Source organism: Streptomyces sp. NBC_01481, assembly GCF_026339995.1.
In the GTDB taxonomy this organism is placed as follows: Bacteria; Actinomycetota; Actinomycetes; order Streptomycetales; family Streptomycetaceae; genus Streptomyces.
In genome coordinates this window covers 167510-225180 of the sequence record NZ_JAPEPT010000001.1, presented here as the reverse complement: position 1 = coordinate 225180, position 57671 = coordinate 167510, and the positions used below count along the sequence as shown (strand labels likewise).

At 70.1% G+C, this 57671-nt stretch carries 42 protein-coding genes, 2 tRNA genes and 1 riboswitch (1 of these 45 cut by a window edge); of the genes, 15 read left to right on the top strand and 29 right to left on the bottom strand.

The annotated features are described in order from the left end of the window. From OOK40_RS01105 to OOK40_RS01095, 3 genes are all read left to right on the top strand, one after another. On the top strand, positions 1-257 hold the 3' end of the coding sequence (locus OOK40_RS01105) for an SGNH/GDSL hydrolase family protein (RefSeq protein WP_266478708.1). It extends 739 nt beyond the left edge of the window; the window shows 257 of its 996 coding nt (coding positions 740-996); its start codon lies off the left edge, out of view; its stop codon occupies positions 255-257. Between the two features lie 994 nt (positions 258-1251). Then, on the top strand, positions 1252-2472 hold the full coding sequence (locus OOK40_RS01100) for an acetyl-CoA C-acetyltransferase (protein ID WP_266475792.1): 1221 nt from the start codon (positions 1252-1254) through the stop codon (positions 2470-2472). 345 nt (positions 2473-2817) lie between these two features. Then, positions 2818-3633, top strand: a complete 816-nt coding sequence (locus OOK40_RS01095; RefSeq protein ID WP_266478704.1) for a hypothetical protein — start codon at positions 2818-2820, stop codon at positions 3631-3633. A 79-nt stretch (positions 3634-3712) separates the two neighbouring features. On the opposite strand, the gene OOK40_RS01090 is transcribed toward OOK40_RS01095, so the two are convergent. Continuing rightward, positions 3713-4039 carry a hypothetical protein gene (locus OOK40_RS01090; protein ID WP_266475791.1) on the bottom strand — a complete coding sequence of 109 codons (327 nt, stop codon included), beginning with the start codon at positions 4037-4039 and terminating at the stop codon, positions 3713-3715. Between the two features lie 99 nt (positions 4040-4138). Between OOK40_RS01090 and OOK40_RS01085 the strand changes: the two genes are divergently transcribed. Continuing rightward, positions 4139-4369, top strand: coding sequence for a DUF4287 domain-containing protein (locus OOK40_RS01085; protein ID WP_142217527.1), 231 nt, complete (start codon positions 4139-4141; stop codon positions 4367-4369). A 74-nt stretch (positions 4370-4443) separates the two neighbouring features. Here OOK40_RS01085 and OOK40_RS01080 read toward each other — a convergent pair whose 3' ends face one another. Next, the gene (locus OOK40_RS01080) at positions 4444-5316 is read right to left on the bottom strand and encodes a Bax inhibitor-1/YccA family protein (RefSeq protein ID WP_266475789.1); all 873 of its coding nucleotides are present in this window, start codon (positions 5314-5316) and stop codon (positions 4444-4446) included. Positions 5317-5858: 542 nt separating this feature from the next. Further along, positions 5859-5941 (bottom strand) — tRNA-Leu (locus tag OOK40_RS01075). A 362-nt stretch (positions 5942-6303) separates the two neighbouring features. Here OOK40_RS01075 and OOK40_RS01070 point away from each other — a divergent pair. Together OOK40_RS01070 and OOK40_RS01065 are read left to right on the top strand one after the other, a co-directional pair. Further along, on the top strand, positions 6304-7074 hold the full coding sequence (locus OOK40_RS01070; protein ID WP_266475786.1) for an ABC transporter ATP-binding protein: 771 nt from the start codon (positions 6304-6306) through the stop codon (positions 7072-7074). A 66-nt stretch (positions 7075-7140) separates the two neighbouring features. Then, a complete protein-coding gene (locus OOK40_RS01065) occupies positions 7141-9684 on the top strand; it encodes an ABC transporter permease (RefSeq protein WP_266475785.1) in 2544 nt (847 codons plus the stop codon). Between the two features lie 70 nt (positions 9685-9754). Here OOK40_RS01065 and OOK40_RS01060 read toward each other — a convergent pair whose 3' ends face one another. The 13 genes from OOK40_RS01060 to OOK40_RS01000 all read right to left on the bottom strand — a co-directional run bounded on the left by OOK40_RS01060 (position 9755) and on the right by OOK40_RS01000 (position 23627). After that, positions 9755-11044 (bottom strand): cyclopropane-fatty-acyl-phospholipid synthase family protein, encoded by a 1290-nt coding sequence (locus OOK40_RS01060; RefSeq protein WP_266475783.1) that lies wholly within the window; start codon positions 11042-11044, stop codon positions 9755-9757. A 584-nt stretch (positions 11045-11628) separates the two neighbouring features. After that, positions 11629-13008 carry an NAD(P)/FAD-dependent oxidoreductase gene (locus tag OOK40_RS01055; RefSeq protein ID WP_266475781.1) on the bottom strand — a complete coding sequence of 460 codons (1380 nt, stop codon included), beginning with the start codon at positions 13006-13008 and terminating at the stop codon, positions 11629-11631. A gap of 320 nt (positions 13009-13328) precedes the next feature. Then, on the bottom strand, positions 13329-14258 hold the full coding sequence (locus OOK40_RS01050; RefSeq protein WP_266475780.1) for a Ppx/GppA phosphatase family protein: 930 nt from the start codon (positions 14256-14258) through the stop codon (positions 13329-13331). After that, complete coding sequence (locus OOK40_RS01045) at positions 14255-14788, bottom strand: DUF501 domain-containing protein (RefSeq protein ID WP_266475778.1); 534 nt, start codon at positions 14786-14788, stop codon at positions 14255-14257. The genes OOK40_RS01050 and OOK40_RS01045 overlap by 4 nt, the downstream gene beginning before the upstream one ends. A gap of 30 nt (positions 14789-14818) precedes the next feature. After that, positions 14819-15292, bottom strand: a complete 474-nt coding sequence (locus OOK40_RS01040) for a septum formation initiator family protein (protein WP_266475776.1) — start codon at positions 15290-15292, stop codon at positions 14819-14821. Positions 15293-15371: 79 nt separating this feature from the next. After that, positions 15372-16658: a phosphopyruvate hydratase gene (gene eno / locus OOK40_RS01035; protein WP_266475775.1), complete on the bottom strand. Its 1287-nt coding sequence runs from the start codon at positions 16656-16658 to the stop codon at positions 15372-15374. Between the two features lie 283 nt (positions 16659-16941). After that, complete coding sequence (locus OOK40_RS01030; protein ID WP_266475773.1) at positions 16942-17598, bottom strand: transglycosylase family protein; 657 nt, start codon at positions 17596-17598, stop codon at positions 16942-16944. 3 nt (positions 17599-17601) lie between these two features. Next, positions 17602-17777: riboswitch (cyclic di-AMP (ydaO/yuaA leader) on the bottom strand. Positions 17778-18036: 259 nt separating this feature from the next. After that, the gene (locus OOK40_RS01025; RefSeq protein ID WP_266475772.1) at positions 18037-18915 is read right to left on the bottom strand and encodes a transglycosylase family protein; all 879 of its coding nucleotides are present in this window, start codon (positions 18913-18915) and stop codon (positions 18037-18039) included. A gap of 112 nt (positions 18916-19027) precedes the next feature. Then, on the bottom strand, positions 19028-20275 hold the full coding sequence (locus OOK40_RS01020) for a cytochrome P450 (RefSeq protein ID WP_266475770.1): 1248 nt from the start codon (positions 20273-20275) through the stop codon (positions 19028-19030). Further along, on the bottom strand, positions 20272-21243 hold the full coding sequence (locus OOK40_RS01015; protein WP_266475768.1) for a nucleoside triphosphate pyrophosphohydrolase: 972 nt from the start codon (positions 21241-21243) through the stop codon (positions 20272-20274). The genes OOK40_RS01020 and OOK40_RS01015 overlap by 4 nt, the downstream gene beginning before the upstream one ends. 215 nt (positions 21244-21458) lie before the next feature. Beyond that, a complete protein-coding gene (locus OOK40_RS01010; protein WP_266475766.1) occupies positions 21459-22100 on the bottom strand; it encodes a SurA N-terminal domain-containing protein in 642 nt (213 codons plus the stop codon). Between the two features lie 130 nt (positions 22101-22230). Next, positions 22231-22653, bottom strand: a complete 423-nt coding sequence (locus tag OOK40_RS01005; protein ID WP_266475764.1) for a GtrA family protein — start codon at positions 22651-22653, stop codon at positions 22231-22233. Further along, a complete protein-coding gene (locus OOK40_RS01000; protein ID WP_266475762.1) occupies positions 22650-23627 on the bottom strand; it encodes a glycosyltransferase family 2 protein in 978 nt (325 codons plus the stop codon). The genes OOK40_RS01005 and OOK40_RS01000 overlap by 4 nt, the downstream gene beginning before the upstream one ends. 124 nt (positions 23628-23751) lie before the next feature. Between OOK40_RS01000 and OOK40_RS00995 the strand changes: the two genes are divergently transcribed. After that, positions 23752-26211, top strand: a complete 2460-nt coding sequence (locus tag OOK40_RS00995) for a YfhO family protein (protein ID WP_266475760.1) — start codon at positions 23752-23754, stop codon at positions 26209-26211. 183 nt (positions 26212-26394) lie between these two features. After that, positions 26395-27324, top strand: coding sequence for a class I SAM-dependent methyltransferase (locus tag OOK40_RS00990; RefSeq protein WP_266475758.1), 930 nt, complete (start codon positions 26395-26397; stop codon positions 27322-27324). A gap of 17 nt (positions 27325-27341) precedes the next feature. Here OOK40_RS00990 and OOK40_RS00985 read toward each other — a convergent pair whose 3' ends face one another. The 3 genes from OOK40_RS00985 to OOK40_RS00975 form a co-directional block, all read right to left on the bottom strand. After that, positions 27342-28862, bottom strand: coding sequence for a serine/threonine-protein kinase (locus tag OOK40_RS00985; protein ID WP_266475757.1), 1521 nt, complete (start codon positions 28860-28862; stop codon positions 27342-27344). Then, a complete protein-coding gene (locus tag OOK40_RS00980; protein WP_266475756.1) occupies positions 28859-29467 on the bottom strand; it encodes a hypothetical protein in 609 nt (202 codons plus the stop codon). Before OOK40_RS00980 ends, OOK40_RS00985 begins: the two co-directional genes overlap by 4 nt. A gap of 102 nt (positions 29468-29569) precedes the next feature. Then, positions 29570-31651: an N-6 DNA methylase gene (locus OOK40_RS00975; RefSeq protein WP_266475753.1), complete on the bottom strand. Its 2082-nt coding sequence runs from the start codon at positions 31649-31651 to the stop codon at positions 29570-29572. Between the two features lie 195 nt (positions 31652-31846). Here OOK40_RS00975 and OOK40_RS00970 point away from each other — a divergent pair, with 195 nt between their 5' ends. Continuing rightward, positions 31847-32704 carry a DUF4352 domain-containing protein gene (locus tag OOK40_RS00970; protein WP_266475752.1) on the top strand — a complete coding sequence of 286 codons (858 nt, stop codon included), beginning with the start codon at positions 31847-31849 and terminating at the stop codon, positions 32702-32704. Positions 32705-32800: 96 nt separating this feature from the next. Beyond that, positions 32801-33601, top strand: a complete 801-nt coding sequence (locus tag OOK40_RS00965; protein WP_266475751.1) for a hypothetical protein — start codon at positions 32801-32803, stop codon at positions 33599-33601. A gap of 226 nt (positions 33602-33827) precedes the next feature. Here the strand turns inward: OOK40_RS00965 and OOK40_RS00960 are convergent, their stop codons facing one another. From OOK40_RS00960 to OOK40_RS00935, 6 genes are all read right to left on the bottom strand, one after another. Next, positions 33828-34505 carry an HNH endonuclease family protein gene (locus OOK40_RS00960; RefSeq protein ID WP_266478700.1) on the bottom strand — a complete coding sequence of 226 codons (678 nt, stop codon included), beginning with the start codon at positions 34503-34505 and terminating at the stop codon, positions 33828-33830. Between the two features lie 391 nt (positions 34506-34896). After that, positions 34897-36450 (bottom strand): GGDEF domain-containing protein, encoded by a 1554-nt coding sequence (locus OOK40_RS00955; protein ID WP_266475750.1) that lies wholly within the window; start codon positions 36448-36450, stop codon positions 34897-34899. Between the two features lie 59 nt (positions 36451-36509). Then, entirely contained in the window at positions 36510-39311 is a 2802-nt protein-coding gene (locus OOK40_RS00950) for a response regulator (protein ID WP_266475749.1), read from the bottom strand. A 600-nt stretch (positions 39312-39911) separates the two neighbouring features. Then, positions 39912-43442, bottom strand: a complete 3531-nt coding sequence (gene mfd, locus OOK40_RS00945; RefSeq protein ID WP_266475748.1) for a transcription-repair coupling factor — start codon at positions 43440-43442, stop codon at positions 39912-39914. A gap of 400 nt (positions 43443-43842) precedes the next feature. Further along, a complete protein-coding gene (locus OOK40_RS00940; protein WP_266475746.1) occupies positions 43843-46416 on the bottom strand; it encodes an ABC transporter permease in 2574 nt (857 codons plus the stop codon). Next, positions 46413-47201: an ABC transporter ATP-binding protein gene (locus OOK40_RS00935; RefSeq protein WP_266475745.1), complete on the bottom strand. Its 789-nt coding sequence runs from the start codon at positions 47199-47201 to the stop codon at positions 46413-46415. Before OOK40_RS00935 ends, OOK40_RS00940 begins: the two co-directional genes overlap by 4 nt. A gap of 348 nt (positions 47202-47549) precedes the next feature. On the opposite strand from OOK40_RS00935, the gene OOK40_RS00930 reads away from it, so the two are divergent. Then, positions 47550-49136: an MFS transporter gene (locus OOK40_RS00930; RefSeq protein ID WP_266475743.1), complete on the top strand. Its 1587-nt coding sequence runs from the start codon at positions 47550-47552 to the stop codon at positions 49134-49136. A gap of 201 nt (positions 49137-49337) precedes the next feature. Here OOK40_RS00930 and OOK40_RS00925 read toward each other — a convergent pair whose 3' ends face one another. Continuing rightward, positions 49338-50228, bottom strand: a complete 891-nt coding sequence (locus OOK40_RS00925) for a cellulose-binding protein (protein WP_266475741.1) — start codon at positions 50226-50228, stop codon at positions 49338-49340. A 217-nt stretch (positions 50229-50445) separates the two neighbouring features. On the opposite strand from OOK40_RS00925, the gene OOK40_RS00920 reads away from it, so the two are divergent. Further along, positions 50446-50994 (top strand): hypothetical protein, encoded by a 549-nt coding sequence (locus OOK40_RS00920; RefSeq protein WP_266475739.1) that lies wholly within the window; start codon positions 50446-50448, stop codon positions 50992-50994. A 104-nt stretch (positions 50995-51098) separates the two neighbouring features. On the opposite strand, the gene OOK40_RS00915 is transcribed toward OOK40_RS00920, so the two are convergent. Next, positions 51099-53687, bottom strand: a complete 2589-nt coding sequence (locus OOK40_RS00915) for an SUKH-4 family immunity protein (RefSeq protein ID WP_266475737.1) — start codon at positions 53685-53687, stop codon at positions 51099-51101. 7 nt (positions 53688-53694) lie between these two features. Further along, positions 53695-54678 (bottom strand): SMI1/KNR4 family protein, encoded by a 984-nt coding sequence (locus tag OOK40_RS00910; protein WP_266475735.1) that lies wholly within the window; start codon positions 54676-54678, stop codon positions 53695-53697. A 217-nt stretch (positions 54679-54895) separates the two neighbouring features. Here OOK40_RS00910 and OOK40_RS00905 point away from each other — a divergent pair, with 217 nt between their 5' ends. Next, positions 54896-55402, top strand: a complete 507-nt coding sequence (locus OOK40_RS00905) for a YwqJ-related putative deaminase (protein WP_266475733.1) — start codon at positions 54896-54898, stop codon at positions 55400-55402. A 10-nt stretch (positions 55403-55412) separates the two neighbouring features. Continuing rightward, positions 55413-55904, top strand: a complete 492-nt coding sequence (locus OOK40_RS00900) for an SUKH-3 domain-containing protein (protein ID WP_266475731.1) — start codon at positions 55413-55415, stop codon at positions 55902-55904. Between the two features lie 8 nt (positions 55905-55912). Here the strand turns inward: OOK40_RS00900 and OOK40_RS00895 are convergent, their stop codons facing one another. Further along, a complete protein-coding gene (locus OOK40_RS00895; protein WP_266475728.1) occupies positions 55913-57238 on the bottom strand; it encodes a sensor histidine kinase in 1326 nt (441 codons plus the stop codon). Positions 57239-57561: 323 nt separating this feature from the next. Between OOK40_RS00895 and OOK40_RS00890 the strand changes: the two genes are divergently transcribed. Continuing rightward, a tRNA-Gln gene (locus OOK40_RS00890) sits at positions 57562-57633 on the top strand. Positions 57634-57671: the final 38 nt, after the last annotated feature.

Genomic DNA, 57671 nt, shown 5'->3' with positions numbered 1-57671 from the left:
CGGCGGCGATGGCGATGCTGCCGACGCTGTGCGCGGTGCTCGGCGTCTGGCCGGAGTCGGACCGCCTGGAGGCGGACCGCCACGAGGACATGCTCCCGGTGGCGAAGGCGGCGGCGACGGCGGCGAAGGAGGCGGGCACGGAGGTCACGGCGGCGAGGGCGCCCTGGGCCCTGCTGAAACACCGCCGACGCCGCCGCCTCCCGACCCCGGCACCGACCCCGGAACCGTCTCCGGCACCGGAGGCGAGGCGGGGCTAGGGGGTGTCCGGCGGATCAGGCTGGATCAGGGAGCGGCGTCATGCGGCTTCGGATCCAAGGCGGAGGAGGGAGGCATGGCGGAGCCATGCCGACCGACGACAACGCAGGAGACGGAGTCGCAGGGCGTCGCGAGCCCAGCCTGATCCGCCGGACACCCCCTAGGGGCAGCGACCTGCCCGATGCCGTGCGGCGCGGTGCGGACGTTCGTGGCGCGGGTCCGGTGTGCCCGGCGCCGTGCGGTGCGGGCGTTCATGGTCCTGCTCCGGGGTGCGCCGGTGCCGTGTGGTGCGGGTTCCGGGGCCCCTACGGGCTCGACTCCTCGGCGTCGGCGGCGATGAGGGGTCCGTAAGGGCACCCGGTGTTGGCCGCCAATCGCCTGCGGGGACGACCCTTCACGGCCCCTCCCCACCGGTCGGGCTGCGGTGCGCGTGGTCCGCCCGCGCAACCTGAAATGAGGGGATGCCCGTACGCGGCCCCTCCCCACCGGAACGGCGCGAGCCCTGGCCCGTCAGGCACGATGGCCACGCCTCCTGGTCCGCGGCGAAGCCGCCGGGGGGAGGGGGTGCCGACCCCACCGTCCCGGTGCGGCGGGAAGCCGCAAGGGTCGAGGTGCAGGGCGTAGCCCTCGCGTTTCTCACTCCGCGGCGAAGCCGCCCGGGGTCTGAGGCGCAGCTCAGGCATCTCGCTCCTCGGCGGAGCCGCAGGCGCGAAGCCGACGGGCAGCGGGTCTGGGGCGCAGCCCCGCGTTTTTCGCTTCGCGGCGGAGCCGCAGGAGTATGGGGTGTGGGGCGCCGTCCCACCACCCCGGGGGTCTGGGGGCGCAGCCCCCAGTTTCGGGATGGGGCGGGGTGGGGGACAAACCCCGCCCACCAACTGAGCGCTCGCTTAGAAAAGAGGCCCGCATCACACGCCCCGCCCCGTGACCACAGCCATACGTACCGGTAACTTCCCAGACAGCGCCCCCTACCCGCCCCGCTCACCTCCTGGAGCCGTGATGCCCGAAGCCGTGATCGTCAGTGCCGCCCGCTCCCCCATCGGCCGGGCCTTCAAGGGCTCCCTGAAGGACCTGCGTGCCGACGATCTGACCGCCACCATCATTCAGACCGCCCTCGCCAAGGTCCCCGAGCTCGACCCCAAGGACATCGACGACCTGATGCTCGGCTGCGGCCTGCCCGGTGGCGAGCAGGGGCACAATCTCGGTCGCATCGTCGCCGTGCAGATGGGGATGGACCACCTTCCCGGCTGTACGGTCACCCGCTACTGCTCCTCCTCCCTGCAGACCAGCCGCATGGCGCTGCACGCCATCAAGGCCGGCGAGGGCGACGTCTTCATCTCCGCCGGTGTCGAGATGGTGTCCCGGTTCGTGAAGGGCAACTCCGACAGCCTTCCGGAGACGCACAACCCGCTCTTCGCCGAGGCCGAGGCCCGTACCGCCTCCGTCGCCGAGAACGGCGCCGCCGACTGGCACGACCCCCGCGAGGACGGCCTGGTCCCCGACGCGTACATCACCATGGGTCAGACCGCCGAGAACCTGGCCCGCCTCAAGGGCGTGACCCGCCAGGACATGGACGAGTTCGGCGTACGGTCGCAGAACCTCGCCGAGGAAGCCCTCAAGAACGGCTTCTGGGAGCGCGAGATCACCCCTGTGACGACCCCGGACGGCACGGTCGTCTCCAAGGACGACGGCCCCCGCGCGGGCGTCACCCTGGAGGCCGTGCAGGGCCTGAAGCCGGTCTTCCGTCCCGACGGCTTCGTCACCGCCGGAAACTGCTGCCCGCTCAACGACGGCGCCGCCGCCCTGGTGATCATGTCCGACACCAAGGCGCGCGAGCTGGGTCTGACCCCGCTCGCCCGGATCGTCTCCACCGGCGTCTCCGGCCTGTCCCCCGAGATCATGGGCTACGGCCCGGTCGAGGCCTCCAAGCAGGCGCTGAAGCGGGCGGGCCTGACCGTCGGCGACATCGACCTCGCCGAGATCAACGAGGCCTTCGCCGCCCAGGTCATCCCCTCCTACCGGGACCTCGGCCTGGACCTGGAGAAGGTCAACGTCAACGGTGGCGCCATCGCCGTCGGCCACCCCTTCGGCATGACCGGCGCGCGGATCACCGGCACGCTGATCAACAGCCTCCAGTTCCACGACAAGCAGTTCGGTCTGGAGACCATGTGCGTCGGTGGCGGCCAGGGCATGGCGATGGTCATCGAGCGGCTGAGCTGAGCGGCAGCGGAGGGTAAGGGTCGCCTGAGGAACGAAGGCGGCACTTGCCCGAGGCGGAGGCGAAGCGGAACGCGACCAATGGAGCGAGCGGCTGAGCTGAGCGACAGCGCAGAGCCGTTTCGGCCCCGCGTGGAACTCAACTCGTGACTGAATCTCCCCCAGGATGTGACCTATCTCCTGGGGGAGAGCCATTCCCCCAGGTCAGGGCAGCTTTCTGCTTAAACACCAGGCACAAAGTCCTGTCCAATTCGTGACGTAATGCACTGACAGGGGGCGCGGGCTCCCCGCAAGCTGATGTAGGAAGTCGGGGGATCGATTGAAACCGGGAGTACGTCAGTGAGCGCCATGTCTATTGCCCTGCTGCTGACCACGGCCGCCGCCACCGCCGTGGGCGCCGCTGCCCTGCACGCCGCCCACGGGCTCCGTAAGCAGGTCACGGCCCTGCGCAGCGAGCTGGCCGTGCACGGTCCCGGCCGTATCGCGACCGTGCCGCAGGCCCGTGCCACCCCCGCCGCCGAGATACGCGCCGCGGTCGCCGAGGCGCTGGCCGAGGAGCGCGAGCGCGAGCTGGCCGAGGCCCGCGCCTTCTGGGCCGCGCAGGAGTCGCGCGACGCCGCGGACGCGCCGTCGCTGCTGGGCGGTCTGGCCGCGCCGGGCGACGAGCTGCCCCCGTTCTACGTACCCCGCCAGGCCGACTTCGTGGGCCTTGAGGCGATGGACTTCGAGGCGGTCGAGGCGCTGGACGACCTGGCGGATCTGCCCGAGGTGACGGAGTTCGCCGAGGACTCCCCCGAACTGGCCGCGGCCCGCCGCCGCCACCCCTCGCACCCGGACTTCGTCCCGGTCCAGACCCCGGTCGTCACCGACCACGAGCGCACCGTTGCCCGCCTGGAGGAGCTCGCCGAGACGCGCACGGAGCTCGCGGACGTACGTCCCGGGCCGCTGGGCACGCTCGACGTGTACGTCTTCGCGGACGGCACGACACTGTGTATGACCCCCGGCCACCGCGAGACCGCCGAGAGGCTCGCCGAGGCGCTGCGGGTGGGCGAGGCCCCGGTGCTGCTGGGCGGCTCCGGCGTCTCGGGCGCGTACGCCCTGACGTTCGCGTGCGGCGAGGAGAGCGTCTACATCCTCGCTGACCGCGTCATCGCCTCGATGTAACCCCGTCCCTGCCCGCGGCGGCCGATTCCGCGGGCTCCACGCCCCCACAGAGCCCCCTACGGGCCCTTCGGCCCCCGGGCTACAGCCCCGCCCGCCCCACCGCCTCACGCACCAGATTCACGGCCTCGTCAACCTCCGCCACGGAACCGGACGGGGCCATTCTCAATGCCTCGGCCAAATCTCGCCCGGCCACCATCAGCTGATCCGCGACCGCGAACAGGCCCGCCTCCGGCATGATCCTCGGCTCGCTTCCGGGAGTCTCGACGCGCTGGGCACGCAGTGCCAACTCCCTGGCCAGCGCGAGGCCTTCGGCCGCCGCACCACGCTGCAGCCGGCTCTGGGGAGCGGCCCTCAAACGGTCGGCGAAGCGGTCGACCGCGGCCGTCAGCTCACTCGTATCAAGCACCCCGCGACCCTATGCGCCGAGACCGCACTGTTGCCAATACGCGAACGCTCAGGCACGGTGGCGTGAAGGAGCACACGCGCAACGCGTCCGGAGGCGCCGATGTCCCAAGTCTTCTCCGAAGAGACCCATCGAAATCTGCTCTCCCGAATCCCTCACTGCACCGGTCGTGAAATCTCCGACTGGCTTCGCACCGTCGAGGAGGGCCCATCCCTCTTCCGCTTCGAGGAGAAGGTCAGCTGGCTCCGGAGCGAGCACAATCTCGCTTACGGACATGCCAAAGCGATCATCCATGAGTACGACCTGAGGCGCGCAGCGCGCAAACTGCTCTAGGTCTCGAGACGCCGAAGGGCCCGCTCGGCTCTCGCCGTACGGGCCCTTCGTCACGCCTGTGGCAACCGGTCCTGCTAGTCGTCGCCGCTGAAGATCGCGACCAGTCGCAGCATCTCCAGGTAGATCCAGACCAGCGACATCGTCAGACCGAAGGCCGCCAGCCAGGACTCCTCACGGGGAGCTCCGTAGGCGATGCCGTCCTCGATCTGCTTGAAGTCCAGCGTCAGGAAGAAGCAGCCGATCAGGATCGCAAGGATGCCCACGATCGCGCCGAGCGGGCCGAAGCTGCGCAGACCGCCGTCCTCGGCGACGCCGAAGACCACCAGCAGGAGGTTCACGGCCATCACGACGATGAAGGCGATCGCGATGGTCATGCCGATGCGGGCATACCGGGCGGTGACCCGGATCCAGCGCTGCTTGTACATGAAGAGCGTGGCGCCGCTGACCGCCATGGTGCCCAGCACGGCCTGGAAGGGCGCACCCGACCAGACGCTGTTGTACATCTCGCTGATCACGCCGAGGAAAATGCCCTCGAACGCGGCATAGCCGATGATCAGCGCGGGCGAGGCCGTCCGCTTGAAGGACTGGACGATCGCGAGAACGAACGCCACCAGTGCGGCGCCGAAGGCGAGCGCATAGCTGGTGGACGAGACCGGCAGCAGCGTCCAGGCCAGGATCGCGCCGACGGTGACGGTGCCCAGGGTCATGGCGGTACGCGAGACGACGTCGTCCATCGTCATGGCGTTGGTGCGCGCGGGCGCCGGGGCGCCGTACTGCGTGTCCGCCGGAGCGTAGGGGTTGGTGGCGTACGGGTTGCCCGCGCCCTGTGCGTAGGGGTTGGTTCCTACGGCGGGGCCCCCGGCCTGCGGCTGCTGCGCGTTGAATCCCGCGTAGCCGTTGTCGCGGCTGAACCCCCGTCGCGAGAAGACCGGGTTGCTGCTCCTCATCTCACTCCTCCATGGCCACCCTGCGCGGCCTTGGAGCCAGAGTAATGGGCAAGCAAAAGGAACGCCCTAGTGCTCGGGGAGGATCTTTCCGCGATCGCGACCGGGATCGCCTGAAATCAAGATCGGTACCGGCGCCGCCCGGGCGATTCGACCGGGCGGCGGGGCCGTGGGAACGCCGCAGGTCACACGCATGCGTCCGGCCGTGGCGGTATGCCGCCACCCGGGTCAACCTCGGCGACGGCAACGACTCGAGGCCGCCCGTCCGGCTCGAGGCGATCGAGCAGGCCGCGGGCATTGCACTTGCGGATCCGTACGTGTCGGCCGTGCGGGGAGTTCCTGTCCCGGCGTGCGGGCGATGCGGTCCTCGATCCCGGTCCGGTTGTCGATGACCCGGGCCGCGAAGTCACGGAAGCGGTACGCGGCATCGCCGGCGCCGCGATGAGTGTGAGGCCAGACCCGGGTGTTCCCGCCGTGTTCCCGTGCAGGGAAAGGATCCAGGCGGGAACCCGCCATCCATACAGGTGAGACGGGGGCAGAAGCAGTGCCCGGAGCCGGACTTGAACCGGCACGCCCCCGAGGGGCAGCGAGGTTTAAGCTCGCCGTGTCTGCATTCCACCATCCGGGCATGGCGTGCGGTCCGCGTTGGCACCCGAGCCTATCCGGGTAGATCGCCCGGCCTACGGGCCCGTGGCCCGAAGTTGTCTTATTTTACTGGCGCCTGAGGGTGCGTCAGTGCAGGTAACAGGGGATTCATGGCCGCCCTGCCGGGCCCGCTGACGCTGTCTCACGTACACCGGAATGACGGAAATTCGCCGCCCTTCCCCCTCCTCGCGTCTCAGGGACGCCGTCATACCAAAGGAGGATGGTCGAGCCCTGCGGTCCGACCCAAGTGGCCCCCGGGAACGGGCATCGGGACTGACGATCCGGCGCCCAACGGCGGACACGATGGGGTGGTCCCCACGACACACCTCGACAGGAGCCCTCCTCGTGACCACCACTCCCATCGCTCACCGCGCCACCGCAGTGGCCGCCCGCGCCACGGATCTGTCCAAGGTGTACGGACAGGGCGAGACCCAGGTGGTCGCGCTGGACCGGGTGACCGTCGACTTCCGGCAGGCGGAGTTCACCGCGATCATGGGGCCCTCGGGCTCCGGCAAGTCCACGCTGATGCACTGCGTGGCCGGCCTCGACAGCTTCAGCTCCGGATCCGTACGGATCGGCGAGACCGAGCTCGGCTCGCTCAAGGACAAGCAGCTGACCCAGCTGCGCCGGGACAAGATCGGCTTCATCTTCCAGGCGTTCAACCTGCTGCCGACGCTCACCGCACTGGAGAACATCACGCTCCCGATGGACATCGCGGGCCGCAAGCCGGACAAGCAGTGGCTGGAGCAGGTCATCGAGATGGTGGGCCTGCGGGACCGGCTCCGCCACCGTCCCACGGAGCTCTCCGGCGGCCAGCAGCAGCGCGTCGCCGTCGCCCGCGCCCTCGCCTCGCAGCCGGACATCATCTTCGGTGACGAGCCGACCGGAAACCTGGACTCGCGCTCGGGCGCCGAGGTGCTGGGCTTCCTGCGCAATTCGGTACGGGAGCTGGGCCAGACCGTCGTCATGGTCACCCACGACCCGGTGGCCGCCTCCTATGCCGACCGGGTGATCTTCCTGGCGGACGGCCGGATCGTCGACGAGATGCTCAGCCCCACCGCCGACGGCGTCCTCGACCGGATGAAGGAGTTCGACTCCAAGGGCCGGACCAGCTGAACGGCCGACGCTGCTCCTCCCCCCAGGACCTAGAACTCCGGCTCTCACCTCAGGACTGACACAGACATGTTCCGTACCGCCCTGCGCAATGTGCTCGCGCACAAAGCCAGGCTGCTGATGACCGTCCTCGCCGTGATGCTCGGCGTGGCCTTCGTCTCCGGCACCCTGGTCTTCACCGACACCCTCGGCAACGCCTACCGCAAGCAGTCGGCCAAGAGCTACGACAACGTCGCGGTCGCCGTCACGACGCACGCCGACCAGAGCGACGGCAGGCCCGGGATCGACACCAAGACGCTGGAGAAGATCCGGGGTCTGGACGGGGTCGCCGGTGCCACCGGACGGGTCTCCGGCTTCGCCGGGGTCGCCGACCAGGACGGCAAGCTGATCGGCAACGGCTGGTCCAACACCGGCGCGAACTTCGCCCCCGGCAAGGACGGCAAGGACGCCGCCTACACCTTCACCGACGGTTCGGGGCCGGTGCAGGACTCCCAGATCGCCCTCGACGAGGACTCCGCCGACAAGGGCAAGTACCGGGTCGGCGACACCGTGCGGGTCGCCACCAACGGCCCGGCGAAGGATTACACCCTCTCCGGTGTCTTCACCACCGAGGACGGCGCCGTCAACGCGGGCGGCAGCCTCGTCCTCTTCGACACCACCGTCGCGCAGAAGCTCTATCTGAAGCCCGGCCACTTCAAGGACGTCACGATCGCAGCCGCGGCCGGGGCCTCCGCCCAGAAGATCCTGGACGCGGTCAAGCCGCTGCTGCCCAAGGACGCCCAGGCGCAGACCGGCAAGGAGCTCGCCGACGAGCAGGCCCGGGAGATCGAGCAGGGCCTGTCCAACCTCAACACGATGCTCCTCGCCTTCGCGGCCATCGCCCTCTTCGTCGGCACCTTCCTGATCGCCAACACCTTCACCATGCTGGTCGCCCAGCGCACCAGGGAGCTGGCGCTGATGCGCGCCGTCGGTGCCTCGCGCCGGCAGGTCAAGCGCTCCGTGATGCTGGAGGCGCTGGTCGTCGGCACCCTCGCCTCGGTGATCGGCTTCGTCCTCGGTATCGGTCTCGCGACCGCGCTGCGCTCGGCGATGACCTCGTTCGGCGCGAAGGTGCCGGCCGGTCCGCTGGTGATCTCGCCCACCGCGGTCATCGCCGCGCTCGCGGTCGGCGTCCTCGTCACCGTGCTCGCCGCGTGGCTGCCCGCCCGCCGGGCCGCCAAGATCCCACCGGTGGCCGCGATGGGCAGCGCACATCTGCCCGCGACGACCAAGTCCCTGGTCGTACGCAACAGCATCGGCAGCGTCATCATGCTGGCCGGCACAGGGGCGATCCTCGCCGGTGCGGCGATCGGCAAGGACGACGGCCGGATGATGATCGGCGGCGGCGCGTTCCTGGCGCTGATCGGCATCATCGTGCTCATCCCGCTGCTGTCCCGTCCGGTCATTGCCCTGGCGCGGCCGCTGCTGCACCGGGTCTTCGGGGTCTCGGGCAAGCTGGCCGGGCAGAACGCGGTCCGCAACCCCCGCCGTACCGGAGCCACCGCATCGGCGCTGTCGATCGGCCTCACCCTGGTCACCGGTCTCACGGTCATCGGCGTCACGCTGGGCCAGGCCATCGACAAGACGACCACGGACAACATCCGCGCCGACTACATGGTCACGATGGCCGGAGGCGGCGGCCTCGACAAGTCGGCGCTCACCGCGCTGGAGAAGGCGAAGGGTGTCAGCGCGGTCTCCCCGCAGCAGGCCACCTCGCTGCAGATCAAGGACGAGTACCACTCCGTCTCCGCGGTCACCCCCGGGGACGTGGAGAAGGTCTTCGCCCTGCAGCCCGTCAGCGGCTCGATGTCGACGCTCGGCAAGGGTCAGATCGCGGTCGCCGAGAAGACCGCCAAGTCCAACGGCTGGAAGGCCGGGGACACCCTGCCGGTGAAGTTCGATGCCCGCAGCGAGGGCGGCAAGACCGAGACCAGGAACCTGACGGTCGGAGCGGTCTACAAGGACAACGAGTTCCTCTCGCCGGTCCTGGTGTCGACGTCGCTGATCGCGCCCTTCGAGACGAAGCCGTACATCCTCGAGATCTGGGTGAAGACGGACGGCGGCGCGAGCAAGGCGAACGAGCAGGCGCTGGTGGACGCGCTGGGGAACAACCCGGCGATGAGCATCATGGACCGCCAGGACATCCGGAACATGTTCGGCGGCATGATCAACACGATGCTGAACATCATGTACGGACTGCTGGCGATGGCCCTGATCATCGCGGTGCTCGGCGTCATCAACACGCTCGCGATGTCCGTCTTCGAGCGTCAGCAGGAGATCGGCATGCTGCGGGCGATCGGCCTCGACCGCCGCAAGGTCAAGCGCATGATCCGCCTGGAGGCGGTGGTGATCTCGCTCTTCGGCGCGGTGATCGGCATCGGGCTCGGGGCCTTCCTGGCCTGGGCGCTGGGCGAAACGCTCAAGTCGGAGATCCCCGAATACTCGCTGGTCGTGCCGTGGGACCGGATCGGGATCTTCCTGCTGCTGGCCGGAGTGGTCGGGGTGCTGGCCGCGATGTGGCCGGCGCGCAGCGCCGCGAAGCTGAACATGCTGACGGCGATCAAGACAGAGTAGCGATGACGGAGTAGCGATACGGATGTCGAGGGCCCCGCGACCGGTGTGGTCGCGGGGCTCTCGCATGTTCTCAAGTCCAGGTGCGGGTGCGCAGCGGCAGCCCTGAGGCACCGCTCCCGGGTGTCTTCACGGCGAGGATCTGGTTGACACCGATCTTGTTGCGCTCGAAGGAGATCGCGCAGGCGGCCATGTAGAGCCGCCAGACGCGAGCGCGTCCGGGAGAACTGTGGCGCACGGCCTGGTCCCAGTCGGCCTCGAGGTTGGCGACCCAGCGACGCAGGGTGAGGGCGTAGTGCTCGCGGATCGCCTCGACGTCACGCACCTCGAAGCCGGCCGCCTCAAGGCTGGTGACGGTACGGCCGAGGGGCGCGAGTTCGCCGTCGGGGAAGACGTAGCGGTCGATGAACTCGTCCACGTGGTAGGCGGATTCGTTCTCCTCCGGGGGGCGGGAAATCTGGTGGTTGAGGAGCCGGCCGCCGGGCTCCAGCAGCGAGAAGAGCTGTTCGGCGTACTGGTGGTAGCGGACCTGGCCGACGTGTTCGGCCATGCCGATGGACGAAATGGCGTCGTACGGACCGTCCCTGACGTCCCGGTAGTCCTGGACGCGGATCTCGATCCGGTCGGTGAGTCCCTCTTCGGCGATGCACTTACGGGCGTACGCGGCCTGCTCACGGGAGAGGGTGATGCCGGTGACCTGGACGCCGTACTCGCGGGCGGCGTGCATGGCCATCGAGCCCCAGCCGCAGCCGACGTCGAGCAGCCGGTCGCCCTCCTTGAGGCCGAGCTTGCGGCAGACGAGGTCGAGCTTGTCGCGCTGGGCGTCCTCAAGGGTGCCACCGTCCTGCCAGTAGGCGCAGGAGTAGACCATGGACGGCCCGAGGACGAGCTCGTAGAAGGCGTTGCCGACGTCGTAGTGGTGGCTGATGGCCCTCTTGTCGCGGCGCTTGGTGTGCAACGGCCCGGCGCGGCGGCGGACCTCCTCCGCGGGCGGAGGCGGGGGCGGCAGCGCGCCGCCGATCTTCAGCAGGCCGAGGGCGGCGGCTCGCAGGCGGGGGTCGCGCAGGGGGTGGCCTGACGTGGGTCTCTCGTCGCCGCGCTCCCAGATGATCCCGGAGAGCAGATCAAGGGCGGCGTACAGATCACCTTCGACGTCGATCTCCCCGGCCACCCAGGCCCGCGCGAGCCCGAGCTCACCGGGCCGCCACAGCAGCCGGCGCAGGGCGCGGCGGTGCCGGACGACGAGTACGGGAGCGCCTGGAGGCCCGGACTCACTACCGTCCCAGGCCCGGATACGAACCGGGAGCGGGGCCCCCAGCAACTCCTCGGCAAGAGTGGTCAGCCGCATCGCGGCGTCGCCCATGGCGCACACCTCCGTGACGATGGATCCCAGAAATGCTCCGGCATCGTGCCGCGCATGTGGCAGCGCGATGCACTCCTGGGAACAATCCGACCACCCTGCGTGCTTCCCGGGCACGCGCAATGCCCAAGCAATTTATCTGCACCCCACACTTACCCGGCGCGGTGTGCCCGGCTGCGCCCGCGCACACGGCGCACGCGCCTGAGTCGGCGCGGTTGCCGTGAGCCGAGACATCGCCGCCCCCACCGGGAGCCCGGCGCACACGAACGCGGCTGGCGGCGCGAAGCTGCCACGCCGTGGGCGTGCGGGTACCTCGTCCCCCGGCACCTCAAGGGCAGGCGGGAAGCCGCCCCCGCACAGGGTGAAGCACAGCCACCCCGCCGCGCGAAACTGCCGCCCGCGGCGTGCAGGCACCGCACCGGTGACACCGCCCGCGGCGCAAAGCTGCCGCGGACCGCAGGGGGCGTAGGGGTGGTACCCCGTACCCCCGCCAACCAAGGGCGGGCGGGTGGGAAAAGACCCCCGGGCACAGCAAAGGGGCCGCCCGCACCACGGATGGCGGGCGGCCCCTCGCTGAAACGCCCGGGCTAGGAGGCCTTCGCCTTCTCCGGGGCCGGCACGGACGCCGACGGCGCCGGCTTGGCCGCCTCGTAGAACTCCTCGCGCGGCGACTCCATCGCGCCGAGCGAGACCACCTCACGCTTGAGGAACATCGCCAGCGTCCAGTCCGCGAAGACCCGGATCTTACGGTTCCACGTCGGCATCGCCAGACCGTGGTAGCCGCGGTGCATGTACCACGCCAGACGGCCCTTGAGCTTGATCTTCATCTTGCCCATGACGATCATCGCGACGCCCTTGTGCAGGCCGAGCCCGGCCACCGCACCCTTGTTGGCGTGGCTGTACTCCTTCTGCGGGAAGCCCCGCATGCCGGAGATGACGTTGTCGCCGAGGAGCTTCGCCTGCCGCAGCGCGTGCTGCGCGTTCGGCGGGCACCAGGCGTTCTCGACGCCGGCCTTGCGCGCCGCCACGTCCGGGACCTGCGCGTTGTCGCCCGCGGCCCAGATGTAGTCGGTGCCCTGGACCTGCAGTGTCGTCTGCGTGTCGACGTGACCGCGCGGGCCGAGCGGCAGGCCGTAGCGGACCAGCGCCGGGTTCGGCTTGACGCCTGCCGTCCAGACGACGGTGTTGGAGTCGGCCTCCAGGCCGTTCTTCAGCACCACGTGACCGTCCACGCAGGATTCCATCGAGGTCGACAGGTAGATCTCGATGCCGCGGCCCTCGAGGTGCTCCTTGCCGTACTTGCCCAGCTTCGGGCCGACCTCGGGAAGGATCTTGTCGGCCGCGTCAACCAGGATGAAGCGCATGTCCTCGCGCTTGACGCTGGTGTAGTACTTGGCCGCGTCGCGCGCCAGGTCCTCCACCTCACCGATGGTCTCCGCACCGGCGAAGCCGCCACCCACGAAGACGAAGGTCAGCGCCTTGCGGCGGACTTCCTCGTCCGTCGTCGAGTCGGCCTTGTCGAGCTGCTCGAGTACGTGGTTGCGCAGCCCGATGGCCTCCTCGATGCCCTTCATACCGATGCCCTGCTCGGCGAGGCCGGGGATCGGGAAGGTGCGGGAGACCGCGCCGAGCGCGATGATCAAGTAGTCGAACGGCAGCTCGTACGCCTCGCCGACCAGCGGCGAGATCGTCGCGACCTTGCGGTCCTGATCGATGGTGGTGACTCGGCCGGTGAGCACCTCAGCCTTGGGCAGCACGCGTCGCAGCGGGACGACGACATGCCGAGGCGAGATGCTGCCGGCGGCAGCTTCGGGGAGGAACGGCTGGTACGTCATGTACGAGCGCGGGTCGACGACCGTGACGGTCGCCTCGCCGTAGCGCATCTTCTTCAGAATGCGTCGAGCTGCGTACAGGCCTACGTACCCACCGCCTACAACGAGGATCCTGGGACGCTCCGTGGTGCTCATGGCATCGAGTATCCACCCCCCTTGGAGGGGTCGCTCGTGAGCCCCTTCACAAGCTGTGGACCCACCTCTGCTACACTGCGCGGCCCACGTGATCGAGGTCATGGCACGGGCATGGAACCACGGTGCAGTGGCGAACGTTGTTCACCCCTCGTGAGCTGGCCCCTAAGCGGCGGTCCCAGGGTGAAGCAACGCCTGGATCACACCCGCCTGAGGGACCCCGCAGCACCGGGAATCCGCGCCCCCCGGGGTCGACGGTCAGGCCGGAGGGGCCTTTCGGCCCCTCACAGCCCCCATCAGGGGACTTTTCCTTGTGAAGAAGTTCACGAAGTTCCTTTACCGGCGACCGACCAGGCGATCCCGTCCAGGATGTCGTGCTCGCTGACGACCACTTCCCGCGCCCCGATCCGCTCCATGATCGCGAGCAGTACGAGCGCTCCGGCACCGATGACGTCCACGCGTCCGGGGTGCATCACGGGGATCGCCGCGCGCTCGTCGTGGGTGGACTTCAGCAGCGATTCGGTGATCGCGCGGACCTCCTCGTAGGAGATCACCGAGTGGTGGATCGCCTCCGACTCGTACTCCTCCAGGCCCAGCGCGATCCCCGCGATCGTGGTGACGGAACCGGCGAGACCGACCAGCGTGCGGGCCTCGCGCAGCGGGACGGTCTCCTCCGCCAGGTCGAGCGCCGCCTCGATGTCCGCGCGGACGGCGGCGATCTGCTCCGGCGTCGCCGGGTCGCTCAGCGCGTGCCGCTCGGTCAGCCGTACGCAGCCGATGTCGACGGACCGGGCCGCACGCACATGACCGGCACCGACGACGAACTCCGTCGAACCGCCGCCGATGTCCACGACCAGCCGCTCCTCGTGGCCGGGCAGGCCGCCGGTCGCTCCGGTGAAGGAGAACTCCGCCTCCTGGTCGCCGGTGATCACCTCGGGCTCCACGCCCAGGATGTCGAGCACCCCGCGCACGAAGTCGTCCCGGTTCTCGGCGTCGCGCGACGCGGAGGTGGCCACGAAGCGGAGCTTCTCGGCGCCGTACTGCTTGATCAGCGCGGCGTACTCGCGGCACGCGGCGAAGGTGCGCTCCAGCGCGTCCGGCGCCAGCCGGCCGGTCTTGTCGACGCCCTGACCGAGCCGGACGATGATCATCCGCCGGTCCAGGTCGACGAGTTCACCCGTCTCACGGTCGACGTCGGCGACGAGCAGGCGGATGGAGTTGGTACCGCAGTCGACGGCCGCGACCCGGGTCACTGCTTGTCCCCTTCTTCACAAGGGGTCACACACGGCCCCTTGCGCCACCACTCGGGCAGCATCGCGATGGCCTCGTCCCCCAGCGGATTGACGCCGGGCCCGGCCGCGAGCGAGTGGCCGACCAGCACGTGCAGACACTTCACCCGGTCCGGCATACCGCCGGCGCTCGGGAAGCCCTTCAGCTCCTCGATCGCGTCGCGGCGCGCGATGTAGTCCTCGTGCGCGGCCCGGTACGCGGCGGCCAGCTCGGGATCGGCCGCCAGGCGCTCGGTCATCTCCTTCATCACGCCGTTTGCCTCCAGCGTGCCGATCGCCGAAGCGGCCCGCGGGCAGGTCAGGTAGTACAGCGTCGGGAAGGGTGTGCCGTCGGGGAGCCGGGGCGCGGTCTCGACGACGTCCGGCTGTCCGCAGGGGCAGCGGTGCGCGATCGCGCGCAGCCCGCGCGGCGGCCGGCCGAGCTGCTCCTTGAACGCGGCGATGTCCGCGTCGGTCGGCTCGGTCGGTGCGGTGGTGGGAGGAGGGGTTTCCATGCCTGCCTTGGCTCTAACAGTTCTACGGTTCTACTTGCGGCGGTCGGCGTTGTCGACGCCGTCCCAGACGTTGGAGTACCAGGGGCGGTCGGCCGCCCCCTCTTCCGTACGGCGCTGCTCCGCCGCCTCGGGGTCGATCATGGTGTAGCCGGTCTCGCCCGGAAGCACGAGATGCAGGTGCTCGCGGGCCAGGCGCTTGACGTACTGGTCGTCCTGGAGGCGCGCCTTCTCGTCCCGGAGCCGTTCCACCTGCTCCCGGGCGTCCGCCATCCGGCGCTGCTCGTCGGCGATGTCGGCGCGCTGCGACACGTACTGCCGCATCGGATAGGCGAGCGCGACGACCAGCGAGCAGACCACCAGCGTCAGGAAGGCCGCGCGTCCGGTCAGCCGGGAGCGGCGGGCCTGGCGGCGGCTCTGGGAGCGGTAGACGCGAGCGGCGGTCTGCTCACCGAGCAGCCGAATCCTGGTCGCGGTGGAGAACCGATCGCGGTCCTTCCCGGCCATGTCCCGCCTCCCCATTACGTACGTACGTCCCCGGACACGGTACGGGACCGCGGCCGGGGACGTACGGACGACGGGCTGGTCAGCCCTTGAAGCGCGGGAACGCCGAGCGGCCCGCGTACACCGCGGCGTCGTCGAGGATCTCCTCGATGCGCAGCAGCTGGTTGTACTTGGCGACGCGCTCGGAGCGTGCCGGGGCGCCGGTCTTGATCTGGCCGCAGTTGGTGGCGACGGCCAGGTCGGCGATGGTGACGTCCTCGGTCTCGCCGGAGCGGTGGGACATCATGCACTTGAACCCGCTGCGCTGGGCGAGCTCCACGGCGTCCAGGGTCTCGGTCAGCGAACCGATCTGGTTGACCTTGACGAGCAGGGCGTTGGCCGCGCCGTCCTCGATGCCGCGGGCCAGGCGCTCCGGGTTGGTGACGAAGAGGTCGTCGCCGACGATCTGGACCTTGGTGCCCAGCTTGTCGGTGAGGACCTTCCAGCCGGCCCAGTCGTCCTCGAACAGCGGGTCCTCGATGGAGACCAGCGGGTAGGAGGCGACGAGCTCCTCGTAGTACTCGGTCATCTCGGCGGCCGAGCGGGACTTGCCCTCGAACTCGTACTTTCCGTCCTTGTAGAACTCGGACGCGGCGACGTCGAGCGCGAGCGCGATGTCCTTGCCGGGGGCGTAACCGGCTTCCTTGATGGCCTCGAGGATCAGGTCCAGCGCGGCGCGGTTCGACTCGAGGTTCGGCGCGAAGCCGCCCTCGTCGCCGAGACCGGTGGACAGGCCCTTGGTCTTCAGGACCTTCTTCAGCGTGTGGTAGACCTCGGCGCCCCAGCGCAGGGCCTCGGAGAAGGACTCCGCGCCGATCGGGGCGATCATGAACTCCTGGATGTCCACATTGGAGTCGGCGTGCGAGCCGCCGTTCAGGATGTTCATCATCGGAACGGGCAGCAGGTGCGCGTTCGGGCCGCCCAGGTAGCGGAAGAGCGGCAGGTCGGAGGCCTCGGAGGCCGCGTGCGCCACGGCGAGCGAGACACCGAGGATGGCGTTGGCGCCGAGCGAGGACTTGTCCGGGGTGGCGTCCAGGTCGAACATCGCCTGGTCGATCAGGCGCTGCTCGGTGGCGTCGTAGCCGACGAGCTCCGGGCCGATCTGCTCGATGACGGCGAGGACGGCCTTCTCGACACCCTTGCCCTGGTAGCGGTTCTGGTCACCGTCGCGGAGCTCAAGAGCTTCGAACGCACCGGTGGAGGCGCCGGACGGAACAGCAGCACGGCCCGTGCTGCCGTCGTCGAGGCCAACCTCGACCTCGACCGTGGGATTGCCTCGGGAGTCCAGGATTTCCCGGGCTACGACGACGTCGATGGACGGCACGAGCATCTCCTTCTGGGATGTGACGCTGAAAGTGCAGGGTCTCTTTGGCCTTGCGGCAAGAGCCTAACCGGCGCGGGAGCATCGGTCGGCAGATGCCCGCCCGCTGGGACGAAAAAGGGCATGAAGAGACTCGACGCAGGACAAACAGCGCGTGAACTACCTGGGGGTAACAGACAGAACCCCGGCCCGGCGCGCTCGGGGGAAAGCGCGCGGGGCCGGGGTGGCTTTGGGGGAGGCCCGCAGGGTCCGGTGGTCCGCCGGGTCCACCGGAGTCCCAGGGCTCCTCGGGTCAGCTCAGGTGGAGCTGCTGGCCCGGGAAGATGACGTCGGCGTCGCTGATGATGTCCTTGTTCAGCTCGAACAGCTTCTTCCAGCCGCCCTTGACCTTCTCGGCCTTCGCGATCTTGCCGAGGGTGTCACCGGCCTTGACCTTGTACTCGCCGTCGCCCTTCTTCACTGCCTTCTTCGGGGCGGCGGGGCGCTCGGAGCGGGTGGTGGGAGCCTCGGCGCGCTTCTGGACCGGCTTCGCGGCCGGCTTCGCCTGCTGCGCGGTGGCGGAGCCGCCGGTGTACGGCGTGTTGGACAGGTTCACGCCACAGCTCGGCCAGGCGCCCTTGCCCTGACCCGCGAGGACCTTCTCGGCCACGGCTATCTGCTGGTCCTTGGAGGCCAGGTCGGCGCGGGAGGCGTAGGCGGTGCCACCGTAGGCGGCCCAGGTGGAGTTGGTGAACTGCAGGCCGCCGTAGAAGCCGTTGCCCGTGTTGATGGACCAGTTGCCGCCGGACTCGCACTGGGCGACGGCGTCCCACTCGGACGCGGTCGCGGCGGAGGCCGAGGTGGCACCCATCAGCGGGACGGCGACAGCGGCGCCGGTGACACCGGCGAGCGTGGCGATGCGGGTGAGCTTGGACGGGCGACGGTGCTTGGCTTTGCCGGAAAACAGCATGGAGCTTCTCCTCACCGACGCCTACGAGGTGAGCTGTCGGGTTCGGGCCAAGTGAGTTGCCCGGTCGCACGGTCTTGCATGCGACTTCACCCCAAGCCGGTCTCCGCCGTCGATCTCTCAACGGCCGGGCCCGGCACTTACCTTGGGTCCCCCGCTCCTGCCTTCGGCGCTCTGCGCGACGAGTACTCCCCCCGACCGACGGCAGGATTCGGCGTGACGGTCAGTGGTGCCCGCGGTGGCGAGCGGTTCAGACCGTAGACACACGACTCCCCGATGTTCAAAGACGAACATCGGGGAGAAATCGCCCATTTCACCGGGTAGGACATATACGTTTCCGCAGGTGACGGGCGGAATGGGCGATTCCGCCGGGGCAGATGCGTCAGTTGGGACAAAGAGACCCTTGTCTCACTTGCACAGAACCGGACATAAAGCAGCGAACTACTCCTGATTCAGGCCCAGATCGAGGCTCTGGCCAGGAAGGATGAGGTCGGGGTTGCCGCCGACGGTCTCGCGGTTCTTCTCGTAGAGCTCGGTCCAGCCGCCGGAGAGCTTCTCCTTGTCGACGATCGCGGAGAGGCTGTCGCCCGGCAGGACGGTGTACTCGCCCGGCGCGGCGTCCGCACTGTCGACCTTGTCCGACTTGTCCGCTTCAGTGCGCGCCGACTCGTCACCCCGGGAAGCGTGGCGCCCCGTTTCGCGCTCGCTGTCCACATTGTCCGGCTCGGTCTCCTCGGGGGCCGCGTCGCCGCGGTGCTTGCCATCGCCCGCCGCCGCATCGGGGGCCGCGGTCGCCGGCCCGGTCGCGTCCGCGGGCGTCGTGGTGGACGGCTCGTCGGACGGCTCGTCGGGCTTGGCGGTCGGCTTCGTGGACGCGGCCGGCGCCGGAACCGTGCTCTGCGAGGGCGAGGGTGCGGTGCCCGGGTCGACACCGGTCGCGGCGCCGTCGTTCTGCAGCCCGGCCATCGCCGCACAGCCGGCCCACGCGGCCGGACCTTGCGCGTCGAGGACCCTCTCGGCGACCGCGATCTGCTGCGAGCGGCTGGCGAGGTCGGCGGTGGGCGCGTACGCCGTGCCGCCGAAGACCTGCCATGTCTCCTGGGACATCTGGAGTCCGCCGTAGTACCCGTTGCCGAGGTCGGCGCTCCACATGCCCCCGCTCTCGCACTCGGCGACGCGGTCCCACGTGGAGGCGTCGGCGGCGGAGGCCGAACCGGCTCCGAGAAGGGGGATCGCGATGGCCGATCCCGTCACCCCTGCCGCGACAACAATGGCCGGAGCCTGGCGGGGACGACGGTGGCGACCATGGCCGGAGAGCATGCGTTTGCCTTTCGCGTGACTGCTGAGACGGCAGTGAAAGTAGTCGCATTCGAGCGCACATCACAAGTCGATGCAGCGGAGATCACGTGAAAGTCACAGAATTGACAGCCCGTCAGATTTGCCGAGGCGCGAACTCAACGGGCAGAGTACGCAATCCACGCATAATCAGGCCCCCACGCCACCGCAAATCGGCCGGATCACCCGCAAGCCGCAAGTCCGGCAATCTTCTGAGCAGCGTCGCGAGCGCGGTCTGCCCCTCCAGCCGGGCGAGCGGAGCGCCGAGGCAGTAGTGGATGCCGTGGCCGTACCCGAGATGCTGGTTGTCACGCCGGGAGAGATCGAGGGTGTCCGGCTCGTCGAAGCGCTCCGGGTCCCGGTTGGCGGCAGCGAGTACGACGAGTACGGGATCGCCCGCCGCGATCCGCTGTCCGCCGATGGTCAGCGGCTCGGTGGCGAACCGCCAGGTCGCGAGCTCCACGGGGCCGTCGTAGCGCAGCAGTTCCTCGACGGCCGTCGCCAGAAGGGGGTTTCCTGCCTCGCTCTCCCCCGCGGCCAGGGACTGCTGCAGACGCTCGCGCTGTTCCGGGTTGCGCAGCAGCGCGTACACCCCGTTGCCGATGAGATTGACCGTCGTCTCGAAGCCCGCGAAGAGAAGGATGAAGGCCATCGCCGCGGCCTCGTTCTCGGTGAGGTGCTCGCCGTGGTCGCTCGCGCGGATCAGCCCGGAGATCAGGTCGTCGCCGGGTTCTTCCCTCTTACGGTGGATGAGTTCGGCGAGATAGCTCCGCATCTTCTTCACAGAGCGGGCGACTCCGCCGCGCGGGCCGCCACCGTGGCGGATCATCATCCCCGCCCAGTCACGGAAGTCGTCCTGGTCCTCGCGCGGGACGCCGAGCATGTCGCAGATGGCATAGATGGGCAGCGGGAACGCGAACTCGTGAATGAGGTCCGCCTCCCCCTTCTCCGCGAAGCCGTCGATGAGCCGGTCGGTCAACTCCTGTACCCGCGGGGCGAATTCGGCGACGACTCGCGGGGTGAACGCCTTCGACACCAGCCGCCGCAGCCGGGTGTGGTCCGGCGGGTCGATGTTCAGGAGATGCGTCATCAGCTCGGCCTTGCGCTCGCCGGGAATGCCCGTCTTCCCCTTGGCGTGCGCGGGCTCGTCATGGTGCGCGGGATTCTTCGACAGCCGCTGGTCGGCGAGCGCCTGCCGGGCATCGGTGTACCGCGTCACCAGCCATGCCTCGACCCCGCTGGGGAGCCGGGTGCGGTGAACGGGCGCGTGCTCGCGCAACCAGGCGTATGCGGGATACGGATCGGTGGCGAACTCCCAGGTGAAGAGCTCGGGCTGGGTGCTCACACCTGGCCCTCGACGGCACGGATCGCGTCCCGGTAGGCGCGGGCGGCGGCCCGCAGCGCGGCTTCCGGGTCGGCGCCCTGGGCCTCCGCGCGGATGGCGAGGCCGAGCAGTTCGTAGCCGATGCCGTCGCCGGCGGGCAGCGCCACGTCCAGTGAGGCGGTACGGACCCGGCTCGCGAGCTTCGCCGCCAGCGCGAGACCGGGCTGGCCCAGCGGAACACCGTCGGTCACCGAGTCGCGCTGCTTCTCGATCGCCTTCGTGCGCAGCCAGTGCGCCTTCACCTCCTCCGGAGTCTCGGCACTCTCCTCGCCGAAGACATGCGGGTGGCGGTGGATCAGCTTCTCGACGATCGTCGCGGCCACATCGTCGATGGAGAAGGGCTCGTCCTCATCCTCCTGCGCAATACGCGCATGGAAGACGACCTGGAGCAGTACGTCACCGAGCTCCTCGCGCAGCTCGTCGCGGTCGCCGTCCTCGATCGCCTCGACGAGTTCGTACGCCTCCTCGATGCCGTACTTGGCCAGACCCTTGTGGGTCTGCTGCGAGGACCACGGGCATTCGCGCCGGATCCGGTCCATGACCTGGACGAGATCGAGTAGGCGCGCGCCGGGCAGATCGTACGAGCCGGGGAGCAGCTCCAGGTCCGGCATCTGCACCCGTCCCGATCCGGCGAGCCGGGCGAGACCGTCGGTCAGTGCCTGGTCGCCCTCGCCGGAGGGCAGCACCACGACGGTGCGGTCCCCGGCGCAGGCGTCGAGAAGCTCCTGCGCGGTGGGCGCGGCGATCTCGACCCCGATGCCCGCCTCGCGCAGATACGGCAGTTGCGGGTGGGCGTCGTCGGAGCACAGCACCTGGTCGGCGGCGTGCAGCGTCTGCCACGCGGGCCAGGACAGCAGCCCGGGCGCGACGCGGTGGCTCGCGGTGAGCAGGACGATACGGCCGGGAGCGACGGGTGCTTCTGTGGTCACCCGTCGAACCTACCTCGCGGGCCAGGGGGTGTCTTTCGGGTCAGGCCGGATCAGCTAGCGGGGTCTGGTGCGTGCAGGTGCAAGGCGGAGGAAGGAGCCCACGCGGAGCGTCGGCGACTGACGCAACGCGGCATGGGGGCACCTCCCGTGCCCGATGGGCTACGGGGGAGTGCGTGCCACGGCACGCGAGCCCGGCAAGACCCGAAAGACACCCCCTAGGCGCCGGTCTCCGGCTCCTTGGTGACCTGGGTGATCCAGGGGGCCTTGTAGGTGCCGAGCTCCAGTTTCTGGTTGTCCCAGGCGCCGAAGCGGGGGTTCACATCGATGTGCAGTGACTTGGCGGCGGCGGTGAAGGCCTGGTTCAGCTTCTGCTGGCCCTCGGGGGTGTTGGTCGCGCCGAGGGCGGTGGCGAGCTTGCTGACCAGGATGTCCCGGCGTACGACATCGTTGAGCTGGTCGGGAGCGACGCCGCGCTGCTGCAGATACATGGCGGCGAGCTGCTCCTCACCGCCGGACTGCAGCACCAGCTGGGCCCGCCCGTCCTGGATCTCCTTGCGGCTGACCTTGACCCCGGCATCGTCGGCGGCGCGCTGGACGACCTGGTCGACGATGAGGTCGTACAGCTTGGCCCGGCTGAGCTGACCGCTGTCCTTGATGAGCTGCGCGGACTCGGGCGAGCGCTGCTGGGCGGCGCGCACGTCCTTCACCTTCTCCTGCACGGTCGCCACCTCGATCCGCTCCCCGCCGACGACGGCGGCGGCCCCCGGGTGAGCGTCATTGCCGCAGGCGGCGAGGAGGGGCGCGGCGATCAGAAGCGCGGCGGAGACGGTGAGCGCGGTGCGACGGCGGCGGTGCAAAGGAGCCTCCCGGCGTGATTGTGCTTCGGTGCACAAGACCCTGCGGTGATCGATGGTAGGCAGTCCCGGGGGTCTGGGCCACTGATTCGACCAACGATTCGCCCGCAGGTGCGGATGCGAGCGGTACGCGTCAGCCGGCCGACCGGACCGGCTCCGGCTCCCGCTCCTGCATCCGCGCGGCCGGATCAGGCCGCAGCATGATCATCCGGGAGACGACGAACGTGATGGGGATCGCCGACGCCTGCGCGATCAGCGGGGAATAGCGGCTGCTGAGGTGCAGCACATCCACCAGCAGATAGACGCCGCACGTGGTGACCACGAAGTTCGCGGCGTTGGTGAGCGGGAAGAGCAGGAACTTCCGCCAGGTCGGCCGGGTCCGGTACGTGAAGTACGAGGTCAGGAAGAAGGACCCGACCATGCTGAGCAGGAAGGCGAGGACATGCGCGGCGACATACGGCAGCCAGGTCAGCAGAGCCAGATACAGACCGAAGTACGTCCCGGTGTTCACCGCTCCCACCAGGGCGAATCTGACCATCTGGACCTGGACTGTCATCGTCTTACGAGCTCCCCCGTGCGTTCACGCCGCTCCCCTTCCCGCTGCTGCGGAAGGCCGGCGTTGGTGGCCTTCACCAGGAAGTGCGGTCGCCGCTTCACCTCGTAGTAGATACGGCCGACGTACTCGCCGACCACCCCCAGCATCAGCATCTGTACGCCGGCGAGTGCGGTGACCGCCACGAGAAGGGTGACATACCCGGGGGTGTCCACGCCGTTCACCAGGGCGACACCGACAATCCAGGCCGCATACGCCATGGCGAGCGTAACCAGGAGAAGACCGAGATAGACCGCCGCCCGCAACGGCTTGTTGTTGAAGGAGAGCAGCCCGTCGAGACCGTAGTTGAGCAGTTTGCCGAAACTCCACTTGGAGCGGCCCTGCTCGCGTACCGCATTCTCGTACTCGAAGGTCGTGGTGCGGAATCCGACCCAGGCGAACAGGCCCTTGGAGAAGCGGTTGTACTCGGTGAGTTCGAGGATCGCGTCGACGGTACGGCGCGAGAGCAGCCGGAAATCGCCCACGCCGTCGACGAGTTCCACGTCGACGAGGCGGTTGATCAGCCAGTAGTAGGCACGGGCCGTGAGGGTGCGGGTGACCCGGTCGCCCTTGCGGGTGCGCCGGGCGATGACCTGGTCGAAGCCCTCGTCGTGGAGTTGGAGCATGCGCCTGACCAGCTCCGGAGGGTGCTGGAGGTCGGCGTCCATGATGACCACGGCGTCGCCGTCGGCATGCTGGAGTCCGGCCAGCATGGCTGCCTCCTTGCCGAAGTTACGGCTGAAGGACACATAGCGGGTACGAGGGTCGGCCTCGGCGATCTCCTCGAGGAGAGGGAGCGTCCGGTCCTGGCTTCCGTCGTCCACATAGACCAGCTCGAATTCCTGCCCGAGCAGCGAGAGTTCCGCGGTCACGTGTTCATGGAAGCGGCCGATGATCTCCTCTTCGTTGAAGCACGGGACGACTATCGAGATCAGCACGGAAGAACAACATCCCACCCGAATGTCGCAGGTGGATTCCTCACATGACGCCTGGGCGACCATCCAGTGAACTGGGCTTCCCGCGCGATGATTTCACGATCGGCGCTGGCATATTCGAGGAATCATGTCGACTCTGCATTCCGTGCGAGGCCGCGCCGCCGCCCTCGCCGCGCTGATCACCGTGACAGCCGTGTGCGCCGGTGACGCCGTCGCGCGCTGCTTCCCCTTCGGCCCGCACACCCGCAGCGTGAACGACCTCGGCAATCAATTCGTGCCGTTTCACGCACATCTGTGGGATCTGCTGCACGGCCGGGCCGGCGGCGGGCTGCTGCTGAACTGGCAGTCCGGATACGGCACCAGCTTTCTGCCGGACCTCGGGACCTATCTGACCAGCCCGTACTCGGTGCTCGTCGGACTCTTCCCGCGGGATCAGATCGATCTCGCCGTCTATGTCGTCACGCTGCTGAAGATGGCGACGGCTGCCGCGGCGATGACCTGGCTGCTGCTGTCGCTGCGCGCAGGCGAGGGCGAGGGCGGACGCTGGTGGATGGCGGGGGTGCTCGGCGCCTCGTACGCGCTGTGCGGCTGGTCGGTCGTCGAGGCTTCCTACAACCCGATGTGGATGGACGGCCTGGTCGCCTTCCCGATGCTGTGCCTGGTCGGCGAGTGGGCGCGTACGGCCCGCAGGCCGGTCCTCGGCCCGCTGGTCGTCGCGGTGGCATGGATCGCCAACTTCTACACCGCCTATATGGCGACCATCGGGGCCGCGCTGGTGCTCGTGGTGCGCCTGGCCCTTGAGGAGACCGATCTGCGGCAGCGGATGCGGGCCCTGCTGCGGGCCACCTGGACCGTGCTGCTGGGGATCGCGCTGGCCACCCCCGTCCTGATCCCGGTCTTCATGGGCTCGAAGCACGCCTACCCGGGGTGGACGAAGGAGTTCGCGCCCGCGGGCTGGGCCGATGTGTTCGCCCGCACCCTGCCCGCGACGTACAGCTTCTTCACACCCGCCCTCTTCCTGGGCGGCGGAGCCCTGCTGCTGGCCTGCACGCTCGCCTTCAACGGCGCGGTGCCGCGGCGTGAGCGATTGCTGTGGACGGGGCTCGCGGCGGCGACCCTGGTGTCCCTGCAGTGGGCGCCCACCCATCTGGTGTGGCATGTCTTCGCGACGCCCAACGGCAGCCCGTACCGGCAGACCTTCGTCTTCGCCGGGATACTCGTGATCGCCGCCTGGACCGGCCTCTCGTACGAATGGCCGGGCCGGCGTGCCCTGCTCGGCGGCGGCGCCGTGGTCGCCGCCCTCGCGCTCACGGCCTCGACCAGCGAGCTGGTCACCGGCTGGACCTTCCCCCTCTTCGCGGCCGGGACCGCGGCGGTCCTCGCCGGTCTGGTGCTGGCCAGGCGGGGCACGTACGCCGCGCTGGCCGCGCTGCTGCTCTCCGGCGCGCTGGTCGGGCAGGCCGCCGCCACCACCGCGTACGCCGACCGGCAGCGGCTCGGCAGGCTGGACGACTACCCGGCCTGGGGCCGGGCGCACAGCGAGCGCGCGGCGGCCGCGGCGAAGGCCGACGGCTGGCCGGAGTACCGCACCGATGTGGGCCGTGACCAGATCACCGGCAACGATCCGATCCTGCTGGGCGGGCAGGGCGGCGGGTACTACAGCAGCCACACACCCGATGTCTTCACGCGCACGATGGCCGCGCTCGGCGCGGGCTGGACCTCCAACGGCCGCAGTGTGCAGTCGCTCGACAACCCGGTCACCGACGCGATCTTCTCCGTCGGCGCGCGAGTGCGCACCCGGCAGGGGCAGCATCCGGAGGTGACGCGCGCGGCGACGCCGCCACTGCTGACCGTACGGCCTGCGGGTCCCGAGCCCCGCTACGACTGGAACCCGTTCCGCAACCAGGAGAAACTCCTCGGCGCGCAGGTCTACGGCTCGCCCGTGAACGGCTCCTGCCCGGTCGGCACCGAGGTCTTCCTCTGGGCGCCGAACTACACCGGCAAGGCCCGGCTCGGCGATGCGCCGTGGGTGTCGCTGCGCGGCGGACAGCCCAAGCGGCGTGCCGCGCTCACCTCGCTGGGCACGGTGAACTCCCCCGGCGAGAAGGTCGGTTACAGCAAGGACCCCCGTCGCACGACCCTCGGCTGCCTTGACCGGGCCGAGCTCACCGCCGCCGTGGCGAAGCTGAAGGCGACCGGCGCGGTGTCGATCGAGGTCACGGACAGCGGGATACGGGCCGAGCTGCCGCCCGGCACCAAGGGGACCGCGGTTCTCGCCGCGCCCCGGATCGCGGGCTGGAGCTGCAACGGCGAACCGGCCGGCTCCTACCTCGGGCTCGTCGCCGTGGAGCTGGACGGCACATCGACGACGGTGAACTGTTCCTTCCGCCCGCCCGGTCTGAAGGCCGGAGCGGCGATCGGGGCCGCGGGGCTGCTGACGCTCCTCGTGATCGCCCTGCTGCCAAGGATCCGGCGGCGGACACGTCCCACGGCCGGGACGGCGAGCAGCAGCGGACCCTCAGCAGATGCACTGACTGTTCGTCAACTCGTGCGCGCGGAAGACGCGGGGACGCGGAACCAGCCGTAGGGCGTGTTTCAGAAGTCCCGTCTGCCCTACGAGGGCACGGAAACCGGTGCGGACCTCCACAAGAGGGACGCGACATTCCGTCGCGACTCCTTCATGGTTCCGCCCCCGCGCAGTCATCAGGACTTCATCTGCAAAGCATCCGGCCTTGGCCCGCGCGGTCGTGCTGCGGCGTAGCGTCCCCGCATGCCCCCTCTCCTTCGCAATCGGCTGGCGAAGCGCGTCCTGAGCCCAGCCCTCACCGTGATCGACCGGCGCATCGAACAGCAGGTGAAGCGTGCCACGCATGCTCTGCGGACCGATGTGGACGCTTTGACCGCACAAGTGGCCGCGCTGCAGAGTCCGCAGTACGGACTGGGCCTGCTCGTCGACGGGACGGGTCGAAGCGGCCACCGGACGCCCACCGCAGCCCAGTTCGACACCCTCGCGCGTCAGATCCAGGGCGTGGCGGACGGCACTGAACACGCTCTCCGCAATGTGACCGTCGCCTATCGCACGGTGATCGCCCTGGAGTCACTCGGCGTGGGCCGGCTGGCCGGCTCCACCTCCAATGTGTGCGGAAAGCTCGCCACGGTGCCGCTGCTCTCCCCGCCGAACGGCAATGTCCTCGAAATCGGCACCCTGTACGGGATGTTCGCCGCAGGCCTGATGCGGATGCTGCACCGGTCCGGGGCGCAGCCGCATCTGACGATCGTCGATCCGCTGGCGGGAGCGCAGCTGCAGCCGGGCGCCGCGCCGCAGGGCGCTGATCCCACCGGCACGCCGGTGCGCGAGGACGTCGTACGGGCCAACCTGGCGCTCGGCGGCGTCGGTTCGGTGATCGACGCGCGGATCCAGCAGGGCTTCTCGGGCGATCCGGATGTGCGGGCCGCCGTCTCCGACCGGGAGTACGGGGTGATCGTGGTGGACGGCGATCACTCCATGGACGGGGTGCGGGCCGATCTGGAATGGGTCGAGCAGATCGTGGCGCCGGGCGGGATCGTGGTGCTCGACGACTACGGCGACAAGGCCTGGCCCGGAGTCCAGGACGCGCTGGACAAGCATCTGGCGAGCGGGACGTCGCGGCTGAAGCTGCTGGGGCGGGTGTCCACCTCGGCGTATCTGCGCGCGAGCTGACCGACGCTCCCTGGCAGTCACCCTCTGTGGAACTGCCCCTGCCGGTCGAGCGCACGACGCAGCTCGACCGGCAGGGCGTGGTACGGCCCGTACGCACGCTCCGTGTCGTAGAGCAGTCCCTGCAGCTGCAGCCGCGCAGCCGTGTGGTCGCCCACCGCGAGCAGCAGATTCCCGATGCGGTGGCGCACGTCGAAGGCGCGGCCCGCATCGGCGCCGCCCGACCGGTGGTTCTCGTAGTGCGGCAGGACGGCGCGGTACTCCGCGAGCGCGGCTGCCGCATCGCCCAGCTGCTCCAGGCACTGCGCCGCCTCGTAGCGGAACTGCAGCGTCTGCGGATCGGCCGGGCCCGCCTCGGCGGCCCGGTCCTCCGCGAGGCGGCGCAGCTCCGGCAGCGCGCGGCGGTACTGGCCGTCGTCCATCAGCGTCGTGGCGTACTGCTTGCGCAGGATCCGCACGACCGGGGAGTGCTCGCCGTGCTCGGCGGCGGCGGCCGGGAGGATCCCGCCGAGGATGTCGACGGCCCGGGTGATGCTGCCTTCGCCGAGCAGCCGCTTGACCTCGTCGACGGCGGCGGCGACATCGGGCCGGGGCGTCGGCGGCGCGGGTGGTGCGACGGGCGGCGGGGGCGCCACGCGGTCGGGCCAGGGGGCGTGCGGGCGCAGGAAGGGGCGGGTCGGGTCGAGCGGCCCCTGGGGCGTGCCCCGGCCGGGCAGCAGCGGCATCAGCGCCTCGTACACGTCCTGTGCGCCGGCCGGCCGGTGCTGCGGGTCCTTGGCGAGCAGCCGCAGAACCAGCGCTTCGAGCGGCTCGGGTATCTCGGGGCGGAGCCGGCGGACCGGGAGCGGCGGCTCGTAGAGATGGCGGTGCAGTACGCCCAGCGCGGTGGAGCCGGCGAACGGGACGTTCCCGCTGAGCAGTTCGTGGAGCAGCACTCCGAGGGCGTAGAGATCGGTGTACGGGCCGACCGCGCCGCCCATCGCCTGCTCGGGCGCCATATAGGCGGGGCTGCCGATGGGCGAACCGGTGTGGGTCAGGCGCGTGGTGTCCACGTCGATGACGGAGGCGACGCCGAGGTCGAGCACGGTGACGGTGCCGTCGGGCTTCACCATCACATTGCGCGGCTTGAGGTCGCGGTGGACGATCGGCACGGCGTGCACCGCGGCGAGCACGGCGCACAGCTGCGCGGCGACACAGACGGCCCAGGGCCAGGGGTAGGGCTCGTGCTCGGCGAGATGGTCGGCGAGGTCCGCGCCCTCGACGTACTGCATGACGAGAAAGAGGTCGTCCTCGTCGCTGCCCGCGTCATGGACGGTCACCAGGCCCGGGTGCGAGACCTGGGCGGTGACCCGGCACTCGCGCACGAAGCGGCGGCGCATCTCGTCGGCGCCGCTGGCGGCGGCCATCCGGTCGGGGCGCAGCAGCTTGACGGCGACGCGGCGGTCCAGACGCCGGTCGTACGCCGTCCAGACCTGTCCCATACCGCCCTGGCCGATGACGGTCGACAGCTCGTAACGGCTCGCGATGACACGTCCGTTCACGGGCCGGGCTCCTTGCGGTCCTTACGGAGGTAGTCGCTGAGTTCGTCGAGCTCGGCGCGGACCTGGTCGATGCGCGGCTTGTCGGACGAGGTCTGCGAGGCGGGTGTCTGATGCGGCAGGGGCTGCGGCGGCACGGGCTGGGCGGGAGGGAAGCCGTACCCCGGCGTCGGCGTGTGCGGTGCCTGCGGGATCTGCTGTGCCACTGCCGGCGGTCCGTACGGCACGGTCGTCCCGTAGTACGGGGACTGCGACGGCGGCATCCGGCGGATCGCGTCATGCCTGGTGTCCGCGTACAGGAACCAGCCCACCACGACCAGGGCCACAGCCAGCATGGTTCCGATCGCGATGTCCGAGCGGAGCATCCGCAGGTCTTCGGTGGGGTCCGACAGGACCGCGCCGAAGCAGACGACGAAGGAAGCCAGCACGACACCGAACAGCACCCAGTCCCGGGGGCGCTTGGTGACCAGCGCGAGCCGCAGCATGGTGCCCCACGAAAGCATTCCGCAGCTGAAGAGCGGCAGGATCGCGAAGAGCACCCGCAGCACGATCACCGACGCCGGTATGTCGCGCGGAGGCTGCGTCGGCACGTAGCCGTGGCCATGCATGGGTGCTCCTGAGTGCCTGGGAACGAGGCGGTCTGAGAGGACGAGCGTATACACCGACACCGACATCGGCTCCGGGGATGTACTGAACCGTAGTGGAACCGATCAGGCAGTGACGGTGCCGTCCGTCAGTCCGTCGTACAGCCCTTGGACCAGCTGCTCGCCGAGCCGGCCGGCCGTCCGCAGCGCGTCCTCGAAGTCGGCGAGCGCGCGGAAGCGATCCCCGTACCGCCGCTGGTCGGTGAGCGGCAGCCGCGGCAGCTGAAGACGGCGCACGTCGAGGCGGGTCGCGGTCGAGGCGTAACTGCTGGCCTGGCGGTTGTTGGCGGTGCCGCGCAGGAAACCGGCGAGGAACCACGGGTCGAGCGCGGCCGGATCGGGGTGCAGCAGCTGGAGGTTGCGGCCGAGGGCCGCGCCCGCCGTGGCCTCGTCGACGACGCGTACGACGGATCCGCCGCCCAGCACGGGCACGACGACATCTCCCTGCTCGACGCGTACGGGCTCCTCGTACGGCCCCTCCGGGAGCCTGCCGGACGGCGCCGTCCCGGCGAGGACGTCCTGTTCGGTGAGTACGGGCACGGGCGCATGGCCTGCCGGAGCGGTGCCGGAGCCGCCCGCGCTCAGCACGAGCGCGCCCGCGCGGGCCAGTTCACCGACGGTGGTGGCGGGCCAGGGCGCGGGCTCCGTGGGCTCGGCGGGCGCCGGGGTGAGCTCGCCGGTCAGCCGGAGGGTGTCGGTGAGCCGGTCCCGTACGCGCAGCAGCTCGTCCGCGCCGCCGCCCGCCGCCGGGGGCGGCAGATGCCGGGCGGGGGCCAGATCCACGTCGTCGTCGAGGAGTTCGATGACCGGCACCGAACGGCTGACGCCCGGCCGCTCCTCGGCCGTGCCGTGCCGGTCGAACGGCGCCCAGGCGTCGAGGACCGCGCTCTGGACGGCCTGCCAGTCGAGCTTGTCACGGCCGGCGCCCGCCCCGGCCGGCTCGGCGGTGTCGACGAACAGCAGCTCCGGGGCCGGGGCCTGGCCCGCCTCGGGCTTGCGCAGCACCCAGAGGTGGAGCGGGATGCCGTACGGCGGCGCGGCACCGGCGGGCAGTGCGACGACGGCACGCAGGGCGCCGCGGCGCAGCAGCCCGGCGCGGATCCGGCGGCCGGAGCGGCGGGAGGCGGCGGCCGGGGGCATCAGCAGGACGGCCGTGCCGCCGGGGCGCAGCCGGGCCAGCGCGTGCTGGACCCAGGCCAGTTCGGACTCGGTGCGCGCCGGGAAGCCGTACTCCCAGCGCGGGTCGTAGCCGAGTTCTTCGTGGCCCCAGTTGCGCTCGTTGAAGGGCGGGTGGCACAGCACGGCGTCGGCAGTCAGCTCGGGGTACGCGTCGGCACGCAGGCTGTCGCCGGCCGCGGCCCGCACGTCGGCGTCGGTGTGCAGAGCCAGCCGGAGCGCGGTCAGCGCGGCCAGGTCGGGGTCGGCCTCCTGCGCGTACAGCGCGGCCGGGCGGTCGACGGCACGCAGCAGGGTGCCGGTGCCGGATGCGGGGTCGAGCACGGTGCCGGCCGGTCCGGTGAGGGCCGCCATCAGCGCGGCGGGCCCGGGCGGCGTGAGGGTGTACTGGCGCGGGTTGGCGTCGAGGTGACGGCCCAGCAGAAACTCGAACGCCTGACGGGCGCCGATCCCGGCGGCGAGCTCCCCGGCGGAGTGGAGGAGGCGAATGTAGGCTCCGCCGGCGTAGGAGGCGCGGGGTTCGGGGCGCAGCCCCGGCGGGGTCCGGGTCGGCGCGGGGAACAGACCCACCCGGGCCTCCCCGAAGCGCGCCGCCAGGACCTGCTCCAGCGCCGTCGGCAGCAACTCGGCCATCCGCTCGTCCGCGACTGCGGTCAGCTCCTGCCACGTCGTCGGCCGCTCCCGTACGAGCAGCAGCGCGCACCCCACGTGGACCAGGGCGGGCACGGCGCCCGCCGGATGGTCGGTGACCTGCTGCCAGACCCGTTCGCGCAGCGGGACTTCGGCCAGTTTGCCCTGGTCGCGCAGCCAGCGCTCGACGTCGGCGAGCGCGAAGGACGGACTGGTCTCGCTGCCGCCGACGGGCTTGGGGAAGTCGGCGTGTCTGCGCCGCCAGTTGCTGACGGCGGCCCGGCCGACCCCCGCGAGCCGTGCGATTCCGGCAGCGGTCACCTCTGCTGCGTTCTCCGGCACCCGGCTGACTCCCCTCGTCCATACCGCTGCTGAGACGCCGATTCTAGCGGGTGAACCGAAGAGCCCACTTCACACCTGGTCGTCGAGTTGTTCAAGAAATGCTGGTTGACTCGGTTCACAGGCTCTGCTGTGATGTGACCTGTCGCCACACGAGCTCTCGACGAGCCCGCCACGCACTACCGGGGGGACACACCCATGTCGCACTACGCGCAGCAGCCTCAGCCCGGCCAGCAGCAGCCCTACGGTGGCCCCGGGCAGTACGCGACCGGCAACCCCGCGCGCAACGGCCTCGGGACGGCCGCCCTGGTGCTCGGCATCATCGGCACCATCACCGGCCTCATCCCCTTCCTGTTCTGGCTGGGCTGCATCCTGGGCCTGCTCGCCCTGATCCTCGGCCTGTTGGGCCGTGGCCGTGCCAAGCGCCACGAGGCCACCAACAAGGGCTCGGCCACCGCCGGAGCCGTACTGGGTCTCGTCGCGATGATCGTCGGCGTGGGCGTCGGCGTGGTGACGGTCAAGGCCGTGGACGACGCGGTCGACGAAATCAACAAGGTCACGGAGAACACCGCCCCGAAGGATGCGTCGCCCGGGAACAAGGGCGGCGCAGGCGGCAAGGGCGGCGCAGGCGACAAGGGCGCCGGCGAGGCCACGGCCAAGAAGGGCGAGAGCCTCGCGGCCGGTGACACGTCGCTCTACGACGACGACGTGATGGTCACCGTGTCGGCGGCCACGTCCTTCTCGCCGGGCGAGTTCGCGATCGGCCACACCGCGGGCAACAAGGCCTACCGGGTCACGATCGTCATCGAGAACGGCGGCAAGAAGAAGTTCGACGCCAACCTCGTCGGCGCCGACGCCCGCGCCGGCAAGGACGGTGTGACCGCCGAGCAGATCTTCGACGACAAGGTCGGCAGCGGCTTCAGCGGCACGATCCTGCCCGGCAAGAAGGCCACGGTGCAGTACGCGTTCGACGCCCCGGCCGACGCCAATTCCCTCACGGTCGAGGTCACGCCCGGCATCTCGTACAACCCGTCCCACTGGGAGCTCACGCTCTGACCCGCGGGTCCAGCCCTCCTGGCGGCCCCTGACCGCCTGGGCCCCGCGCCCCCACCCCCTCCCTCCCCAACACCTCTTCCTTCTCGGAGAACCCACATGTCTGTCACCACTCCGCGCCGCCTCAGGCGCATCGCTCTGGCCACCCTGTGCACCACCCTCACGCTCGCCGCCGCGGCGTGCGGTCCCTCCGACGGCGACAGTCGGGACACCAAGGGCGCGCCGGCCAAAAGCACGAAGGCCAAGGAAGGCGCGTTCGGGGGGCTGTCCGGCCCGCAGATCGCCAACAAGGCCTTCAAGGCGACCAAGGCGGCCACCTCGGTGACCGTCGACTTCGCCGCCCGGACGACGGACGGCAACATGAAGGCTTACATGTCCATCGACTCCAAGGGCGACTGCAAGGGGACGCTCTCCACGGGCGACACCGGCACGGCAGAGCTCATGAGAGTCGGCGACAACGCCTACATGCGCTTCGACGAGGCATTCCTGCGCAGCCAGAACGAGGGCGGCTCGGCCGAGGAGACCGCGGCGGTGCTGAAGATGCTCAAGGGGCGCTGGGTGAAGTCGGACGCGTCGTCGCCGGAGGACAAGGAGCAGCTGGAGTTCTGCGAACTGAAGACGTTCCTCGGGCAGTTCGAGGAAGGCTTCAACCTGATGCGCCGGGGCGAGGAGACAACCGTGAACGGCCAGAAGGTGCTGACCCTGACCGAGAAGGACGGCGACACGAGCTACAAGGTGTACGTCGCGACGGAGGGCGAGCCCTACGTGCTGAAGGTGGACCAGAAGGGCGGCGAGGAGCCGGGCACGATCACCTTCTCGGCGTTCAACAAGCCCGTGGGCGCGAAGAAGCCCGCGGCCAAGGACATCGTGGACCTCGACGAGGAGGGCGCGGCCCAGTAAGCCCGTCCGTCCCGGCAGACTGACCACCGCGGCGTGCCGGCACAGCAGTACGGTGCTCATCGGTCACAGGGGGTTCCATGCAACCGGCAGCGCAATCCGTACGTGCCGTGAACCGGCTCACCGCGCTGGGTGGGCGAGCCGACGCCGTACACCGACTTTCCCGACTGACTTGCTGCTGCCGCCGATTGCTGTACGGAGCGTCACCTACGGAAGCCCCCTGCTGCCGTCATCCGCCGCACTGCGTGAGCATCGTCCTCTTGTCCGCCGCGGTCACCGGCAGTTCGTACTTGATCGCCACCTGCGCGACCCGTACGGCATACGCGCAGCGGATCCGCTTGTTCGGGGGCAGCCAGGACGCCGGGCCCGAGTCGCTCTTCGAGCTGTTGGCGCGGCCCTCCACCGGCAGGAGATTCAGCGGGTCGTTCGCGAGTTGCTGACGCTTGGCCCTGTCCCAGCGGGCCGCGCCCATCTGCCAGCCGTACGAGAGCGGAATGACGTGGTCGATCTGTACGGCGGCGGCCTTCTGCTTGCGCCAGTCGATGACCGTGCCGGTGTACGGGTCGTCGAGGGTCATCGCGATGACGACGCAGTCGGAGCCGGAGCGGTAGCGCAGAGCCTTGCCGTCGCGGGCGAGCAAGTCGTTCCTCGTGTCGCAGCCGTTCCGTGCCAGCGGGACGCCGTCGGCCGTGTCCATCCACGCGTAGCCGAAGCGGTCGCGGGCGTACCCGGTCTTGGGGCCGCGGCCCTTGGTCCTCACCTTCCCGATCAGGGCGCGGGCAGCAGCCCGGTCCTGTTCGGAGGCGAGGGGGGCGAGGCCGGGCCTGGTGCCGTCGGGGTTGGCGAGGGGGCTGGTACCGGCGCCGGTGGCCGCCGTGGCGTTCGTGGGTTCGGCGGCGCCGGGCAGCCCGGTCCCGTCGCAGGAGGAGAGCAGCGTGGTGGCGGCGACGGCCGCCAGGCCGCCGGTGAGTGCGCGCGATATTCGGACCCCGAGTCTGTTCACGCCCGTAGGTTACTGACACCGGCCCCAAGTCCCTTACGAAATAGCCGCTTTCGTGCCGCTATCGCCCGCACCGAAAGATCCGGAGGTTCCGGCTCGCGGAAGGCGATGGGGGCGCGTAGCGTCGAAAGCACCCTGGTCCTCTGCGGAAGGACGTACATATGGGGACGCCGACACAGCGATAGATCAAAGACACAGACACATACGCACCGCCCGCGGAGCCGAGCCGGCCCCCGCGGGCGGTGTGGCGTATCCGGGCAGCGCCACTGTCCTCACACCTTGCCGATGCCGAGGGTCGTCAAGAGATGTCCCGCTCCGGGGATTCGAAGAACGCGGCCTGGTTCTTGCCCGCGGTTTTGGCCTTGTACAGGGCCGTATCGGCGTCCCGCATCGCTTCTGAAGGCGCGGTCGGCCTGGTGATGCTCCGTGCTCCGATGCTTGTTGTCACGTGGGCCGCATGGCCATGGGCGAGGGTGAACGGGTCCTTGAAGGCGTCGAGGATCCGCCTGGTGTAGTGATGCAGTGTGCTCGCGTCCACCTCGTCCACGAGGAGCGCGAACTCGTCTCCGCCGAGCCTGGCCACCATGTCCTGCTTGCGGACCCTGGCTGTCAGCCGCTGTGCGACGTCGACCAGCAGTTCGTCACCGGCCGGGTGCCCCAGCGTGTCGTTGACGTCCTTGAAGCCGTCGAGATCGAGCATCAGCAGTCCGCTGGGGGAAGCGGCGGAGCACCGGCCGAGAACGGACTCCATTCGCTCGTTCAGCAGTGCCCGATTGGCCAGACCTGTCAACGGGTCGTGGGTCGCCTGATAGCTCAGCTGCTTCTGGAGCTCTGCCTGCTCCTGCAGTGATGTCGACAGGGCCTCGGCGTGCGTCCGTGCTTCGGTGGCCCTGCCCTGGGCGTACTGGGCCAGGAACGCGATGCGCAGCAACAGCAGCAGCGACAGGCTCGCCATCAGGCCGACGACCACGGTGATGTTCAGGGGCTGGTCCCGGATGCCATCGACATTGACCAGCACGATCAATGGCCCCATCAGGATGAGCGCGATCAGGATCGACAGCCGCCGCCGGGGCAGCTTCTCCTGGTCTTCCGCCACCTGTGTCGACCGGGCAACGGACGAGTGCAGCGCCGCTGCCCCCAGCAGGAGGGAGGAGACCATCCACCCCACTTCGGCCACGTCCTCCGGGATCACGGTCTCGGTGGCCAGCGTTCCGTAGTAGAGGCCGTCGGCGGCGAGCAGGACCAGCAGCCAACCGATGACCAGAAGAAGCGACGGTGTCCGCGTGCCAGTGGTGAACATCAGCCGCGCGGCAATGGACAACAGCACCAGGTCGGTGACGGGATAGACGATGGTCATCGCGAGCGGCCAGGCGGACATCTCACTGCGCAGGTAGGGGGCGATGATGAACGCCCATGACAGAGTCCCTGCCCCCAGCGTGACGATTCCCGCGTCCAGCAGCCCCGCCCAGTGCAGGCGGCCTGCCTGCTGCCTGGCCAGCGTCACCAGGCCCGCCGTGAACAACAGGTAGGTGCCCAGGTAAAGCCAGTCGGCCACGCCCGGGAAGGGAACCTCGACCCCACGGACCTGATACAGGCCCCAGATCGTGTCTGCCGCCGCGAACGGTGCCATTGCCGCCGCGAACAGGTACCACGGAAGGACCGAGGGCGGCTTGTTCCTGATCACTCCCACCACGATCGCGAAGACGACCGACGCGGATATCACCACGGGCAGCATGTAACGCGCGGCGGAGGAGGTGACCAGATAGGTGACGATCACCGCGGTCCCGGCTGCTGCGTACGCCCAGGCCGCCGCTTCGCGCCGGGAGGGCAACGGGACGTGAACCTTGTCCACAGGTCCTCCTTCTCCGCTCCCGCCGGCACCCGCCCGGGCGGCGGCACGCGGGCGGGTCCTCATCCAGATCCCTGGCCGGGGAGGTGGGAGCGGAGCGTCTCGAGGATGCGACAGGTGCGGTCGAGTTCGTCCTGGAGGCGCGGAGCGGTCTGGGCCAGTGAGGCCGGGGCTCCGGCCTCGGCATACTGCTCCAGCTCCAGGCAGCAGGCGGCGAGGCTGTGGGCGCCCATGTTGCCGGCAGCGCCTTTGAGGCCGTGTGCCTGCACGGCGATCTCGGAGGTGTCGTGACGGTCCAGCGCGTGGAAGAGTGCGCTGGTCATCTCGGGGGCCCGGATGAGGAAGTGGTCCACCAGCCGGCTCACCAGTTCGTTCTCGGCCGGGGTGCCGGCGCCGCGCAGTTCGTTCAGCCGCTGCTCGATGGAGAGGCGCAGGCCCTCGTTGTCGGACGGTGGCTGGGTGGGGTGGACCCAGTGGGTGAGGGTGTGTTCGAGCTCGTCGGCGGTGACGGGTTTGGAGATGTAGTCGTCCATGCCCGCGGCCCGGCAGCGGTCCCGATCCTCGGTGAGGGCGCCGGCGGTCATGGCGATCACCGGCAGACGACGGCCGTTGTCCCGTTCCCGGCGGCGTAGTTCCTGGGTGGCGCTGTAGCCGTCCATCTGGGGCATCTGGCAGTCCATCAGCACGGCCTGATAGCTGTGCTCCTCGGTCATACGCAGGGCCTGGATGCCGTCGGCGGCGGTATCCGCGCTGTAGCCGAGCCGGGTGAGCATGCCCAGGGCCACCATCTGGTTGATCTCGTTGTCCTCGACCAGCAGGACATGGCCGCGGTGGGCGTGCCGGACCGGGGCGGGTGCCGGCGCCGCTGCCAGGGCGACCGGCGATGTCGTGGCCACCGGCGATGTCAGGGTGGTGAGTTCGACCAGGGCGTCCATGAGCTGGGACTGCTGGATGGGCTTGGACAGGCTGAGCGGGATCCCGGCCGCCTGGAGCTCGGCCGCCGGCAGCGTGGTGCCGGAGGTGAGCATCAGCAGCCCCAGCCCGCCGATGGTCTGGTCTGTGGTGATGCGGCGGGCGAGTTCCAGGCCGTCCATGTCGGGCATCTGCATGTCGAGGAGGGCCATGTCGTAGGGGCGGCCCGCGGCCGCCGCCTCGTGCAGGGCCACCAGGGCGTGGGGGCCACTGGCGACCGAGGTCGGCTGCATGTGCCACCTGTGCAGCTGAGCGTCGAGGATCAGCCGGTTGGTCTCGTTGTCGTCGACGACCAGGACCCGCAGTCCGCGAAGGGTGTCGGGGTGCGGTGGGGCCGGGGGCTGTTCGGGGGTGTCGGGGGCGCGCACGGGTACGGTGAAGAAGAAGGTGCTGCCCTGGCCGGTCCGGCTGGTGACGCCGATGGAGCCGCCCATGGCCTCGGTGAGCCTGCGGCAGATGGCCAGGCCGAGGCCGGTGCCTGCGTAGCGGCGGGTGGTGGAGGCGTCCGCCTGGGAGAAGGCGTCGAACATCCGCTCCTGGTCGGCCTCGGCGATGCCGATACCGGTGTCGGCCACCTCGAAGTGCAGCCAGGGCACTTGCGGTGCGGGTGCCTGGGACGGCGCCGGGCGGGCGCGCAGCACGACCTCGCCGGACATGGTGAACTTCACCGCGTTGGAGGCCAGGTTGAGCAGGATCTGCCGTAGCCGGCCCGCGTCCCCGAGCACCATCGCGGGCAGGTCGGGATGGCAGTCGCTGAGCAGTTCCAGGCCCTCGGCCTGGTTGGTCTGCGCCACCAGCGAGACAACCTCCTCCACCAGCAGCTGGGGACTGAAGGCGACCTCTTCCAGTTCGAGCCTGCCCGCCTCCAGTTTGGAGAAGTCCAGGATGTCGTTGATCAGCGACAGCAGTGCCGTCCCGGCGGCCTGGATGCCCTCCGCGTAGCGCCGCTGTTCGGTGTCGAGCTCAGTGCCCAGCAGCAGGTTGCTCAGCCCGATGACACCGTTCATGGGGGTACGGATCTCATGGCTCATGGAGGCGACGAACTGCGACTTCGCCTGGGATGCGGCAATCGCCTCGTCGCGGGCCTCTGCCAGGGCGGCTTCGGCCTGCTTGCGCTCGGTGATGTCGCGGATGAAGGCGTTGAAGCAGCGCGCCTTCGCCGACTTCAGCCGCCACAACGCCAGTTCGACCGGTATCTCGTGGCCGTCGCGGTGCAGCGCGGTGAGCTCCCGCTGACTGCCCAGTACATGAGCCTCCCCGCCGGACAGAATCCGCTGCAGACCGGCCGTGTGCGCGGCGCGGTACCGCTCGGGAATGATCGTCTCCGTCAGCGGACGGCCCATCACCTCGTGGTGGCTGAACCCGAACAGCCGCTCGGCGCTCGCGTTCCAGTCGATGACCAGGCCGTCCTCGTCGATGGAGACGAAAGCGTCCCGGGCGGTCTCGATCACCGAACGTGCCTGTCCCTGCAACAGGAGCAGCGCTTCCTCCCTGCGCCGCTGGCCCTCCGCCTCGCGGATGAACCCGCGCACTTCAAGGGGGTCGCCCGCGTCGTCCCGTACCACCCAGGACGTCGCCTCGATCCATACCGAGTGCCTGTCGGCGTGCCGCAGACGCAGACAGACCGCCACCCGGCCCTCGCGGAGCAGATCCCGCTCCGCCCACTCGTACTCCTCCACATCTCCCGGGTGCACCCAGGAGACCATCGACGTCCCCTCGATCTCCTCGGCCGGGCGCCCGAGCAATGCCTGCGCCGGCGGGGACACCTCCTGGTAGACGCCGTCGACCGTCCGGCGGAAGACCATGTCCGGAGAGTTCTTCACCAGCAGCCGGAACCGCTCCTCGTCGTCCGCCGCGTACTGCCTGGGCGGTGGTGTGGGCTCCCGGTCCATTCCGCCTCCACATGTCATGTACGGCCACGGTGCGCGGCCGGGCCTGCCGGCTGACCGGCCGCGACGGCTTCGGGTGCGGCGCGGCGCCTTCGAACGACGGGTGATCAGCGGCGTCCGGCCGCGGGTGCGCCACCTCGGACACCGAGGCCGCAACCACGCAGCGGTTGCCGGGACCGGCACCGTGCGCACCGGGTGGGAAACGGGAGCAGACGTCCACCCGGGTGACGATCACCGCAACCGGTGCGGGTGACCGGCACCCAACCGGCCACCATCTGACGTCTTCACACCCACGAGCCATGGGTGCGGACGGAGGTCAAGCGATCCTCTCCAGGTGCCAAACGGACACCTCCAGCGAAGAACGAACCACTGAAGATCGCAAGCCGAGCCACTGGCCGCGGCCTCAGGACGACGCGGTGCGGCGGGACGTGAGTCATCCACGAATGCCGGGAAGCGGGCAGCCGAATCGCCACCCGCCGACCTCGGGCGACCTGCACCGGGTCGACGCCGGCGATCGGCGACGGGTCGACCCGGTTCAGCCCGCCTTCGCCGGCTTGCGCGCCTGCGCCCGGCGGCCGAGATCATACGTCCGCAGGGTCCAGGTCACGAACCGAGAATCGTCGTCAGGAACTCTCCCGTCCACCCCAGCAGTTCCCGCCCCACCACCGGCTTCCCGCCGATCTTGCCCGCCGTCGGGCGGGGCACCAGGATCTGGCGGGTCGGGGCCTTGATGACCGTCCGCGGGTAGAGGCGCTTGAGGCGCAGCTCCTGCGACTCGCGCAACTCCACCGGCGCGAAGCGGATGTTCGTGCCCTGGAGCACGATCTCGCCGACCCCGCAGGCCCGCGCCAGCATGCGCAGGCCCGCCACCAGGAGCAGGTTCTCGACCGGCTCGGGGAGTTTGCCGTAGCGGTCGGTGAGTTCTTCGCGGACGGACTTGATGTCCTCCTCGGTGTTCGCCGAGGCGATCGCGCGGTAGGCCTGGAGGCGCAGCCGCTCGCCCGGGGCGTAGTCGTGCGGGACATGCGCGTCGACCGGGAGCTCGATCTTGACCTCGAGTGCGGGTTCCTCCTCCACGCCGCCGTCGACCGCGGCGCGGTAGTCCGCCACCGCCTCGCCCACCATGCGGATGTACAGGTCGAAGCCGACGCCCGCGATATGGCCGGACTGTTCGCCGCCGAGGAGGTTGCCCGCGCCCCGGATCTCCAGGTCCTTCATCGCGACGTACATGCCCGCGCCCATCTCGGTGTGCTGGGCGATCGTCGCCAGGCGCTCGTGGGCGGTCTCGGTGAGCGGCTTCTCCGGCGGGTAGAGGAAGTAGGCGTAGCCGCGCTCGCGGCCCCGGCCCACGCGGCCGCGCAGCTGATGCAGCTGCGAGAGACCGAAGTTGTCGCCGCGCTCGACGATCAGAGTGTTCGCGTTGGAGATGTCGATGCCGGACTCGACAATCGTCGTGGAGACCAGCACGTCGAACTTCTTCTCCCAGAAGTCCACCACGACCTGCTCGAGCGCCGACTCGGGCATCTGGCCGTGGGCGGTCGCGATACGGGCCTCGGGCACGATGTCGCGCAGCCGGGCCGCTGCACGGTCGATCGACTCCACGCGGTTGTGGATGTAGAAGACCTGGCCCTCGCGCAGCAGTTCACGGCGGATGGCCGCGCCGAGCTGCTTCTCCTCGTACGGGCCGACGAAGGTCAGCACCGGGTGCCGCTCCTCCGGCGGGGTGGTGATCGTCGACATCTCGCGGATGCCGGTGACCGCCATTTCGAGCGTACGGGGAATGGGGGTGGCCGACATCGTCAGGACGTCGACGTTGGCGCGGAGCTTCTTCAGCTGCTCCTTGTGCTCGACGCCGAAGCGCTGCTCCTCGTCGACGACGACCAGTCCCAGGTCCTTGAACTTCGTGTCGGACGAGAACAGCCGGTGCGTGCCGATCACGATGTCCACCGCGCCGTCCCGCAGCCCCTCCAGGGTCGCCTTCGCCTCCGTGTCCGACTGGAAGCGGCTCAACGCCCGTACGTTCACAGGGAATTGGGAGTAGCGCTCGGAGAAGGTGCCGAAGTGCTGCTGTACGAGAAGGGTCGTCGGGACCAGGACCGCGACCTGTTTGCCGTCCTGGACGGCCTTGAACGCGGCCCGTACCGCGATCTCCGTCTTGCCGTAGCCGACGTCGCCGCAGATCAGCCGGTCCATCGGGACCGTCTTCTCCATGTCCTCCTTGACCTCGGCGATGGTGCTCAGCTGGTCGGGGGTCTCCACATAGGGGAAGGCGTCCTCCAGCTCGCGCTGCCAGGGGGTGTCCGCGCCGAACGCGTGGCCGGGGGCCGCCATGCGGGCGGAGTAGAGCTTGATGAGGTCGGCCGCGATCTCCTTCACGGCCTTCTTGGCGCGTGCCTTCGTCTTCGTCCAGTCCGCGCCGCCGAGCCGGTGCAGGGTCGGGGCCTCGCCGCCGACGTACTTGGTGACCTGCTCCAGCTGATCGGTGGGGATGTACAGCCGGTCGCCGGGCTGGCCGCGCTTGGCGGGGGCGTACTCGACGAGCAGATACTCGCGGGTCGCGTTCTGCACCGTACGCTGCACCATCTCGATGTAGCGGCCCACGCCGTGCTGCTCGTGGACGATGTAGTCGCCCGCCTCCAGGGTGAGCGGGTCGATCGTCTTGCGGCGCTTGGCGGGCATCCGCTGGCCGTCCTTGCCGGCCGCCTTCTGGCCGGAGAGGTCGGTCTCGGTGAGGACGGCGATCCTGAGGCCGGGGTCGACGAAGCCGTAGTCGATCGAGCCGCACGCCACATGCACCAGGGACGGGGAGATCTCGGCGAGGTCGGCGTCGAGACGGGCGGCGATGCCCTCGCCGCCCAGCACCTCGACGGTGCGGGCCGCGGGACCGTGGGCCTCGGTCACGAACACCGTGCGCCAGCCGTCCGCCAGCCAGCCCTTGGTGTCGACGAGCGCGCGGGCGGTGTCGCCGCGGTAGCTCTCCGGGGCGTGCATGCCCAGCTTGACAGTGTCGTCGGACAGTTCTTCGTCGGCGGCGAAGGGCGATACGGACCACCACATCAGCCCGAGCTCGCGCGCCCGGTCCCGTACGTCCGCGATCCCCCACAGCGAGGCCGCGTCGACGTCGATCGGCGCCTCGCCGCCGCCCGCGGTCGCCGCCCAGGACGCCTGCAGGAACTCCTGGCTGGTCGCCACCAGGTCCGCGGCCCGGGTGCGTACCCGCTCGGGGTCGCAGACCACGGCCATCGAGCCCTGCGGCAGCACGTCGAGCAGCAGCTCCATGTCGTCGACCAGGACCGGAGCCAGGGACTCCATGCCCTCGACCGCGATGCCCTCGGCGATCTTGCCGAGCAGTTCGCCCAGCTCGGGGTGCTCCTCGGCGAGAGCCGCCGCCCGCTGCCGTACGTCGTCGGTCAGCAGCAGCTCACGGCAGGGCGGCGCCCACAGCCCGTGCTCCGCCACCTCCAGCGAGCGCTGGTCGGCGACCTTGAAGTACCGGATCTCCTCGACGTCGTCGCCCCAGAACTCCACCCGCAGGGGGTGCTCCTCGGTCGGCGGGAACACATCGAGGATGCCGCCGCGCACGGCGAACTCGCCGCGCTTCTCGACCAGTTCGACCCGGGAGTACGCGGCTGCCGCGAGGCCGTCCACGATCTCGTTCAGGTCGGCCTGCCCCCCCGTGCGCAGAGCCACCGGCTCCAGGTCTCCGAGCCCCTTGACCTGCGGCTGCAGTACGGAACGGATCGGCGCGACCACGACGGAGACCGGCCCGGCGCTCGGGTCGTCCTTCGAGGGATGGGCCAGCCTGCGCAGCACCGCGAGCCTGCGCCCGACGGTGTCCGAGCGGGGCGAGAGCCGCTCGTGCGGCAGGGTCTCCCAGGACGGGTACTCGGCGACGCCCTCCTCGGGCAGCAGCGAACGCAGCGCCGCCGCGAGGTCCTCGGCCTCCCTCCCGGTCGCGGTGACGGCCAGTACCGTCCGCCCGGTCTCCCGGGCGAGCGCGGCCACGGCGAAGGGGCGCGCGGCGGGCGGCCCCACCAGGTCGACATGCATACGGTGGCCGTCGCCGGCAGCCTTCACCGCTTCGGCGAGCGCCGGGTCACGTACGACGGCATCGAGCAGACCGTGCAGGCTCATGAAGGGCTTCCATCCGGGGCGAGGCTGGGCGGGGGTGGGCAACGCGAACCGCCCGACACGTGGAACGGGCCGGGGGTCTCCAGCCTACGACGACCGCGCGCCCCCCGCCGTCCGGTTCCGTTAGGCCCTGTCCGGTCGATCAGGCCGGATCAGTGAGCGGGGTCTGGCGTGGTGCATCGCAAGGCGGAGGATGGAGCCCACGCGGAGCGTAGGCGACTGACGACAACGCAGCCAGGTGCCGTGCCAGGGCACGCGAGCCCGGCAAGATCGGCCGGACAGGGCCTGCAGGGCAAAGGACCCACCGGAGCGCAAAGGCCCGGCCCCGGGGTGTTTGGAGGAACACCCCGGGGCCGGGCCCCTTACCGTAGCGCCCCCGTCGCTACTCCCCCGTTATCCCCCGCTACTCCGTGGCGATCGCGTTCAGCACATTCATCCGGCCCGCCCGGAACGCCGGCACCAGGGCCGCGAACAGGCCGACGAACGCCGACGCCACGAAGACTGTGATGATCGTCGGCCAGGGAATCTCCAGGACTCCCAGGCCCTCCAGCGCCAGCAGCTTCTGGGCCGCCGTGCCCCAGCCCATGCCCAGGCCGAGGCCCAGCAGGGCACCGAAGAGGGCGATGACCACGGATTCCAGGCGGATCATGCGGCGCAGCTGGCGGCGGGAGAGGCCGATGGCCCGCATCAGGCCGATCTCCCGGGTCCGCTCGACCACCGACAGGGCCAGGGTGTTCACCACACCCAGCACCGCGACGATGATCGCGAGCGCCAGCAGGCCGTAGACGATGTTCAGCAGCTGACCGATCTGATCCTTCAGGTCCTGCTTGAAGTCGGTCTGGTTCTGCACCTTGTACTGCGGGTACTTGGCCAGCGACGTCTTCAGGGCCGCGTACGCCTCTTTCTCCTTGCCGTCCTCCGCCGTCGCGAACATGCCCATGTTCTGGGGCAACCGGTCGGCGGGGAGGTGCTGCGCCGCGGTCGTGATGTTGGTGTACATCGCGCCCTTGTCAAGGCTCGTGTCGTCGGAGGTGATCGCCGCGATCTTCAACTGTGTGCTCTCACCGTTCCTGAAGGCCACCTTGATCCTGTCGCCGACCTTGACGCCGTGCTCCTTGGCGTACGCGTCGCCGACCGACATCGCATCCTTGCCGTACGCCGCCAGGAGCTCGCCCGCGACAGTCTCGCGGCGCACATCCTGGGTGTACGTCGGGTCCGCCGCGATCAGAGACTCTTCTTCGGTCTTGCCGTCGGAGGCGGTCAGCTTGACCGGCACGTCCTTGACGTCCGTGACGTGATCGATGTACTTCGCCGACTTCAGCGCCTTCTCGACCTTCGGCACGAGCGGGTGGCCCTTGCCGGAGAGCACGATGAAGTCGGCTCCGACCGACTTGTCGAGCTGGTCATTGGCCGAGGCGACCATCGAGGAGCCGACCACCGAAAGGCACGCCACCAGCGCGAGGCCGATCATCAGGGCGGCGCCCGTCGCTCCGGTGCGGCGCGGGTTGCGCAGCGCGTTGCGCTCCGCGAGGCGGCCGACCGGGCCGAACATCCGCAGGACGAGCGCGCTGATCACCCGCACCACGACTCCCGCGAGCAGCGGGCCGATGACCACGAAGCCGATGAGCGAGAGGACCACGCCCAGCCCGAGGAACATCGAGCCCTCGCTCGCCTTGTCGGCCCGGGTGGCGACCAGGAGCGCGGCCGCGCCGCCGCCGGTGAGCAGCAGGCCCATCGCGGCCCGGAGGAGGCTCGCCTTGCCGTCGGCCGGCGTACCGGCGTCGCGCAGGGCGGCCATCGGGGAGACCTTGCCGGCCCGCCGCGCCGGGACATAGGCGGCGACGACGGTCACGACGATGCCGAGGACGAGCCCGACGACCGGAGTCGTCCACTTCACAGTCAGGTCCCTGGTGGACAGCTCCATACCCAGGGAGCCCATGAGTTTCATCAGCCCGACGGCCAGGCCGACACCGGCGGCGACGCCCGCGAGGGAACCGACGACGCCGAGCAGCAGCGCCTCGACCAGCACGGAGCGGTTGACCTGCTTGCGGCTGGAGCCGATGGCCCGCATCAGGCCGATCTCGCGGGTGCGCTGGGCGACCAGCATCGAGAAGGTGTTGACGATCAGGAAGATGCCGACGAGGAGGGCGATCCCGGCGAAGCCGAGCATCGCGTACTTCATCACGTCGAGGAAGGAGCCGACGTCCTCGCGGTCGGCGTCCGCGGCTTCCTTGGCGGTCTGCAGCTTGAAGGGGGCATCCAGCGTCTTGGCGACGTTCTGCTTGAGCTGTTCGTCGCTGACGCCGTCGGCGCCGGTGACGGAGATCTGGGTGAACAGGCCTTCCTTGCCGAGCAGTTCACGCTGGGCGGTGGCGGTGTCGAAGTAGACGACGGCCGCACCGGGGTTGGTGACCTTGAAGGAGGCGATGCCGGAGATCTTGGCGGTGAAGTCGCCGGTGACGGCAATGGTGCGCAGTTGCTCACCGAGCTTGAGGTGGTGCTTGTCGGCTGTGTCGGCGTCGACCATCACCTCGGTGGGGCCGCGCGGTGCGTGGCCGGAGGTGATCTCCATCGCCTTGAGGGCGTTCGAGGTCCAGTTGCCGGCGATCGTGGGAGCGCCGTTGCTGGAACCCATGTCCTTGTTGGCGGAGTTGACGACGGTCACGCTCATGGAGGAGACGCCGCCCTCGGCGGACTTCACTCCGTCCGCCTTCGCCACCGTCTGCACCAGCGAGGCGGGCAGCGACTCCGGCTTGCCGGTCCGCGGGTTCTCCTCGTCGTCGCCTGAGCCCTTGGGGCTGACGGTGACGTCGGACGCGGTCGCGGCGAAGAGCTTGTCGAAGGTGGTGTTCATCGTGTCGGTGAACACGAGCGTGCCCGAGACGAAGGCCACCGACAGCAGCACGGCCACCGCCGAGAGCGCCATTCGCCCCTTGTGCGCGAAGAAGTTGCGCAGGGAGGTCTTGAGTACGGTCACGACGTCCGCCCCCGAGCGTCGAAGTCCTTCATGCGGTCCAGTACGGCTTCGGCGGTGGGCCGGAACATCTCGTCCACGATCCGCCCGTCGGCGAGGTAGAGGACACGGTCCGCGTACGAGGCGGCCACGGGGTCGTGCGTGACCATCACGATGGTCTGGCCGAGCTCGTCCACGGACCTCCTCAGGAAGCCCAACACCTCTGCCCCCGCACGGGAGTCGAGATTCCCGGTCGGCTCGTCGCCGAAGACGATCTCGGGACGGGCGGCGAGCGCACGAGCCACGGCGACGCGCTGCTGCTGGCCGCCGGAGAGCTGAGTGGGCCGGTGCTTGAGACGGTCGGACAGGCCCACCGTCTCGACGACCCGGTTCAGCCACCCCGCGTCCGGCTTGCGGCCGGCGATGTCCATGGGGAGCGTGATGTTCTCCAGGGCATTGAGCGTGGGCAGCAGGTTGAAGGCCTGGAAGATGAAGCCGATCCGGTCCCGGCGCAGCTGCGTGAGCTTCTTGTCCTTGAGCTTGGTTATCTCGGTCGCGTCGAGGTAGATCTCGCCCGAGGTGACGGTGTCGAGACCGGCCAGGCAGTGCATGAGCGTCGACTTGCCGGAGCCGGAGGGGCCCATGATCGCGGTGAACTGCCCGCGGGCGATGTCGACGTCGACACGGTCGAGCGCGACGACACGGGTCTCCCCGGAGCCGTAGGCCTTGACGACCTGCCGCCCTCGTGCGGCGACGGCCGTACGCCCTGCGGTGTCCCCGTGCCGGGAAGTGGTCAAAGCCGTTGTCACGGTATTTCTCCTATGTCGGTGATCAGTGGGTGTCGCCGCGTACGGATATGAGTCTGTCGGCGGAAGCGGTCCGGCGCGCTGGTGCGCAGCGCAGTCTTCAACCGGGGGTTTTCCCCACCCCCCGGTGGTGCGGGCCCCAGGTGCGGCCGTAAGACCAAGCTAAGGAGTCGGCCGCGCTCTCCTCGTCGTCCCCCGGGACGAACGTCCCCTGGCCATCAGTAAGGAGGAGCCCCTAGGGGGTGTACACCCCCGGGTGGAGCCGCACAGCCCGAGCCTGCACCCTCCCCCTGCGTGAGGCTCAAGTGAGAAGGTGTTCCAGGAGATAGATGCAGGGGGAAAGGATTTCGGGTGAGCGCGGAATGTTCTGACGATCCGGAGGGGATACGGGCGGCGGGGTCCGCGGGGCGGGCGGCCGCCCCTGGCGCGGCCCCTCGGCTCACCGGGGCGGGCGCGGACGGGGCACGGGGGCGCGGGCCGGTCGTGGCCGCGCTCATGCTCGGGATGGCGCTCGCCGCGCTCGACGGCACCATCGTCTCCACCGCCGTGCCCCAGATCGTCGGCGACCTCGGAGGCTTCTCCGTCTTCTCCTGGCTCTTCTCCGGCTATCTGCTCGCCGTCACCGTCACCCTCCCCGTGTACGGGAAACTCTCCGACACCTTCGGCCGCAAGCCGGTCCTGCTCGCCGGCATCGTCCTCTTCCTCCTCGGCTCACTGCTGTGCGCGGGCGCCTGGAACATGGCCGCGCTGATCGCGTTCCGGGTGGTGCAGGGACTGGGCGGCGGAGCCCTCCAGGGCACCGTGCAGACCATCGCCGCCGACCTCTACCCGCTCAAGGAACGCCCCAGGATCCAGGCTCGGTTGTCCACGGTGTGGGCCGTCTCGGCGGTGGCCGGGCCCGCGATCGGCGGGCTGCTCGCCTCGTACGCGCACTGGCGCTGGATCTTCCTGATCAACCTGCCGGTCGGCGCGGTCGCCCTCTGGCTGATCGCCCGCCATCTGCGCGAACCGTCCCGTACCCGACCGGCCGCCCGCCCCCGGGTCGACTGGCCCGGCGCGCTGGCCATCTTCGCCACGGGCACGCTCCTGCTCACCGCGCTCGTCCAGGGCGGCATCGCCTGGCCCTGGCTGTCTTCGCCCTCGCTCGCCCTGTTCGGCGGAAGCGCGGTCCTTCTCGCCGTGGTCGTGGTCGTCGAACGACGGGCCGCCGAGCCGATCATCCCCGGCTGGGTCTGGCGCCGCCGCACCATCGCCGCCGTCAATCTGGCACTCGGCGCGCTGGGCCTTGTCATGGTCGCCCCCACCGTCTTCCTCCCCACGTACGCCCAGTCGGTCCTCGGCCTCGGCCCGATCACCGCGGGCTTCGTGCTCTCCGTGATGACACTGAGCTGGCCGGTCAGCGCCGCCCTGTCCAACCACGTCTACAACCGCATCGGCTTCCGCCTCACCGCGATCACCGGCATCTCCCTGTCCGCCCTGATCCTGCTGGCCTTCCCGCTCCTCCCCTTCCCGGGCGAGCCCTGGCAGCCGGCCCTGATCATGCTGCTGCTCGGCGCGGCGCTCGGCCTCTTCCAACTCCCGCTGATCGTCGGCGTCCAGTCGACGGTGGGCTGGTCGGAGCGCGGCACGACGACGGCGTCCGTGCTCTTCTGCCGCCAGGTGGGCCAGAGCATCGGCGCGGCCCTGTTCGGCGCGGTGGCCAACGGCGTCCTCGCCTCGCGCCTGGGCAGCTCGGGCGACCTCGACTCGGTGGCGCACGCGCTGGCGGATCCGTCATCGCTGACGGCGGGGGCCGCGGAACAGCTGCGCCGCGCTGTGGATGCGGCGGTGGACTACGTGTACATGGGCGCGGCCGCGGCGGCCGGAGTCGCCCTGCTGGTCCTGGTGTTCGTCGCACCCCGCCGCTTCCCGGTCATCGCCGACAAGCCGGAGGACTAGGGCCTGTCGTTCGGATCTTGCCGGGTTCGCGTGCCCTGGCACGCACGCTCGCCGCGTTGTCGTCAGTCGCCGACGCTCCGCGTCGGCTCCTTCCTCCGCCTTGCGATCGCACGCACCAGACCCCGCTCACTGATCCGGCCTGATCCAAACGACAGGCCCTAGCACGATCCGCGGAGGAGGCCAGGCCGGGGTGAACTCCCGTCAGCCCTCCGCCGCCGCGCGCCCCGTGAGCGTCGTCAGGCTGTTGCGGACGTGCGCCATGTGCGCCTGCATCTCCTCGCGGGACTCCTCGTGCTCCCGCACCATCCGCTCCGTCTCCCGCGCGATCCGCTCCACGCGACCCTCTGCCTCGGCGATCACCTCCGCGGCCCGCGCCTCCGCGTCCTCCTGGCCGTGGCGGGCGTACTCCTCCGCCTCGGCGAAGGTGCGCTCGGCCTCCGCGAGCGCGGACTCGGCATAGGCGGCGAGCTCGGCAAGGCCGGTGTCCAACTCCCCCTGCCGGTCGGCGAGTTCACGTTCCATGGCCTCCCAGCGCTCGACCTGCTCCCGCTCCAGGTCGGCCAGCAGGGAGTCGGCCCTCCGGCGCATCTCCTTCCACGCGGCCACAACCTCCCCGCGCTGCTCCTTCACCTCGCGGCGGGCCTCCACGCGCATCTCGTCGGCCTGCGCCTGCGCGGCGCGCAGAATCTGCTGGGCGCGAGCGTCGGCGTCCGCCCGTACCGAATCGGCCTCCTCGCGCGCCGAGTCACGCCTCTGCCGAGCCGCCTCTTCAGCCGCGTCGACCTGCGCCTGCGCCTCGTTCCGCGTCCCTGTCACCAGCTCGTCGGACTCCTCGACGGCGAGGGTGAACAGATGCTGCGCGCGACTGCCGAGCGTCTCGTACGACTGCGGGGCAAGGCCCGACACCACCTCGCGCAGGCCGGCCGCCTTCGCCTCCATCTCCTTGGCAAGCACGGTGAGCCGCGCGGCCCGTTCCCAGGCGCGGTCGCGGTCCTGGGAGAGGGCGGCGACATAGGCGTCGGCCTCCGCCGCCGGATAGCCACGGCCGCGTACGGCGACGAAGCCGTGAGGTGACACCGATGCAGCACTCATCCTTCAGCCCTCTCCGACATACAACGCGATTGGCGCATATCTTGCTGGATCGGAGGTAATCGCTCATAACACGACACTCCCCCCAATCAGACCGGTCAAGGTTGGACCGTTCAGCGAAGGAAGCCGGAATCAAGGTTCGAGGAGCGTCCCTCTGCCAGCCGCAGCAGGCGGAGCCGCCCCCGAGATCGGGCATTGATCACTTGTTAGGCTGGCACAAGTGATCGACGAGTTGGACCACAACAACCGCCGGGTCACCGGCGAGCGGCCGCCCGACTGTGCGTCCGGGCTTTTCGATGAGTGCCGCACTTTTCTTCTTCTCGTGCGGCGCGTGCACGAGGAATGGGTCGATGATGTGCTGTCGGCCATCCAAGGCCCGAGTGGTGCCGAGCATGTCGGAATTGACCCGGCCACGATGTTCGAGACAGTCACCGCCGCCGACCTGCGGCAAAGCCTCCTGCCCGTGACCCGCCGTGGTGCCGAGGACTTGGTGAAGCTCCTTGCGGCCGGCTCCTTCTCCTCGGGTCCCGACGCGTCACTTCGCGAGTCGGACGAGGCCAGGGACGGCTGCGTGCGGGACATTCTCCACTCGGTGGGCGAGGAAGCGGAGTTCTTCACGAATCACGGTCACGCCGAGGACGGGAGGGAAGCGGACTTTCTCGCAGCCTCTTTCCATTTCAATTCGCTCGCGGTGACGCTCTACGACATATGCCTGATCGCGGTCTCGCCGGAGCATCTCCTCGTCGCCTGGAGATGTGAGGATGCGTGAGGAGAGTCGGTAGGCCGCGCCGACTTCAGCTCATCCACTCGTCAACAAGGACGCCCGGGGCCTGTATCGCACAGGCCCCGGGCGCCCCACTCGTACGGACAGCGCTACAGCAGTCCGTCCCACATCTGCTCAAGCAGCACCGACCACCAGCTCTCCGGTGACGCGAGCGCCGCCGGGTCGAGGGCGGCGAGCTGGGCCTGGAAGTCGACCGTCCAGCGGCCCGCCTGTTCCGGGTTGAGGTTGAAGCGCAGGCGCCACATCCGGCCGAGCAGGGCCAGACAGCGTACGAACTCCGGCAGGCCGCTGTTCACGAACTGCGGCGCCACCGGCTGACCGCCCGGGCCCGCCTCCACCGGGACCGCGACGATGTGCGCCGTGCCGTACTGGACGCAGATCGCACGGCCGAAGTCGCTGCCCACCACCAGATACGAACCCGCGTCGGCAGCGGGCTGCACCTGACGCTGGGCCGCGAGCTCGGCCAGCGTCGGGACAACCGGCTGGGCGGGCTGGGCCCAGAAGAACGGGTTGAAGTCGCCCGGCAGACCCGCCCACACCAGCGTGGCCGCCACGATCTCCGGCACACCCTGACGCGAGACCGCCCGCTGGTCGAACCGGCAGATGCCCTGCGGCCCGAACGCCGCCACCAGCTCCTGCGCGATGCCCTCCGGAGGGATCGGCGGGGCCGGCGGCATCTGCGGCAGCGGGGCACGCACCGGCGCGGGGCGCGCCGGACCGTCGGCGACCTGGTGCAACTCGCCCTGGTGCGCCAGCAGTTGCCGCATGCCCTGCTGGCGGGACGCGTGGTCCCTGCCGTACGGGGCGATCGAGGTGATACGCGCCTGCGGCCACGTCTCCCGGATCATCCGCGCGCAGTACGCACCGGGCAGCTCGCACGACTCCAGCTCGGTGTGCAGCTCAAGCACCTGCTGCGGCGGCACGTTCATGGCCCGCAGCTCGTGCAGGATCTGCCACTCCGGGTGCGGAGTTCCGGGCGCCGAGCGGCGGATCAGCTGGGCCTCGGAGCCGTCGGGCGCGCGGTAGCGGAGCACGGCCTGGTAGCCGGGGCCGACGGTGGGCATGCCGGTCGGCTGCGGCGGATAGCCGTACGCGGGCGGCTGACCGCCGTGCGGCGGCTGCGGCGCATGCGGTACGGCACCGGGCGGCGGGCCGGGAGGAGCACCGGGCGGACCGGGCGGCTGGGGCGCGCCGGGGCCCGCCTGGGCGGGACCGGCGAGCATCGTCGCGGCATGGTGGACGCCACCACCCGGCGGCGGAGTCGAACCGGGAGGTCCGGGCGGACCGGGCGGACCGGGAGGCTGCGGCGCGCCGGGACCCATCTGGCTCGGGTCCGCCAGCATCGTCGCGGCATGGTGGACGCCACCACCCGGCGGCGGAGTCGAACCGGGAGGTCCGGGCGGACCGGGCGGACCGGGAGGACCGGGAGGCTGGGGCCCATCCGGGCCGACCTGCGAGACAAGCTGCGTCGGCAGGTAGCCGCCCGCCGGAGCACCGGGAGCACCCGGCCCCGACGGCGGCGGCGTCGCGCCGGGCCGCGCCCCCGGAGTGCCGGGCGCGCCGGGCGGCGGCGGAGTCGTCGAACCACTGCCTCGCGCTGCGCCGCGGGCGGCACGCGGCGGCAGGACCGCCTTGCTCGTCGCCGCGTCCGCGATGTCGGCGGCGCCGGGGCCGACGGGTGCGGCAGGCGCCGCGGGTCCGGCAGGCGCACCGGCTCCCGGCTGGTCGAGGGCCGGGGCGACCGTGGTCCGCGGAAGCTGGCTGCCGCCCGACATCAGCGCGGTCGGCGCATCGGCGCCCGAAGCCGGAGGCGGGGTGTCGTCGTCGTCCGACCCGGAGATCGGCGGCGCGAAAACGGTGGCGGGCAGCGGTACGGACGCGTCGTCCGACCCGGCCCCGCTGGTGTCCGTCCACGGGGTGGCCGCGGGTGGCGTGGCGGGCACGCCCTCGGAGGCCGTGGGCTCGTAGCCACCGCCACCGGCGCTGGGCCAACCGGCGCCGCCCTGCGAGGCGTTGGCGCCGGACGACCCCACCGGAGACGCCTGCGAACCCGCCGAAGCCCCGGGCGAGGACCCGGCCGCGGGCCACGCCGAACCGGACGCGGACGACGAACTCCCGCCCGCCTGCGAGGCGTTGGGGCCCGTCGCAGCCGAAGCCGCGGCGGGCGCCGACCAGTCCGCCCCCGACGACGGCACACCCGCACCCGCACCCGCACCCGCCGGCTCGGCCGCACCCGAAGTCGACGCGCCCGCACCCGCAGGCGACGCACCCGAAGGCGCCGCCCGCTCCGGCGACCGCCGGTCCGGGATCCCGATCTTGTCCGCCGCCTCCTGGAGCCACTCCGGCGGACTCAACAGGAACGACGTCTGGTTCAGGTCGATCCGCTGCGGCGGCTCAGGCGCGGCCGCGGCCACCTCCTGAACCCCGTACTCCTCCTCGTACCGGCGGATCACCTCACCCACCGGCAGTCCGGGCCACAGCGTCGCCTCACCGCTGTCCCGCGCGATCACCAGCCGCTGCTCCCCGCCGTCCGAGCGCGCACCGCCCTCGCGGTCCTCCGCCCACACCACGAAGCCCAGCTCGAACTCCCGCACCCGCACCTCGCGGTGCTGATACGCGGCCACGTCGCCGTTGACCCACTCTTCCGCGCGCTCCTGCGCCTGCGCGAAGGTCACCATCGGACCGTCACCCCTCGTCCGGGATCGGGACGGCGCGCGCGAAGCCGCCGTCCACCATCAGGTTCGCCACCGTCTCCAGCTCCGGCGGATTTCCCGCCAGGCGGCGCAGAAAACCGTCGAAGTCGTCGCCGCACGGCAACAGCAGCCGCTCCACGCGCTGCTGCACGTTCCAGCCGTCCTGGTCCCGGGCGTCGTCGTACGCGCAGAACCACACCGAGCCGATCGCCGAGCCCCTCGCCTTCACGGCCAGGATGCCGCCCTGGACGAACGCGACGCCCAGATAGTCCTTCGTCAGATGGTCCCGCAGGCACTTGTTGACGTACACCAGGTCATTGACCGCCGCCTCGTCCCGCACCGTGAAGAACGGCTGGTCGACAAGGAGCCCCAACTCGGCGTCGAGCGCAGCCCCGACCGGGGCACAGCCGCCCGCCGCCTTCAGGAAGGTGCGGTACGCGCCCGGAAGCCGGTAGCCCAGGTCCTCCTCGACGCCGAGCAGCTGCTGCTCCGTCACCGAGACCACACCCTTGGGCAGCCCGAAATGCGCGGGCCGGGTCTCCTGGAGCGGTCGCGTGCCCCGCTTGCCGTGGTCCACGGGCGCCGTCGCCAGACCGCCGTGGTGGCGCAGAAGCGCCTTCACCTCGACGGGGACCAGTTCGAGACGGCGCGTGCCCGGCACGTGGTGCCAGGTCCAGCCGTGCGGCGTCGCCACCGCGGGAATCGTGTCCCACAGCGCATGGCCGTCGGCGTGCAGAGCCGCGTTCGCCGATACGTAGTCGGTGAGCCGCAGTTCGTCGACGCCGAAGCCCTCCGGGGGCTCGGCGATCTCCGCGGCGGCACGCGCGTACGGCGAAAAGTCCGGATAGCCGTTCTCGTCCATCCGCACACCTCTAGGGTGGCGGGAGGCCCGGACCGGGTCCGGGAAGTTCACGAGCTGCCCGGCATAGGCGGCGTTCGGTGGCGCGGCCCTGTGCCCGAGCCGACCTGTCGTCATGGCGGTTGCCCCCTGCTGCGTTCCGGCTGGTTCAGGACAGCCTATGCGGTGGTGCAACAGGGAGATCCGACGCTCCACCTCCATCACCAACAGTCACAATCGTGTGACCGAATGCCGACGGGTCGACACGTTTCAGTGCCCCCGCTTCCGCACCACGCGCCCCATTTGGCAGGCTGTCCCAGCAACTCGGGGGAGTGCAGGGAGGGGACGAACAACCATGCACACAGCGCAACCGAATACATCGGGTGATCCACGCCTCAGTTGGAGCAGCACCGAGGCCCTCCAGCCGCCCGCCCTGGGCCACCGTCGCGACGGCATCCTGCCGGCCGTCGCCGCCGCACTCTCCGTACGCGGCGAGACCCTCACGTGCACCGCCGGAAAGGCCGACCAACCGCCCGCACTCCACCCACTCGTACAGGACTTCCTCGACACCCTCACCAGCGGCCAGCGCGAACGCTTCACCGGCCGCTGCCCCGAGGCGATCCTGCTCTCTCGCCACCTCACAGCAGCCGAGTCGCAGCGCTCCAAACGCGCACAGCGCAAGCCAATGACGCACAGCGAGGCCAAACGGTCCTTCAAACAGGCCAAGTTGACGGCACGTAGGATCCGAGAGGACGGCGACCCGCTGCACGGCAGCTACGCACCACCCTGCCGGTCCTGTACCGCCATGCTCGACCACTTCGGAGTACGCCCCGTCGATCCGACCGCACCCGAGAACGGCTGATCCCCCACCGATGCCCGACCACCTGAGCACCACCCGGTTCCCCGTCGCCGTGGACGCCGCCCTGCGCGAGGCCGGATGGCAGCCCGGCCGCTGGGACATAAAGCTCGCCGAGCACTGGGCGGACACGCTGCGCTCGTACGTCTCACCGGGCGGCCACCGGCACACCGTCTTCCCGGCAGCCGTCGAAGCCTGGGCGGAATTCGGAGGACTGCGGGTCACGGCACCGGGCCCGGGACGGCAGACGGCCCCGACACCCCTGCGCTTCGACCCCCTGGCCGGGCTGCACCTGGCGCGTACGCTCGCCGACCTGGGGCGAGCCCTGGACACCGAGGTTGCACCCCTCGGCGACGAAGGCGACAGCCAGGCCGTGCTCGCCATCGACACCGAAGGCCGCGTCTACAGCCTCGACCACACCGGCGACTGGTACCTCGGCCCGGACATCGAACGAGCTCTCGCCACCCTGATCACCGGCATCCAGCCCACCCGCCTGGCCCTCGGCTGAAACACCCCTCAAGCGGACTCGGAAAACCCGTCCCGGTCCGGCAGCACCGCCGACACCCGGAAGCCGCCCGCATCCGTCGGCCCCGACACGAACACCCCGCCCAGCGCCAGCACCCGCTCCCGCATCCCCACCAGGCCGTTGCCGCCACTGGGCAGCCCCGCGTCCGCCGCCGAGCCGCTGACATCCGGAGCGCCGTTCTCCACCTGCATGGCCACCTCGGCGTCACGATGCGCGAGACGCACCAAGACCTTGGCCCCGGCCGCGTGCTTGTGGACATTCGTCAAGGCTTCCTGCACCACGCGGTACGCGGTCTGCTCAACCTCCGGCGCGTACCCCCGCACCTCGCCCTGCACCGCGAGCTCGACCACCATCCCCGCCTGCCGGGACTCGCCCACCAGACCCTCCAGATCCGCCAGACTCGGCCCGTCGTCGGCCGCCGCGGCAGCAGCCGCAGCAGCCGCCACCCGGACGGCAGCCAGCGGCACCGGAGCCACCGCGCGATCCTTCTCCCCCGCGCGCAGCACCCCGAGCATCTCCCGCAACTCGGTCAGCGCCTGACGGCCCATGTCCCCCACCAGCGCGGCATTCTTCACAGCCTTCTGCGGGTCCTTCAACGCGACCGCCTGCAGCGCCGCCGCATGCACCACCATCAGGGACACCCGGTGCGCCACAACGTCGTGCATCTCCCGCGCGATCCGGGTCCGCTCCTCCGTCCGCGCCCACTCGGCCCGCTGCTCGGCCCGGTCGGCCAGCAGCGACAGCTCCTGCTCCAGCGAGTCCGCGCGCTCGCGCAAGCTCTCCATGAGCCTGCGTCTCGCCCCTATGTAGAGCCCGAACAACAGCGGCGGCGCGGTCAGGCCGAGCGCCATGAAGCCGGCCATCGTCGGGACGTACCAGGCGCCGGGATCGAAATCCGCCGACGCCACGTCCTGGTGCACCCGTACAAATGTCACGATCAGCGTCGCGGCCAGCGACATCCCCGCGAGCATCGCCGTGATCCTGCGCGGCACATCGGAAGCCGCGAGTGTGTACAGCCCGACGACGGCCATGAGATAGCCCATCTCGGCCGGCGTGGTCGCGATCGACACCAGCACCACGGCGATCGGCCATCGCCGCCGCAGCACCAGCACGGATCCGACGACCAGCCCGAAGAGCACCCCGACGGGCACGGGAATCGCGGCCTTGTCCGCGAAGCCCACACCCTCCAGAGCGCACTCGAAGGCGGAGACGAGCCCGAGCCCCACGTCCAGTGCGACACTGCGCCGTCGTCCCCACCACAGCCAGGTACGGGCGGGCCTGCCCGTGGGTTCCTGGTGTGCCCCCGTTGTGGTCATGCATCAAGCGTACGGGCGGGCGCGAGTCAATTTCCGGGGAGTGGGACAGCACGGAACGAGTTCGAACAGGAACGAAACAGGCGTAGATCGCACGATCCGGTGAATCGAGCGGACTTTCGACCCGGACGTCCGCATTCCGGACGACGCTCACCGTATGACAGAGATCCACGGCAAGTACGCCGACCGACGCCTACAGAGGCTGCCTGGTCATCTACGTCACGAAGAGCGCCGATCTCTACCGTCGCATGGAAGGCGCTTGGTACGGCATAGTGTTGGGTGCCGATCCGGCGGCCTGACCTAATGTCCGGTTTCGTCGCATTTCATCCCCCGTGGTGTAATTGGCAGCACTGTGGCTTTTGGTGCCATCTGTCCGGGTTCAAGTCCTGGCGGGGGAGCTTCTCAGTTCGGGTCCTGACCTCCACGGTCAGGACCC

Coding starts and splice junctions, on each gene's coding strand:
- OOK40_RS01100 (WP_266475792.1), top strand. CDS start 1,252: ATGCCCGAAGCCGTGATCGTCAGTGCCGCCCGCTCCCCCATCGGCCGG.
- OOK40_RS01095 (WP_266478704.1), top strand. CDS start 2,818: ATGTCTATTGCCCTGCTGCTGACCACGGCCGCCGCCACCGCCGTGGGC.
- OOK40_RS01085 (WP_142217527.1), top strand. CDS start 4,139: ATGTCCCAAGTCTTCTCCGAAGAGACCCATCGAAATCTGCTCTCCCGA.
- OOK40_RS01080 (WP_266475789.1), bottom strand. CDS start 5,316: ATGAGGAGCAGCAACCCGGTCTTCTCGCGACGGGGGTTCAGCCGCGAC.
- OOK40_RS01065 (WP_266475785.1), top strand. CDS start 7,141: ATGTTCCGTACCGCCCTGCGCAATGTGCTCGCGCACAAAGCCAGGCTG.
- OOK40_RS01060 (WP_266475783.1), bottom strand. CDS start 11,044: ATGGGCGACGCCGCGATGCGGCTGACCACTCTTGCCGAGGAGTTGCTG.
- OOK40_RS01055 (WP_266475781.1), bottom strand. CDS start 13,008: ATGAGCACCACGGAGCGTCCCAGGATCCTCGTTGTAGGCGGTGGGTAC.
- OOK40_RS01045 (WP_266475778.1), bottom strand. CDS start 14,788: ATGGAAACCCCTCCTCCCACCACCGCACCGACCGAGCCGACCGACGCG.
- OOK40_RS01040 (WP_266475776.1), bottom strand. CDS start 15,292: ATGGCCGGGAAGGACCGCGATCGGTTCTCCACCGCGACCAGGATTCGG.
- eno (WP_266475775.1), bottom strand. CDS start 16,658: ATGCTCGTGCCGTCCATCGACGTCGTCGTAGCCCGGGAAATCCTGGAC.
- OOK40_RS01030 (WP_266475773.1), bottom strand. CDS start 17,598: ATGCTGTTTTCCGGCAAAGCCAAGCACCGTCGCCCGTCCAAGCTCACC.
- OOK40_RS01025 (WP_266475772.1), bottom strand. CDS start 18,915: ATGCTCTCCGGCCATGGTCGCCACCGTCGTCCCCGCCAGGCTCCGGCC.
- OOK40_RS01005 (WP_266475764.1), bottom strand. CDS start 22,653: ATGACAGTCCAGGTCCAGATGGTCAGATTCGCCCTGGTGGGAGCGGTG.
- OOK40_RS00995 (WP_266475760.1), top strand. CDS start 23,752: ATGTCGACTCTGCATTCCGTGCGAGGCCGCGCCGCCGCCCTCGCCGCG.
- OOK40_RS00990 (WP_266475758.1), top strand. CDS start 26,395: ATGCCCCCTCTCCTTCGCAATCGGCTGGCGAAGCGCGTCCTGAGCCCA.
- OOK40_RS00980 (WP_266475756.1), bottom strand. CDS start 29,467: ATGCATGGCCACGGCTACGTGCCGACGCAGCCTCCGCGCGACATACCG.
- OOK40_RS00970 (WP_266475752.1), top strand. CDS start 31,847: ATGTCGCACTACGCGCAGCAGCCTCAGCCCGGCCAGCAGCAGCCCTAC.
- OOK40_RS00965 (WP_266475751.1), top strand. CDS start 32,801: ATGTCTGTCACCACTCCGCGCCGCCTCAGGCGCATCGCTCTGGCCACC.
- OOK40_RS00950 (WP_266475749.1), bottom strand. CDS start 39,311: ATGGACCGGGAGCCCACACCACCGCCCAGGCAGTACGCGGCGGACGAC.
- mfd (WP_266475748.1), bottom strand. CDS start 43,442: ATGAGCCTGCACGGTCTGCTCGATGCCGTCGTACGTGACCCGGCGCTC.
- OOK40_RS00925 (WP_266475741.1), bottom strand. CDS start 50,228: ATGAGTGCTGCATCGGTGTCACCTCACGGCTTCGTCGCCGTACGCGGC.
- OOK40_RS00915 (WP_266475737.1), bottom strand. CDS start 53,687: ATGGTGACCTTCGCGCAGGCGCAGGAGCGCGCGGAAGAGTGGGTCAAC.
- OOK40_RS00910 (WP_266475735.1), bottom strand. CDS start 54,678: ATGACGACAGGTCGGCTCGGGCACAGGGCCGCGCCACCGAACGCCGCC.
- OOK40_RS00905 (WP_266475733.1), top strand. CDS start 54,896: ATGCACACAGCGCAACCGAATACATCGGGTGATCCACGCCTCAGTTGG.
- OOK40_RS00900 (WP_266475731.1), top strand. CDS start 55,413: ATGCCCGACCACCTGAGCACCACCCGGTTCCCCGTCGCCGTGGACGCC.
- OOK40_RS00895 (WP_266475728.1), bottom strand. CDS start 57,238: ATGACCACAACGGGGGCACACCAGGAACCCACGGGCAGGCCCGCCCGT.